This is a genomic window from Gordonia jinghuaiqii, assembly GCF_014041935.1.
Lineage (GTDB): Bacteria > Actinomycetota > Actinomycetes > Mycobacteriales > Mycobacteriaceae > Gordonia > Gordonia jinghuaiqii.
The window spans coordinates 3,512,346-3,569,542 of record NZ_CP059491.1 but is presented as its reverse complement, the minus strand read 5'-3'; the positions used below and the strand labels follow the sequence as shown (position 1 = coordinate 3,569,542).

General features: G+C 68.6%; 53 protein-coding genes and 1 pseudogene (2 of these 54 cut by a window edge). 35 read left to right on the top strand and 19 right to left on the bottom strand.

All coding sequences use genetic code 11. The features are described from left to right. Positions 1–635 carry the 3' portion of a class 1b ribonucleoside-diphosphate reductase subunit beta gene (gene nrdF, locus H1R19_RS15945; RefSeq protein WP_188327536.1) on the top strand. It extends 370 nt beyond the left edge of the window, so only the last 635 of its 1,005 coding nucleotides appear in the window; its start codon lies off the left edge, out of view; it ends in the stop codon at positions 633–635. A gap of 49 nt (positions 636–684) precedes the next feature. Here the strand turns inward: nrdF and H1R19_RS15940 are convergent, their stop codons facing one another. After that, entirely contained in the window at positions 685–1,494 is an 810-nt protein-coding gene (locus tag H1R19_RS15940; protein ID WP_219849536.1) for an SWIM zinc finger family protein, read from the bottom strand. Continuing rightward, the gene (locus tag H1R19_RS15935) at positions 1,491–4,541 is read right to left on the bottom strand and encodes a DEAD/DEAH box helicase (RefSeq protein ID WP_219849535.1); all 3,051 of its coding nucleotides are present in this window, start codon (positions 4,539–4,541) and stop codon (positions 1,491–1,493) included. Before H1R19_RS15935 ends, H1R19_RS15940 begins: the two co-directional genes overlap by 4 nt. A gap of 101 nt (positions 4,542–4,642) precedes the next feature. Between H1R19_RS15935 and H1R19_RS15930 the strand changes: the two genes are divergently transcribed. Next, positions 4,643–4,795 (top strand): hypothetical protein, encoded by a 153-nt coding sequence (locus tag H1R19_RS15930; protein WP_188327538.1) that lies wholly within the window; start codon positions 4,643–4,645, stop codon positions 4,793–4,795. Between the two features lie 113 nt (positions 4,796–4,908). Here the strand turns inward: H1R19_RS15930 and H1R19_RS15925 are convergent, their stop codons facing one another. Both H1R19_RS15925 and H1R19_RS15920 read right to left on the bottom strand, forming a co-directional pair. After that, complete coding sequence (locus H1R19_RS15925; RefSeq protein ID WP_219849534.1) at positions 4,909–5,397, bottom strand: beta-class carbonic anhydrase; 489 nt, start codon at positions 5,395–5,397, stop codon at positions 4,909–4,911. Between the two features lie 85 nt (positions 5,398–5,482). Then, complete coding sequence (locus tag H1R19_RS15920; RefSeq protein ID WP_219849533.1) at positions 5,483–6,505, bottom strand: ABC transporter substrate-binding protein; 1,023 nt, start codon at positions 6,503–6,505, stop codon at positions 5,483–5,485. Between the two features lie 321 nt (positions 6,506–6,826). Between H1R19_RS15920 and ctaD the strand changes: the two genes are divergently transcribed. From ctaD to H1R19_RS15900, 4 genes are all read left to right on the top strand, one after another. Continuing rightward, the gene (gene ctaD / locus H1R19_RS15915) at positions 6,827–8,611 is read left to right on the top strand and encodes an aa3-type cytochrome oxidase subunit I (RefSeq protein WP_188327541.1); all 1,785 of its coding nucleotides are present in this window, start codon (positions 6,827–6,829) and stop codon (positions 8,609–8,611) included. 3 nt (positions 8,612–8,614) lie between these two features. Next, on the top strand, positions 8,615–9,856 hold the full coding sequence (serB, locus tag H1R19_RS15910; protein ID WP_219849532.1) for a phosphoserine phosphatase SerB: 1,242 nt from the start codon (positions 8,615–8,617) through the stop codon (positions 9,854–9,856). A gap of 61 nt (positions 9,857–9,917) precedes the next feature. Then, positions 9,918–10,670, top strand: a complete 753-nt coding sequence (locus H1R19_RS15905) for an aminoacyl-tRNA hydrolase (protein ID WP_244970723.1) — start codon at positions 9,918–9,920, stop codon at positions 10,668–10,670. Continuing rightward, the gene (locus H1R19_RS15900; protein ID WP_219849531.1) at positions 10,667–11,116 is read left to right on the top strand and encodes a cupin domain-containing protein; all 450 of its coding nucleotides are present in this window, start codon (positions 10,667–10,669) and stop codon (positions 11,114–11,116) included. Before H1R19_RS15905 ends, H1R19_RS15900 begins: the two co-directional genes overlap by 4 nt. On the opposite strand, the gene H1R19_RS15895 is transcribed toward H1R19_RS15900, so the two are convergent. Beyond that, on the bottom strand, positions 11,113–12,117 hold the full coding sequence (locus tag H1R19_RS15895; protein ID WP_219849530.1) for an LLM class flavin-dependent oxidoreductase: 1,005 nt from the start codon (positions 12,115–12,117) through the stop codon (positions 11,113–11,115). The genes H1R19_RS15900 and H1R19_RS15895 overlap by 4 nt on opposite strands. 97 nt (positions 12,118–12,214) lie before the next feature. Here H1R19_RS15895 and H1R19_RS15890 point away from each other — a divergent pair, with 97 nt between their 5' ends. Further along, on the top strand, positions 12,215–13,048 hold the full coding sequence (locus H1R19_RS15890; RefSeq protein WP_219849529.1) for an ABC transporter ATP-binding protein: 834 nt from the start codon (positions 12,215–12,217) through the stop codon (positions 13,046–13,048). A gap of 1 nt (position 13,049) precedes the next feature. Continuing rightward, positions 13,050–13,874 carry an NUDIX hydrolase gene (locus H1R19_RS15885; RefSeq protein WP_219849528.1) on the top strand — a complete coding sequence of 275 codons (825 nt, stop codon included), beginning with the start codon at positions 13,050–13,052 and terminating at the stop codon, positions 13,872–13,874. Here H1R19_RS15885 and ligD read toward each other — a convergent pair. Then, positions 13,864–14,877 carry a non-homologous end-joining DNA ligase gene (gene ligD, locus H1R19_RS15880; RefSeq protein ID WP_219849527.1) on the bottom strand — a complete coding sequence of 338 codons (1,014 nt, stop codon included), beginning with the start codon at positions 14,875–14,877 and terminating at the stop codon, positions 13,864–13,866. The two genes, H1R19_RS15885 and ligD, sit on opposite strands and share 11 nt — an antisense overlap. Positions 14,878–14,966: 89 nt before the next feature. Between ligD and H1R19_RS15875 the strand changes: the two genes are divergently transcribed. From H1R19_RS15875 to H1R19_RS15855, 5 genes are all read left to right on the top strand, one after another. After that, positions 14,967–15,755 (top strand): enoyl-CoA hydratase-related protein, encoded by a 789-nt coding sequence (locus H1R19_RS15875; RefSeq protein ID WP_219849526.1) that lies wholly within the window; start codon positions 14,967–14,969, stop codon positions 15,753–15,755. 47 nt (positions 15,756–15,802) lie between these two features. Next, positions 15,803–16,777 carry a class I SAM-dependent methyltransferase gene (locus H1R19_RS15870; protein ID WP_219849525.1) on the top strand — a complete coding sequence of 325 codons (975 nt, stop codon included), beginning with the start codon at positions 15,803–15,805 and terminating at the stop codon, positions 16,775–16,777. A 372-nt stretch (positions 16,778–17,149) separates the two neighbouring features. Then, the gene (locus tag H1R19_RS15865; RefSeq protein WP_219849524.1) at positions 17,150–17,530 is read left to right on the top strand and encodes a hypothetical protein; all 381 of its coding nucleotides are present in this window, start codon (positions 17,150–17,152) and stop codon (positions 17,528–17,530) included. 77 nt (positions 17,531–17,607) lie between these two features. Beyond that, positions 17,608–17,865, top strand: a complete 258-nt coding sequence (locus H1R19_RS15860) for a hypothetical protein (protein WP_188327613.1) — start codon at positions 17,608–17,610, stop codon at positions 17,863–17,865. A gap of 58 nt (positions 17,866–17,923) precedes the next feature. After that, entirely contained in the window at positions 17,924–19,123 is a 1,200-nt protein-coding gene (locus H1R19_RS15855; protein ID WP_188327614.1) for a THUMP-like domain-containing protein, read from the top strand. A gap of 75 nt (positions 19,124–19,198) precedes the next feature. Here the strand turns inward: H1R19_RS15855 and H1R19_RS15850 are convergent, their stop codons facing one another. After that, a complete protein-coding gene (locus tag H1R19_RS15850) occupies positions 19,199–20,536 on the bottom strand; it encodes an outer membrane protein assembly factor BamB family protein (RefSeq protein WP_188327615.1) in 1,338 nt (445 codons plus the stop codon). Between the two features lie 92 nt (positions 20,537–20,628). On the opposite strand from H1R19_RS15850, the gene H1R19_RS15845 reads away from it, so the two are divergent. Further along, the gene (locus H1R19_RS15845) at positions 20,629–21,378 is read left to right on the top strand and encodes an acyltransferase (RefSeq protein ID WP_188327616.1); all 750 of its coding nucleotides are present in this window, start codon (positions 20,629–20,631) and stop codon (positions 21,376–21,378) included. A gap of 102 nt (positions 21,379–21,480) precedes the next feature. On the opposite strand, the gene H1R19_RS15840 is transcribed toward H1R19_RS15845, so the two are convergent. The 3 genes from H1R19_RS15840 to H1R19_RS15830 are packed head-to-tail and all read right to left on the bottom strand — an operon-like array spanning position 21,481 to position 25,118. Continuing rightward, complete coding sequence (locus tag H1R19_RS15840; protein WP_219849523.1) at positions 21,481–22,752, bottom strand: glycosyltransferase family 4 protein; 1,272 nt, start codon at positions 22,750–22,752, stop codon at positions 21,481–21,483. Then, positions 22,752–24,296, bottom strand: coding sequence for a 1,4-alpha-glucan branching protein domain-containing protein (locus H1R19_RS15835; protein ID WP_219849522.1), 1,545 nt, complete (start codon positions 24,294–24,296; stop codon positions 22,752–22,754). The genes H1R19_RS15840 and H1R19_RS15835 overlap by 1 nt, the downstream gene beginning before the upstream one ends. 3 nt (positions 24,297–24,299) lie before the next feature. Next, positions 24,300–25,118, bottom strand: a complete 819-nt coding sequence (locus H1R19_RS15830; protein ID WP_219849521.1) for a class I SAM-dependent methyltransferase — start codon at positions 25,116–25,118, stop codon at positions 24,300–24,302. A gap of 186 nt (positions 25,119–25,304) precedes the next feature. Here H1R19_RS15830 and H1R19_RS15825 point away from each other — a divergent pair, with 186 nt between their 5' ends. The 10 genes from H1R19_RS15825 (at position 25,305) to ligA (ending at position 35,932) form a co-directional block, all read left to right on the top strand. Further along, positions 25,305–26,090 carry an electron transfer flavoprotein subunit beta/FixA family protein gene (locus tag H1R19_RS15825; protein ID WP_188327620.1) on the top strand — a complete coding sequence of 262 codons (786 nt, stop codon included), beginning with the start codon at positions 25,305–25,307 and terminating at the stop codon, positions 26,088–26,090. Positions 26,091–26,143: 53 nt separating this feature from the next. After that, complete coding sequence (locus H1R19_RS15820) at positions 26,144–27,100, top strand: electron transfer flavoprotein subunit alpha/FixB family protein (protein ID WP_188327621.1); 957 nt, start codon at positions 26,144–26,146, stop codon at positions 27,098–27,100. A 179-nt stretch (positions 27,101–27,279) separates the two neighbouring features. Beyond that, entirely contained in the window at positions 27,280–28,188 is a 909-nt protein-coding gene (locus H1R19_RS15815; protein WP_219849520.1) for a GNAT family N-acetyltransferase, read from the top strand. Beyond that, positions 28,185–29,066, top strand: coding sequence for a lysophospholipid acyltransferase family protein (locus H1R19_RS15810; protein WP_219849519.1), 882 nt, complete (start codon positions 28,185–28,187; stop codon positions 29,064–29,066). Before H1R19_RS15815 ends, H1R19_RS15810 begins: the two co-directional genes overlap by 4 nt. 60 nt (positions 29,067–29,126) lie before the next feature. Further along, a complete protein-coding gene (locus H1R19_RS15805; protein WP_188327624.1) occupies positions 29,127–29,606 on the top strand; it encodes a DUF4334 domain-containing protein in 480 nt (159 codons plus the stop codon). 114 nt (positions 29,607–29,720) lie between these two features. Beyond that, on the top strand, positions 29,721–30,941 hold the full coding sequence (locus tag H1R19_RS15800; RefSeq protein ID WP_219849518.1) for a cysteine desulfurase family protein: 1,221 nt from the start codon (positions 29,721–29,723) through the stop codon (positions 30,939–30,941). After that, entirely contained in the window at positions 30,941–32,059 is a 1,119-nt protein-coding gene (gene mnmA, locus H1R19_RS15795; protein WP_219849517.1) for a tRNA 2-thiouridine(34) synthase MnmA, read from the top strand. Before H1R19_RS15800 ends, mnmA begins: the two co-directional genes overlap by 1 nt. After that, positions 32,056–33,072 (top strand): uroporphyrinogen decarboxylase/cobalamine-independent methonine synthase family protein, encoded by a 1,017-nt coding sequence (locus tag H1R19_RS15790; RefSeq protein ID WP_219849516.1) that lies wholly within the window; start codon positions 32,056–32,058, stop codon positions 33,070–33,072. The genes mnmA and H1R19_RS15790 overlap by 4 nt, the downstream gene beginning before the upstream one ends. A 63-nt stretch (positions 33,073–33,135) precedes the next feature. Then, entirely contained in the window at positions 33,136–33,528 is a 393-nt protein-coding gene (locus H1R19_RS15785) for an MmcQ/YjbR family DNA-binding protein (protein WP_188327628.1), read from the top strand. A 313-nt stretch (positions 33,529–33,841) separates the two neighbouring features. Then, positions 33,842–35,932: an NAD-dependent DNA ligase LigA gene (gene ligA, locus H1R19_RS15780; RefSeq protein ID WP_219849515.1), complete on the top strand. Its 2,091-nt coding sequence runs from the start codon at positions 33,842–33,844 to the stop codon at positions 35,930–35,932. Between the two features lie 3 nt (positions 35,933–35,935). Here ligA and H1R19_RS15775 read toward each other — a convergent pair whose 3' ends face one another. After that, positions 35,936–36,451 carry an O-acetyl-ADP-ribose deacetylase gene (locus H1R19_RS15775; RefSeq protein ID WP_188327630.1) on the bottom strand — a complete coding sequence of 172 codons (516 nt, stop codon included), beginning with the start codon at positions 36,449–36,451 and terminating at the stop codon, positions 35,936–35,938. A gap of 16 nt (positions 36,452–36,467) precedes the next feature. Beyond that, complete coding sequence (locus tag H1R19_RS15770; RefSeq protein ID WP_188327631.1) at positions 36,468–37,127, bottom strand: ACT domain-containing protein; 660 nt, start codon at positions 37,125–37,127, stop codon at positions 36,468–36,470. A 192-nt stretch (positions 37,128–37,319) separates the two neighbouring features. Between H1R19_RS15770 and gatC the strand changes: the two genes are divergently transcribed. Together gatC and gatA are read left to right on the top strand one after the other, a co-directional pair. After that, complete coding sequence (gatC, locus tag H1R19_RS15765) at positions 37,320–37,631, top strand: Asp-tRNA(Asn)/Glu-tRNA(Gln) amidotransferase subunit GatC (RefSeq protein ID WP_188327632.1); 312 nt, start codon at positions 37,320–37,322, stop codon at positions 37,629–37,631. Beyond that, positions 37,628–39,133, top strand: coding sequence for an Asp-tRNA(Asn)/Glu-tRNA(Gln) amidotransferase subunit GatA (gatA, locus tag H1R19_RS15760; protein ID WP_219849514.1), 1,506 nt, complete (start codon positions 37,628–37,630; stop codon positions 39,131–39,133). Before gatC ends, gatA begins: the two co-directional genes overlap by 4 nt. Here gatA and H1R19_RS15755 read toward each other — a convergent pair. Together H1R19_RS15755 and H1R19_RS15750 are read right to left on the bottom strand one after the other, a co-directional pair. Beyond that, positions 39,085–40,380: an alpha/beta-hydrolase family protein gene (locus tag H1R19_RS15755; protein WP_219849513.1), complete on the bottom strand. Its 1,296-nt coding sequence runs from the start codon at positions 40,378–40,380 to the stop codon at positions 39,085–39,087. The two genes, gatA and H1R19_RS15755, sit on opposite strands and share 49 nt — an antisense overlap. Then, positions 40,377–41,066 (bottom strand): hypothetical protein, encoded by a 690-nt coding sequence (locus H1R19_RS15750; protein WP_244970722.1) that lies wholly within the window; start codon positions 41,064–41,066, stop codon positions 40,377–40,379. The genes H1R19_RS15755 and H1R19_RS15750 overlap by 4 nt, the downstream gene beginning before the upstream one ends. 168 nt (positions 41,067–41,234) lie before the next feature. Between H1R19_RS15750 and H1R19_RS15745 the strand changes: the two genes are divergently transcribed. The 3 genes from H1R19_RS15745 (at position 41,235) to H1R19_RS15735 (ending at position 44,325) form a co-directional block, all read left to right on the top strand. Next, positions 41,235–42,533, top strand: coding sequence for a sensor histidine kinase (locus H1R19_RS15745; RefSeq protein WP_219851712.1), 1,299 nt, complete (start codon positions 41,235–41,237; stop codon positions 42,531–42,533). Positions 42,534–42,543: 10 nt separating this feature from the next. Next, entirely contained in the window at positions 42,544–43,194 is a 651-nt protein-coding gene (locus H1R19_RS15740) for a response regulator (RefSeq protein WP_188327636.1), read from the top strand. A 96-nt stretch (positions 43,195–43,290) separates the two neighbouring features. After that, positions 43,291–44,325: a 6-phosphofructokinase gene (locus tag H1R19_RS15735; RefSeq protein WP_188328026.1), complete on the top strand. Its 1,035-nt coding sequence runs from the start codon at positions 43,291–43,293 to the stop codon at positions 44,323–44,325. A 10-nt stretch (positions 44,326–44,335) separates the two neighbouring features. On the opposite strand, the gene H1R19_RS15730 is transcribed toward H1R19_RS15735, so the two are convergent. Next, entirely contained in the window at positions 44,336–44,566 is a 231-nt protein-coding gene (locus H1R19_RS15730; RefSeq protein ID WP_188327637.1) for a PspC domain-containing protein, read from the bottom strand. A 112-nt stretch (positions 44,567–44,678) separates the two neighbouring features. Between H1R19_RS15730 and gatB the strand changes: the two genes are divergently transcribed. Beyond that, entirely contained in the window at positions 44,679–46,184 is a 1,506-nt protein-coding gene (gene gatB, locus H1R19_RS15725) for an Asp-tRNA(Asn)/Glu-tRNA(Gln) amidotransferase subunit GatB (protein WP_219849512.1), read from the top strand. 38 nt (positions 46,185–46,222) lie between these two features. Here the strand turns inward: gatB and H1R19_RS15720 are convergent, their stop codons facing one another. Continuing rightward, positions 46,223–47,326, bottom strand: a complete 1,104-nt coding sequence (locus H1R19_RS15720) for a PQQ-dependent sugar dehydrogenase (RefSeq protein WP_188328027.1) — start codon at positions 47,324–47,326, stop codon at positions 46,223–46,225. 172 nt (positions 47,327–47,498) lie between these two features. On the opposite strand from H1R19_RS15720, the gene H1R19_RS15715 reads away from it, so the two are divergent. After that, a complete protein-coding gene (locus H1R19_RS15715) occupies positions 47,499–48,743 on the top strand; it encodes a DoxX family protein (RefSeq protein ID WP_219849511.1) in 1,245 nt (414 codons plus the stop codon). An 83-nt stretch (positions 48,744–48,826) separates the two neighbouring features. Here H1R19_RS15715 and ilvD read toward each other — a convergent pair whose 3' ends face one another. Both ilvD and H1R19_RS15705 read right to left on the bottom strand, forming a co-directional pair. Beyond that, complete coding sequence (ilvD, locus tag H1R19_RS15710; protein ID WP_219849510.1) at positions 48,827–50,671, bottom strand: dihydroxy-acid dehydratase; 1,845 nt, start codon at positions 50,669–50,671, stop codon at positions 48,827–48,829. A gap of 168 nt (positions 50,672–50,839) precedes the next feature. Next, positions 50,840–51,307 carry a PH domain-containing protein gene (locus H1R19_RS15705; RefSeq protein ID WP_188327641.1) on the bottom strand — a complete coding sequence of 156 codons (468 nt, stop codon included), beginning with the start codon at positions 51,305–51,307 and terminating at the stop codon, positions 50,840–50,842. Between the two features lie 358 nt (positions 51,308–51,665). Here H1R19_RS15705 and H1R19_RS15700 point away from each other — a divergent pair, with 358 nt between their 5' ends. The 4 genes from H1R19_RS15700 (at position 51,666) to H1R19_RS15685 (ending at position 55,808) form a co-directional block, all read left to right on the top strand. Then, the gene (locus H1R19_RS15700) at positions 51,666–53,618 is read left to right on the top strand and encodes an acetolactate synthase large subunit (RefSeq protein ID WP_188327642.1); all 1,953 of its coding nucleotides are present in this window, start codon (positions 51,666–51,668) and stop codon (positions 53,616–53,618) included. Beyond that, positions 53,615–54,118 carry an acetolactate synthase small subunit gene (gene ilvN, locus H1R19_RS15695; protein ID WP_188327643.1) on the top strand — a complete coding sequence of 168 codons (504 nt, stop codon included), beginning with the start codon at positions 53,615–53,617 and terminating at the stop codon, positions 54,116–54,118. Before H1R19_RS15700 ends, ilvN begins: the two co-directional genes overlap by 4 nt. Before the next feature lie 118 nt (positions 54,119–54,236). Continuing rightward, positions 54,237–55,250 (top strand): ketol-acid reductoisomerase, encoded by a 1,014-nt coding sequence (ilvC, locus tag H1R19_RS15690; RefSeq protein WP_188327644.1) that lies wholly within the window; start codon positions 54,237–54,239, stop codon positions 55,248–55,250. A gap of 141 nt (positions 55,251–55,391) precedes the next feature. Continuing rightward, the gene (locus tag H1R19_RS15685) at positions 55,392–55,808 is read left to right on the top strand and encodes a hypothetical protein (RefSeq protein ID WP_219849509.1); all 417 of its coding nucleotides are present in this window, start codon (positions 55,392–55,394) and stop codon (positions 55,806–55,808) included. A 124-nt stretch (positions 55,809–55,932) separates the two neighbouring features. On the opposite strand, the pseudogene H1R19_RS15680 reads toward H1R19_RS15685, so the two are convergent. Further along, positions 55,933–57,197 (bottom strand): annotated as a pseudogene (locus H1R19_RS15680) (MFS transporter) (it continues 285 nt past the right edge of the window).

Genomic DNA, 57,197 nt, shown 5'->3' with positions numbered 1-57,197 from the left:
TCTCCACCCTGTGCTCCACCAAGGAGATCGACGAGGCGTTCCGCTGGTCGGAGGAGAACGAGCAACTGCAGCGCAAGGCACGCATCGTCATGGACTATTACCGTGGCGAGGACCCCCTCAAGCGCAAGGTCGCCTCGACGCTGCTCGAGTCGTTCCTCTTCTACTCGGGCTTCTACCTGCCGATGTACTGGTCGAGCCGCGCCAAGCTCACCAACACCGCCGACCTGATCCGTCTCATCATCCGAGACGAGGCCGTGCACGGGTACTACATCGGCTACAAGTACCAGCGGGCCCTCGAGGTCGAGACCCCGCAGCGTCGTGAAGAGCTCAAGGACTACACCTTCGAGCTGCTGTTCGAGCTGTACGACAACGAGAGCGACTACACCGAGACGCTCTACGACGAGGTCGGACTCACCGAGGACGTCAAGAAGTTCCTGCGCTACAACGCCAACAAGGCCCTGATGAACCTGGGCTACGAGGCGATGTTCCCCAAGGACGAGACCGACGTGAACCCGGCGATCCTCTCGGCACTGTCGCCCAACGCCGACGAGAACCACGACTTCTTCTCCGGGTCGGGCAGCTCGTATGTCATCGGCAAGGCCGTCAACACCGAGGACGAGGACTGGGACTTCTAGTCCCGGTGGGGATTTCGTAGCGATAGTGCGCACATAGCGCGCACTGTCGCTACGAATCGCCGGCGGTGAGGCGGTCGTAGAGGTCGCCGAGCTCGTCGATGGCCTCGGCGATGTCTGCCGGCGCGACGCCGGTCGCCCGCAGTGCCGCCCGCAGCTCCGTGCCGTCGAGTGCGGTGAGCGGGTTCATCCGCGGCGGTGCCGGCAGCGGCGGCAGCGCCGCGGTGGTGCCGTAGAAGTCGTCGGGCCGCAGGAACTCCGACGGCCCGGCGTCGTCCGGGGTGCTCCTCACCGCGGGCCGCGAGTCGATCTCGCCGAGCAGCGTTCGCAGGTCGGTGCCCATCACGGTGAGCAGCGTCAGCGGCGAACGGTCGATCTCGGCCGCGATCTCGTAGCAGGTGACCAGGGCGTGGATGCAGCGCGGCGCGTCGTCGGGGCAGGTGCAGTCGGTGTCGACGTCCGCCGACTCGGTCGGCACGAGCAGTTCGCCGAGGGTAGCTGGTTGTTCGCCGCGCGTCAGCAGCATGAGCTCTTCGACGGCATCGTGGTCGCGGAGCAGCGTCGCCAGGGTCGGGGTGTCGACGGTGCGGGTGGTCAGGAGAACGTCGAACGGATCGAGCTGTGTGCCCTCGACCGAGGCGGTCACCGAACCCGACGCGATGCGCAGACCGTGTACGTGCCGGTCGCGGAAGTATCTGCGCGCCTTGGTGATCCGCCGGCTGTCGGCGACCGTCTCGCCGTCTGGGCCGCGGCCCTCGACGACGTCGACGAACGCGCGGGACCAGGGTGTGAGACCGTAACCGCGGACCGCGATGGTGCCGCGGTTGCCCTGCCGCTGAGTTCCTTTCTTGCGCACGGTCATTCGCTCACCGCCTCATCGCGCAGGCGGAACAGCTCGAAGAGTTCGTCGTCGGCGAGATCCGACACCCAGTTCTCGCCGGCCGCAACCGTGAGCCGCGACAATTCGCGTTTCTTGGCGATCATGTCGTCGATCCGCTCCTCGATGGTGCCGACGCACACGAATCGGTACACCGACACCTTCTGGTTCTGGCCGATCCGGTAGGCGCGGTCGGTGGCCTGGTCCTCGACTGCCGGATTCCACCAGCGGTCGACGTGGACGACGTGGTTGGCGGCGGTCAGATTGAGCCCGGTGCCACCGGCCTTCAGTGTGGCCAGCATCAGCGGCGGTCCGCTCTCGGACTGGAAGTCGGCGACGAGACGGTCCCGTTCGGTGCGGCCGAGACCGCCGTGCAGCAACGGGATCTGGGTGCCGAACTGTTCGGACAGCCAGGCCGAGAGCAGCTCGCCGAAGGCGGCGAACTGGGTGAAGACCAATGCCCGGTCGCCCTCGTCGGCGACGGTGGAGACGATGTCGGCGAGCAGTTCGACCTTGCCCGAACGGTGTTCGCCGTCCCGGACGAGTTCGGTGCCGTCGGCCAGGTAGTGCGCAGGGTGGTTGCACACCTGCTTGAGGCGGGTCAGTGCGGCCAGCACGTTGCGACGGCGCAGGGTCCGCTGCTGCTTGTCGCGCAGTGCGACCATCAGCTCGTCGATGATCGCGCGATAGAGCGCCGCCTGCTCGACGGTCAGGTTCGCGCGGACCGCGAAGTCGGCCTTCTCCGGCAGGTCCGCGGCGATCGCGGGGTCGGTCTTCTCGCGGCGCAGGATGAACGGCCGGGTGATCGCGGACAGGCGACGCAGCGCGGCGGGGTCGCGGTCACGTTCGATCGGTTCGGCATAGCGCGCCCGGAATACCGACGCAGACCCCAGGAGCCCGGGATTGACCAGGTCGATCACCGCACGCAGATCCTCGAGCCGGTTCTCGACGGGGGTGCCGGTCAAAGCGAGGCGCCGGGCGGCGGGAATGCTCCGGATGGCCTTGGCGGCGATGGTGTTGACGTTCTTGACGTGCTGGGCCTCGTCGACGACGATGCGATGCCACGGGCGGACCGACAGCATCTCGTGATCGCGTGCGGCGATCGCGAAGGTGGTCACGATCACGTCGGCGGCGTCGCGGATGGCGGTGAATGCGGCGCCGGCCGACCGGGAGGGCCCATGGTGGATCGCGACGCGCAGCGTGGGGGCGAACCGTGCGAATTCGCGCGCCCAGTTGCCGACCAGCGACATCGGGCAGACGACGAGCGTCGGCCCGGGCTTCGCGGCAGCGTCGGATTCAGCGCCGTCGGATTCAGCGCCGCCGGATTCAGCGCCGTCGAGATCAGCGCCTGCGACGGTCCGCTCGTGGCATTCCAGTGCGATCACCTGCAGCGTCTTTCCCAGGCCCATGTCGTCGGCCAGTACGCCGCCGACCCCGAGCGTCGACAGATGGACGAGCCAATCGAGTCCGCGTTGCTGATAGGGACGCAGGTCGGCTTCGAGAACCGCTGGGGGAGTGACCGGTTCGGGTCGGAGGGAGCCGCCGTCGGCGACGTCGTCGAGCCACGACAGGCCCTCGACGCGGGTGACGGGGACGGGGAGTTTGTCCGATTGGCCGGTGACCAGGCCGAACAGTTCACCGAAGTCGGCGGGTGGCTCGGATGAGGCCAGTGCACGTTGCGCGGTGACGAATGCGGCGGCCCGCGACAGGGCGGCGCCCTCGGCGCGCACCCAGACGCCACGTACCCGGACCAGATCGCCTTTCTGGCCGGACAATTCGTCGAGATCGGCATCGGTCAGGGTGATGGCGTCGGTGGAATCGCCCAGCGCGAGACGCCATTCGAACTCCCGGATCTCGCGCAGACCGACCATCGCGGCGGGCGCTCCGCCGCCGGGTGGCGCAAGAGCGCGCAGGGTCAGCCCCGGCCGGACCTCGGCGATCGTGCGCGGCAACAGCACCGGGATGCCGGCTGCGCCGAGCGCCGCGGCTCCGGTGGTGAACAGTTCCTCGGCCACCTCGGTGGGCAGCAGGAAGTCCAGGGAGCCGCGGTCGGGGTCGGCTCGGCCGAGTTCGGGGAACTCGCGGACGGCGGTGGCCAGCGCGGTCGTCAGCTCGTCGAGTTCGTGCGCGTCGAGACGATGGGGAGCGACCGGCTCCACCTGGCCGTCGATGCTGCGCCGGCAGACCTGTAGACGCCAGCGCGCGTCGGCGGCGACCTCCGCGCGGGTGGGCATGCCGAAACTGTCGTCGTCCCAGGCGTCGTCCCACTGACTCTCGGCGAGATCGTCGTATTCGGGTTCGTGTAGACGCAGGATCAGCGACCGATCGTCGCGAGGTGCGCCGGAGTTCCACCGCGACCAGCCCCCGGCCGCGGCCGCGAGCCGCTCCGGCGAGCACGGCGCGCCCGAGTCGGTGCCGGGCAGCAGCGCGCGCACGACCGGCGAGGCGGGTCGGGGCTGCCCGAGGCGGGCGGTGGACCGGCCGAGTGCGGCGCGGGATTCATGATCGACGAGCTCGGCGATGAAATCGTCCAGGGCGGCGTCGGAACCGTTGTGCAGCAGCGCATCCGGTGCGCTGCCCACCGCGACGGCGTGCCAGCTGCGCCAGCTGGGAGTGGGGATGGCGACCCAGCGGAGCAACCATTCTCCGGCGATCTGCATCACCGAGGGCGCCACCGCACCCGACGCGACGAAGGTGCGCACGCCGTCGAGGAGGTAGCGGTACCACCGCACGTCACCGCAGACCGGGACCGAACGTGACGCGTCGAGCACCGCCACCGCCGACGCCACTCCCAGCGTGGCGGCGCGGACGAACTGCCGGTGGCCTGCGTCGTCGATGACCGGGATGTCGCTGCGGAACCTGCGGCCGGTGAGGGCGTCGCGGAGGGGAGCGGGGAGATCGGCGGTGTCACCCTCCACCCACATCGCCATGCCGACGCCCGGGCGCCAGAGGGCGTGCAGGGGCGCGACGGTACGGGTCGTGGGGGCGGAGTCCGGTGGAGTCAGCCCGCTGCGCAGCGAGTCGGATGGCATCGAGGATCACGCACAGTCTAACGACGGCGTCCGACACGGTCGGAGCGCTGCGCTCAGGCGCTACTGTTTGTCGAACGGCCCGACCACCACAGGAGGTACCGATGGGGAAGTCGACAGAGCGCGAGCGCGCCGAGGAAGAAGTGCGCACCGACCCGCCGGGGCCGAAGGATCACGGACGCGAAGGCGGTATGGCGACCCGCGAGAACGCTCCGGAAGCGGTCAAGCGGTCCGGTGAGGACAGTTCGGACGACTGACGAATCGCCACAACTCCGCACACCGAACTGCCCGGGTACGCCACGGCGTACCCGGGCAGTGGTGTGCCCGGGCGGTGGTGTGCCCGGGCGGTGGTGTGTCCGACCCCGAACGCTCAGGAGACCTCGCGCAGCAGCCCCGTCGCCACGTCGAAGACGAAGCCGCGCAGCGAGGTCGTCTTGGTGACGAACGGACTGTTCTCGATGCGGGTGATGGACTGGCGGACGTCCTCGTCGAGATCGCCGAACGACTCGGCCGCCCACTCCGGTTTCTGTCCCGTCTCGTCCTGGATTCCGCGCTTGAACTCGTCGTCGGTGAACGTCAGCATGCCGCAGTCGGTGTGGTGGATCAGGATGATCTCGGTGGTGCCGAGGAGTCGCTGACTGATCGCGAGTGACCGGATCTCGTCGTCGGTGACCACGCCGCTGGCATTGCGGATGACGTGCGCCTCGCCCGGGTTCAGGCCGAGGACGCGGTAGACATCGAGGCGGGCGTCCATGCACGCCACGACCGCCACATGCTTCGACGGGGGAAGCGGCAGCGGACCGGTGAAGGTCTTGGCGTATTCGGCGTTGTTCGCGAGATATTCGTCGGTGACGGTCATGCGCCAACCCTGATGTGGCCGGGCGTCCTCGGCAAGGTTTTCGACGCAGCTGATCCGAAGGCGTACCGAGGGCGCGGTCGGGAACTCAGGAGTTGCCGTCGAGTGAACCCTTGACGTCGTTGAGCACCAGCCAGGCGGCCGCCAGGCCCGGCGACTCGTACCAGACCTCGTCGTTCACGGCGAGCACACGCTTCCATACGGGGGCGCCCAGGCTGAGCCATTCATCGCTGAGGAGGACGTCCTCGCCATGGGCCTGGCCCTTCTCGCCCTCGAAGCTCACATATATGAGGTCACCGTCGGCGTCGCGGAAGTTGTCGTCGGTGATGGGGAAGGATTCCGGGACGCGTTGCGGCCCGGGTCGCTGGACGCCGATGTCGCCGAGGACCTGGCCGGCGAAGGTGTCCATTCCGGCGATGGTCTCCGAGCCGTCGCCGAACCGGACGAGCGACACCTGGGTGTGCGCGGCGTCCATCCGCCTCCCGGTCTTGGCGGCCTCGGTCGTGTACTCCGCGAGTCGTTGTGCGCCGGCCTCGCTGCGGCCCACGGCGTCGGCGACCGCCTGGAACTGTTCTTTCCAGTCCCCGTCTTTCCCGTCTCGGCTTGCCGGAACGGTGACCGCCGGTACGCCCGCGAAGGCGCGCGCGGATGCGGCGGTGTCGGCGGTGGTGAGGACGAGGTCGGCGTCGGCCGCCGCGACCGCCGCGGCGTCGGGCGTCGATCCGATCGCGGGTACCGACGACAACTGCGGGCCGAGGTAGGCCGGAACCGAGCCGGGCTCCGCGGTCACCGCAGTCACCTTGGGGCCGATGCCGAGCGCGCAGAGAGCGTCGAGGACGGCGGGGTCGGTCACGACCACGCGGGCGACATCGGCGGTGCCGGGATCGGGAGCCGTCGGCGCGAGACAGGTCTTCGCAGGGTCGCGGTCGGCGGAGACGATGTTCACCTCGGCCACCCGCGTGACGCTGGTGGAGATGGGGGAGCCGTCGGGTGTCGTCAAGGCCTGTTCACCGGAACAGGCGGCGGACGCCGCGACCGCCACGCCGACGACGGCCGTCCAGCTCAGGCGACGGACGCGGGAAACGCCGGCACGGCCGGGGCGGAAGTCCATGGTTCTGGCGTCTGTAACCCTGCGCTGCACCCGCCCAACCTAGCACCGGGGACACCGCGCAGATCCTCGGCTTCCACGCGCACACCAGGTCAGCGGGCCGGGGAGCGCCGCACACCCTTCAGGAAGCCTGGCGCGTCGTGGAGGAAATATGCTGTGAGCACTACCGATACGGTCGCCGCGGGGTCGAATACGACAGATCGTAGGACCCGGTCGGCTCGGGCACCGGGAAGGGTTTAGGATCATTACTCAGCGCTCTGTTTGTTCATGTTCCGACCGACGGCCGAAGGGGTTCGGCCTCGCGCTCGGGCAAGAGGAGGATCTGTGACCGCGGTAGACCAACCCACCACGCAAGTGGCTCCAGTGCGTCCATACCCGGAGCGCTATCAGCCCAAGGGTTCGTTCATCTACAAGCTGCTCACCACGACCGATCACAAGCTGATCGGCATGATGTACATCACTGCATGCTTTGCGTTCTTCCTCATCGGCGGCCTCATGGCGCTGCTGATGCGTGGTGAGCTCGCGATGCCGGGCATGCAGTTCTTGTCCACCGAGCAGTTCAACCAGCTCTTCACGATGCACGGCACCGTGATGCTGTTGATGTACGCAACCCCGATCGTCATCGGCTTCGCCAACTTCGTGTTGCCGCTGCAGATCGGCTCGCCCGACGTCGCGTTCCCGCGACTCAATGCTCTCGGCTTCTGGCTGTTCGTCTTCGGCTCGACGATCGCCATCGCCGGCTTCATCACCCCCGGTGGTGCCGCCGACTTCGGTTGGACGGCGTACACGCCGCTGACCGACGCGGTGCACAGCCCCGGTATCGGCGCCGACCTGTGGATCATGGGTCTGGGTGTCTCGGGTCTGGGCACCATCCTCGGTGCCGTGAACATGGTCACCACCGTGGTCTGCCTCCGCGCACCCGGTATGACGATGTTCCGCATGCCGATCTTCACCTGGAACATCCTGGTGACCAGCGTCCTGATCCTGCTGATCTTCCCGCTGCTGACCGCGGCGCTGCTGGGTCTCGAGGTCGACCGCCAGTTCGGTGCCCACATCTATGACCCGGCCAACGGCGGCGCCATCCTGTGGCAGCACCTGTTCTGGTTCTTCGGACACCCCGAGGTCTACGTCATCGCCCTGCCGTTCTTCGGCATCGTCTCCGAGGTCTTCCCGGTCTTCTCGCGTAAGCCGATCTTCGGCTACTCGGGCCTGATCTACGCGACCCTGGCGATCGCGGCCCTGTCGGCGGCGGTGTGGGCGCACCACATGTACGTCACCGGCGCGGTGCTGCTCCCGTTCTTCTCCTTCATGACGTTCCTGATCGCGGTGCCCACCGGCGTGAAGTTCTTCAACTGGGTGGGGACGATGTGGCGAGGTCACATCACCTTCGAGACGCCGATGCTCTTCTCTGTCGGCTTCATCGTGACCTTCCTCTTCGGTGGTCTGACCGGTGTCCTGCTCGCGAGCCCGCCGCTGGACTTCCACCTGTCCGACAGCTACTTCGTGGTCGCGCACTTCCACTACGTGCTCTTCGGCACCATCGTGTTCGCCACCTACGCCGGCATCTACTTCTGGTTCCCGAAGATGACCGGACGCATGCTCGACGAGCGTCTCGGCAAGATCCACTTCTGGTTGACCTTCATCGGCTTCCACATGACGTTCCTGGTGCAGCACTGGCTGGGCAACGAGGGCATGCCGCGTCGTTACGCCGACTACCTGCCGTCGGATGGCTTCACGACGTTGAACATGATCTCCACCGTCGGTGCCTTCATCCTCGGCCTGTCGACCCTGCCGTTCCTGTGGAACGTGTTCCGCAGCTACCGCTACGGCGAGGTCGTGACCGTCGACGATCCGTGGGGCTTCGGCAACTCCCTCGAGTGGGCCACCTCGTGCCCGCCGCCGCGTCACAACTTCACCGAGCTGCCCCGCATCCGGTCGGAGCGTCCGGCGTTCGAGCTGCACTACCCGCACATGATCGAGCGGATGCGTGCCGAGGCGCACGTCGGTCCGGGTCACGACTCGGGCAAGGACCGTCAGATGGAAGAGGCTCGTCGCGAGCCGTTCACCGTGGGCTCGCACGAGGGGTCTCCGGATCCCGACCCGCGCTGACCGGTGAGCAAAGACGCAACAGCACACACCGCCACGACGGTTCTCTTCACCGTCACCGGTCCCGACCGGCCAGGTGTCACCTCTGTTCTCATGGGTGCCCTGGCCGGTCAGGCCGTTGCCCTCCTCGATGTCGAGCAGGTGGTCATCAGAGGGCAGCTGACCCTCGGTGTGCTCGTCTCCGCCACGGGAGATCCCGAGGCGCTGCAGGAGATCGTCGAACAGGCCATGGCCTCGATCGGCTTCGACGTGCGTGTCGAGATCGGTGTCGGAGCAGGTAAGAGTTCACCGTCGTCACATGCCGTGGTCATCCTCGGCAGCCCCGTCACCGCCTCCGCGTTCAGCGCGGTCGCGGCGAAGCTGGCCGGGCAGGGCGGCAACATCGATTCCATTCGCGGGATCGCCGACTATCCGCTCACCGGCCTCGAACTCATGGTGAGTGTCGCCGGGCGGGGCGGGGTCGCCGCCGACGCCGCGCTGCGCAAGGGTCTCGCCGAGGTGGCGGCCAAGAATTCGATCGACATCGCCGTCGAACGCGGCGGTCTCGCCCGACGCGCCAAACGGCTCATCGTCTTCGACGTCGACTCGACCCTGATCCAGGGCGAGGTCATCGAGATGCTCGCCGCACACGCCGGCCGGGAGGCCGAGGTGGCGGCGGTGACCGAGGCGGCGATGCGTGGCGAACTGGACTTCGCACAATCGCTCCACCAACGCGTCAAGGCGCTCGCCGGGCTCGACGCGAGCGTCCTCGACGACGTCGCCAAGTCCCTCCAGCTCACCCCGGGTGCACGCACCACCATCCGTACGCTGCATCGTCTCGGGTTCCACTGCGGCCTCGTCTCCGGCGGATTCCGTCAGGTCATCGACGGTCTGGCCCACGAGCTCGAGCTCGACTTCGTCCGTGCCAACACCCTGGAGATCGTCGACGGCAAGCTCACCGGACGCGTGGTCGGTGAGATCGTCGACCGGATGGGCAAGGCGCACGCGCTGCGGTCCTTCGCCGATCAGGTCGGGGTGCCGATGGAACAGACCGTCGCCGTGGGCGACGGTGCCAACGACATCGACATGCTCAGCGTCGCCGGACTCGGCATCGCGTTCAACGCCAAGCCCGCGCTGCAGGAAGTGGCCGACGCGACGCTGAACCACCCGTTCCTCGACGCCGTGTTGTTCATCCTCGGGGTCTCGCGCGACGAGATCGAGGCTGCCGACGCCGCCGACGGTGTGTACCGCCGCGTCCCGCTCGGCTGACGTGTCCGGTCCCGCGGAGATCCCCGAGAACTCGGAGTCTCTCGAGGAGTCCTGTCCATCGGTGAGTGCCGATGCGATCGTGGCCGATCACCGTCGGCTCGTCGACTATGTAGGTGGCGGCCAGGACCCCGACGATCCGTCGGACGTCCTGGCGATGGCCATGGTGTTGCGCATCGAGAAGACGGTCCCTCCCGACCGCACCGCCCTGCTGACGGCCGCCGCGCGGGCGGTGGCGTTGCTGTGCCTCGACGACCGCAGCGCCGGCGACGGACCGTGGGCGTCGGCGATGGACGAGTGGTGCGGGGCCCGCATCCGCAAGATCGCCCGGCGCGCGCGGGGTGCGCAATGGGCTGCGGCGCAGGAGGTTCCGGGCGTGACCGCAGAGGAGGGCGTCGCCTGGGCGCGGGCCTTCGTCCCAGGCCGCGTGGGCGACCTGGACCGCCGGATCTCTCGGCTGCAGATCGGCGGGACCGAGGTCGCCGGTGATCTCGCCACCGAGGCGCCCGGTGCGGGCGTCGTGCTGTGGACCAATCCCGGACTCGACATGACCGTGGGTAAGCTCGCCGCGCAGGTCGGTCACGCGTCGATGCTCGCCGCGAAGTTGCTGACCGCGGACGAGGCCGTGCGCTGGAGACTCGACGAGTGCCCTCTCGCGGTGCGCGAGGCCACGCCGGATCGGTGGCGGCGGCTCCTCGACGCCGATGCCGCCGGGACAGCGGTCGCCGTGCGCGACGCCGGGTTCACCGAGATCGCACCGGGTTCGGTGACCGTCATCGCCGAGGTCATCCGGAAGCGGGAGCAGGAGAGAAGATGACCGCGCACGAGCTGCCCGACTGGGCGAAAAGCCTTGATCTGCAACCTCACCCGGAGGGCGGCTGGTACCGCCAGACGTGGCGTAGCGACGTGGTCATCCCGGAGTCCGAGCTATCGGCGGGCTACTCCGGTGATCGGGCGGCCGGAACCGCGATCTACTTCGTGCTGCTGCCGGGCGAGCAGTCGGCGTGGCACACCGTTCGGGGTGCCGAGATCTGGCTGCACCACCGCGGGTCACCGATTCGGCTGGACCTCGGCGGTGACGGCGAAAAGCCCGGGCAGACAACGTCGATCACCCTCGGGCCCGACACCGAGGGCGGCCATCAACCGCAGGCGTTGGTGCCGCCGGGCGTCTGGCAGCGGGCCCGTCCGCTCGGCGACGAGGCCGCTCTGGTGAGCTGTATCGTCGTGCCCGGCTTCGACTTCGAGGACTTCCGGCTGGCCTAGCGGCCTGCCATGACAGGTGCGTTCGCCGGCGCCAGATACCCCAGCGTGCCCAGCCACACGTCGCGCCCGGGGGCCAGCGACGCGACGATCAACTCGTCGGCGTCGGCATGACCGGCGAACCACGACAGGTAGTCACGGACCTCCGACGGGGTGCCGACACCGGAATAGGTGAGCATCTCGTCGATCTGGCGTCCCTGCGGCATCTCGAGAACGGCGTCGGCCTCCTCGTCGGTGAACATCCGGCCACGTCCGTACAGCAGCGAGACACGCTGGCGCCTGGCGATCTGCAGCTGTGCCTGCGCCACCTGCGGGTCGTCGTCGGCGATGACCCCGACGCCGGCGATGACGTACGGCTCGGCGAGGGCTTCCGACGGCCGGAACTCGCGGCGGTACAACGCAACCGCCTCGGTCAGGGCCTGCGGGGCGAAGTGCGATGCGAACGCGTAGGGCAGTCCGAGGGCGGCGGCGAGCTGGGCCCCGAACAGCGATGAGCCGAGGATGTAAAGCGGTACATGGGTGCCGGCACCGGGCGTCGCACGGACGCCTTCGACGCGGGACTCGTCACCGAGGAACGCCTGCAGTTCGAGGACGTCGTGGGGGAATCGTTCGGCGGAGGCGTGGGTCCGGCGCAGCGCCGCGAAGGTCTGCTGATCGCTGCCCGGTGCGCGCCCGAGACCGAGGTCGATGCGACCGGGGTGGAGCTCGGCGAGCGTGCCGAACTGCTCGGCGATGGTCAGCGGAGCGTGATTGGGCAGCATGACACCGCCGGCTCCCAACCGGATCGTCGAGGTGTGCGCGGCGATGTGGGCGATGAGCACAGCCGGAGCCGACGACGCGATCCGCGACATGTTGTGGTGCTCGGCATACCAGATGCGCTTGTAGCCCCATTTTTCTGCTCGCTGCGCGAGATCGACACTGGCGGAGAGACTTTGCGCTGCGGTCTCGTCACTGCCGATTTGCGCGAGATCCAGGATCGAGAGGGGGAGGTTCTGAGGCGTCACGGTTGATGTCAACCCTGTCAGCACCTGTCCCTATTCCCTGCCCGTTCTCCGCCGAGTCGATCCGGTCGAACACCCGGTCGTGAGGCAGGATGGGGGAGTGACCGAATCCGATCCCGACCTCTTGATCGATTTCCGTGATGTCGCTGTCCGCCGCGGCGGAAAGACGCTCGTCGGCCCGCTGTCGTGGCAGGTGGAATTGGACGAACGTTGGGTCGTCATCGGACCCAACGGTGCAGGCAAGACGACGCTGATCCGGCTGGCCGGCGCGGAATTGCATCCCACCACGGGTGAGGCTTTCGTGCTCAACGAGAAGCTCGGCCGGGTGGAGATCCGCGAACTGTCGACCCGCATCGGCGTCGCGAGCCCCGCCCTGGTCGATCGCGTACCGCCGGAGGAGATCGTCAGCGACGTTGTGATCTCGGCCGGGTATGCGGTCCTCGGCCGGTGGCGGGAGGCCTACGACGAGATGGACCGGCAGCAGGCGGTCGAATCCCTGGAGTCGATGGGCGCCGAACACCTCGCGGATCGCCGGTTCGGCACCCTGTCGGAGGGTGAGCGCAAGCGGGTCGTGATCTCGCGCGCGCTGATGACCGATCCCGAACTCCTCCTCCTCGACGAGCCGGCCGCCGGTCTCGACCTCGGCGGCCGCGAAGAACTGGTGGACCGGCTCGCCCAGCTCGCCGCGGATCCCGACTCGCCGGCCATCGTGCTGATCACCCACCACGTCGAGGAGATCCCGGAGGGCTTCACCCATGCCCTGATCCTCTCCGAGGGCGGGGTGGTCGCGCAGGGTCTGCTCGAAGAGGTACTCACCAGCGAGAACCTGACTGCGGCCTTCCGGCAGCAGATCATTCTGGACAAGGTCGACGGCCGGTATTTCGCGCGGCGGCGTCGTCGCGCGGGCGGCCACCGGCGAGTGGGAGGTCACTGAGATGTCGTCGACACGGTCCGATACGGAGGTGGTGTCCGCGCCGGTGCGCGACGCCGCGACGGTGGTACTCGTCCGGGACGCCGCAGAGGGAATCGAGGTGTTTCTGCAACGTCGGGTGAAGCAGATGGCCTTCGCCGGCGGCATGACCGTCTTTCCCGGCGGGGGCGTGGACAAGCGCGACGCCGACGCCGATCTCGCCTGGACCGGGCCGCAGGCCGCCTGGTGGGCCGAACAGTTTGCCAGCGACGACGAGACCGCCCAGGCGCTGGTGTGCGCCGCGGTGCGAGAGACGTTCGAGGAGTGCGGTGTGCTGCTCGCGACGGACCGCGACGGTGCGTTCGCCGACCCGACCGGACTCGCCGACGACCGCCGACGGCTCGTCGAGAAGTCGCTGTCGTTCGCGGAGTTCCTCACCGAGCGCGGTCTGACGCTGCGTGCCGACCTCCTGAGGCCGCTCGCGCACTGGATCACGCCGGTGAACGAGAAACGCCGGTATGACACCCGCTTCTTCCTGGCCGCCATGCCCGAAGGTCAGCACGCCGACGCCGACACCACCGAGGCCGAGGTCGCGCAATGGGCGAACGCCGCGGCGGCGATCGAGTCCTGGGCAGCGGGCAAGCACTTCCTGATGCCGCCGACCTGGTCGCAGCTCAACTACGTGTCCGGCTTCGCCACCATCGACGAGTTGCTCGCCGCCGAGCGGGCCATCGAACCGGTCCTGCCGGACGTGACCCCCGGCGCCGGCCTCGCCGGTCTCGGGTTCCCCGGGTCTGACGAGTACTTCCGCACCCTCGGCGACCAGACACCTCCGGAGATCACTCTCTGACCGCGTCCCCCGATCCCTCGTCCCCGCCGAGGTCCCCGTCGATGTCCCCGTCGATGTCCCCGTCGATGTCGTCGCGGTCGGCCCAGTCGAGGAGCGTGTCGAGCCGGTAGGCAAGGTCGTCGATCTCGGCATGGAGATCCCCGAGTTCGGCGAACCGGGCGGGGACGGTCGCGATGGTGAAGTCGTCGGGTTCGATGTCGTCGATCTCGTCCCAGCGCACCGGTGTCGACACCGTCGCCCGCTGATTGCCGCGCACCGAGTAGGCCGAGGCCATGGTGTGGTCGCGGGTGTTCTGGTTGTAGTCGACGAACACCGCCGCCGGGTCGCGGTCCTTGCGCCACCAGGTGGTGGTGACGTCCTTCGGTGCCCGCCGCTCGACTTCCCGCGCGAAGGCCAGCGCGGCGCGTCGAACCTGCGGGAAGCCCCAGTCCGGTTCGATCCGGACGTAGATGTGCAGACCCCGACCGCCCGACGTCTTCGGGAACCCGCGCATGCCGAGTTCGTCGAGCACTTCTTCGACGACGTGCGCGACCTGCCGGATGCGGGAGAACGGACAGTCGGGCATCGGATCGAGGTCGATGCGCCACTCGTCGGGGGACTCGGGATCGGCGCGGCGGGAGTTCCAGGGGTGGAACTCGACGGTCGACATCTGCACCGCCCAGATCACCGAGGCGAGCTCGGTCACGCACAATTCGTCGGCGGTCCGGCCGAAACGTGGGAAGTAGATCTCGGTGGTCTCGAGCCACTCGGGAGCGCCTGCGGGGACACGCTTCTGGTGCACCTTGTTCCCGCTGATGCCCTTGGGGAAACGGTGCAGCATGCACGGCCGCTCGCGCAGCGCCCGCACGATGCCGTCGCCGACCGACAGGTAGTACTCGGCGAGATCGCGTTTGGTCTCGCCGCGTTCGGTGAAGTAGACGCGGTCGGGGCTCGACAGCCGGACGGTCCGTTCGCCCACCTCGAGCTCGATGGCATCACCTGCAGAACCCGACGCTTTCGCCATGACCGCCACTTTATGGTCTACGCGGGGTCGGGGTGGACCTCTTCCGGGCTGGGGCGCCGAGCGGACTTACCAACCGGTAGCCTTCGACCATGCCTGAGTTCGTGACCCTCGAGACCTCCGACGACCATCCGGGCGTGGGCACCATCCTCTTGGCCCGTCCGCCGATGAATGCGCTGAACCGTCAGGTGCAGGCCGAGTTGGCCGCGGCTGCCGAGGAGGCGACGCTGCGCGACGACATCAAAGCCGTTGTCGTCTACGGCGGACCCAAGGTGCTCGCCGCGGGTGCGGACATCAAGGAGATGAACGACGTCACCTACGCCGAGATGAGCAAGGTCGCCGGCCGTCTGCAGCACGACCTCGGTGCGATCGCCGACATCCCCAAGCCGACGGTCGCCGCGATCACCGGGTACGCCCTGGGCGGTGGCCTCGAGGTGGCCCTCGGCGCCGATCGCCGCATCGCGGGGGACAACGCCAAGCTCGGTCTGCCCGAAGTGCTGCTCGGCCTGATCCCCGGCGGTGGCGGCACGCAGCGACTTGCCAGGCTCATCGGCCCGTCGAAGGCGAAGGACCTGATGTTCACCGGTCGCTTCGTCGGTGCGGAGGAAGCGCTCGAGATCGGGCTGGTCGACGAGGTCGTCGCCCCCGACGAGGTCTACAACGCCGCGCTGGCGTGGGCGGGACAATTCGCCGGCGCCGCGTCGGTGGCGCTCGCCGCCGTCAAGAAGGCCGTCGACCAGGGGCTGGGTGTCGATCTCGCCTCCGGACTCAAGATCGAGGAACAGCTCTTCGCGCCGTTGTTCGCCACCGAGGACCGCGCCATCGGCCTGGCGTCCTTCCTCGAGAACGGCCCCGGCAAGGCGAAATTCGTCGGACACTGACCCGACCCAGCATCTGAACCGACACACCCACGCGACAGGAAGCGATCATGACCACCGACGCCACTCCGGGTATCGATCCGGCGCCGAACCCGCATGCCACCGAGGAGCAGGTCAAGGCCGCGCTCACCGACACCAAACTCGCACAGGTCCTCTACCACGACTGGGAGGCCGAGACCTACGACGAGAAGTGGTCGATCAGCTTCGACGAACGCTGCATCGATTACGCGCGCGGACGCTTCGACGCCATCTCCGCCGAGGAGCCGCTGCCGTACGGGCGTGCGATGGAACTCGGCTGCGGCACCGGCTTCTTCCTGCTGAACCTCATGCAGTCCGGCGTCGCGGAGAAGGGTTCGGTGACCGACCTGTCGCCGGGCATGGTGAAGGTCGCGCTGCGCAACGCGGAGAACCTCGGCCTCGACGTCGACGGCCGGGTCGCCGACGCGGAGAAGATCCCGTACGAGGACAACACCTTCGACCTCGTCGTCGGACATGCTGTGCTGCACCACATCCCCGATGTCGAGCAGGCGCTGCGCGAGGTGCTGCGCGTGCTCAAGCCCGGCGGGCGGTTCGTGTTCGCCGGTGAACCGTCGACCATCGGCGACTTCTACGCGCGGTGGATGAGCCGCGCGACGTGGGCGATCACCACCAACATCACCAAATTCGGACCGCTGCAGAGCTGGCGCCGTCCGCAGGAGGAACTCGACGAATCCTCCCGCGCCGCCGCACTCGAGGCCGTCGTCGACATCCACACCTTCGACCCCGACGAGCTCGCGGGCATCGCGCGCGCTGCAGGTGCCGCGAAGGTCGACACCGCCACCGAAGAACTGGCTGCCGCCATGCTCGGCTGGCCGGTGCGGACCTTCGAGGCGGCGGTGCCGCCGGAGAAGCTGGGCTGGGGCTGGGCGCGATTCGCCTTCGGCGGGTGGAAGCGCCTGACCTGGCTCGACGAGAACGTGCTCCGTAAGGTCGTGCCGCCCAAGTTCTTCTACAACGTGGTGGTCACCGGCACCAAGCCTAATTAGGCGAGGTCAGAGCGCTCTCGCGCACCGGTACCCGCAAGGCGTCCGCGGTAGATTGATCGAACATCGCTGCGGACGCCTTGCCGTCCGGTCCTCAGCTCGCGGCCAAGAAAATTATCGCCTCGTCGCAGCCGGCCGCGATCTCCGCTCGCTTAGAAGTGACGGAGGTCGTGGAGTGAGTCGGCCAACCGGCGGGTTCACCATGTGGCAACAGCCTTTTCGTCGGGGCGCGTACTCGCAGCACTCCGGCAGGGAACCGTCCAGACAGCGGCTGCGTCCAACCCACATGGGATGAGGCTGTCGTGGACAGGCACGCCGACCTCAAGCAAGATTGGATGGATAAGCAGTGGCAGGCGCTGGCAAGGAGTTGGAACGATGTCTGAGCGTGCGCTGGCTGGGCGGCTGTATTCACGGCTCCTCCGCGACCCGAAGTTTCGGCAGCAGACCGAGGGGCGCGCTGTTGTGTGCCTCGAATCTGATCCCGCCTACGAAGTCGCTCAAGTCGTATTCCGCAACTATGGCGAGGACATGACTGTGGTGGCGTGCTTCTACCCGCAGCGTCACGCATTCAAGCTGGCCTGGCTGCAGGGGGCTGAGCAACCGCCCGAATCGGACGACGCGGTAGTGATGCGAACTGCGCAGACAACAACTGTGGGCATGCAGTTGGACTACACGACCCGTGGTTCGGATTGGACGTCGAACATCATCGGCCAGTACCCGACAGCCGAACTCGAACAGGAACTTACGACGCTGTAGTCGTCAGCTCTCTGTCCGGGCGCACTCAGACTCGGCAATTGCGTTCCGGGCGCACCGGATGCATGGGACGATGGCCTATGGCCACCCTGCTCACGTCCGGCGAATTCGAGATTCGGCTGCTCTTCACCGAACCGGTGTCGGAGGTGACCCAGTACCTCCGGCAGGTTGTCGCGCAGCGCGAGCCGATCGTGCTCGAGGTCGAAGGTACCGTTCATGTCCTGAATCTCGCCGAGGTGAGGCACTTCACGCTGGTCCACCAGGACCCCGACGACGACTCCATGGGGACCGACGACGGCAAGACGGTCGTGCTGGCCCTCTCGGAGTTGCGCGAGTAGCGGACTCGGTCCGGCCGAGCAGGGGTGACCGAGTCGGCGACGGTAGCCTGCAAGGACCATGAGCTACTCCTTCAGCCTCGACGACGTCGCTTTCCTGCGCTCGCGGCACGGTGAGAAAGCGCTGGAGATGGTCTCCGGTCTCGCGCTGACCCCGTCGTCGATGCTGGCCGACATTCCCGAGGCGCGCAGCCGGTACGCCCCGCACGACGCTGCGCTGATCGAGACGGTTCGCTGCCGCCGGCGTGCGGCGTCGAAGCTCCGGGAACCCGACGCCCTTCTCCTCACCGACGACGCGCTGCAGCAGGCAACGGCATCGATCGTCGCGGCCCATCGCGCGGCCGAGATCGCGGAACGCTTCCCCGGTGCGGTCGTGCACGACATCACTTGTTCGGTCGGTGCGGAACTGCGAGAGTTGGTGCGTACCCCCGGTGTTGCCCGCGCCATCGGAAGTGACCTCGATCGGGTTCGGCTCGCGATGGCACGCCACAACGTGCCCGATGCCACGCTCCTGGTCGCCGATGCGCTGACCCCGACCTCCACTGCCGATGTCGTCCTCGCCGACCCCGCACGCCGCTCCGATGGCGGGCGCGTGTTCCGTCTCGACCAACTCACACCGCCGCTGCTCGACCTGCTGACCACCTACGCCGGGCGACCGCTGATCGTGAAATGTGCGCCGGGGCTTGATCATCAGATGCTGCGCAACCGTTTCGGATTCGACGGTGAGGTGCAGATCGTCTCGCTCGACGGTGGTGTGCGCGAGGCATGCCTGTGGTCGGGACCGGGTGTGGGGTCGGGTCGCCGGGCGACAGTTCTGCGGACACGACCCGACGGCGTGGTGACGACCTTCGAGATCACCGACGACGCCGACGACGACGTGCCCGACGGTGAGGCGGGGGAGTGGATCGTCGATCCGGACGGTGCGATCGTGCGGGCCGGTCTGGTCCGCCACTACGCGCACCGATTCGGACTGTGGCAGCTCGACCCGCAGATCGCCTATCTCACCGGCGATTCGGTGCCCGAAGGGGCGCGCGGCTTCCGCGTGCTCGATCAGGTCGGTGTCACGGAGAAGGTGCTGCGCAAGACCTTGACAGCCTTGGACTGCGGACCACTCGAGATCCTCGTGCGCGGGCTCGACGTCGACCCCGACCGTCTTCGGAAGAAGCTCAAGCTCAAGGGTTCTCGTCCCCTGTCGGTGGTGCTCACCCGTATCGGACGCAAGGGTACGGCGTTCGTCTGCGAGCCGGGCGTCCGGTTCTGATCGGACGCTGTCCCGGTTTTTCAGAGTGAGGGAAGTGTATCGATTTCCGATACGCGTCCCTCACTCTGCGCGGCACTACTCGACGTTGGCCTTGCTGTCGAAGAAGTACACCTCGCCCAGATTGGTGGCGGTCGCGATCTGACCCGAGTACGACACCGCGATACCGGTGGCGAAGCCGGCCGAATTCGGTAGCGGCAGAGTGCGCTTGGTGGCGCCGTCGACGGTGGAGACCTCGACCAGCGACAGTGTGTCCTCGCCGGGGTCGCGCGCGACGGTCCACGCGGTCTGCTGCTGGGTCAACGCCGAGAGGCTGACGGTGGCCAAGTCCTTACGCTGCCAGACGGTTTCGGCACGGTTGCCGGCGTCGCGCAGCAGGGTCAGGGGCGCACCGAGTGAACCGGTCGGGATGATCAGGCCGTCCGGGGACACGGTCATCGTCGCGAAGCCGTGTCCGCCGATGTCCTGGGTCCACTTTGTCGAACCGTCGTCGGTGTTCAGGGCGACGATCTTGCCGTCCCGGGAGAACACGTAGAGAGTGGCGCCGTCGGCCGACAGGGTCGGTGTGCCGATGACACCGCTGGGGACGTCGGCCTGCCAGGCCGTCCGCACCTCACGGGCGCCGCCCACGGCGCTGTACTTCATCGCACGAACCTGTGAAGTGCGGGCGTCAGCGGGAAAGAAGTTGAGGTAGAACTGCTCCCGGCCGGTGTCGACCGCAGGCGGAGCGGGGATCGCACACTGTGGGCCGTTGCGGACGCAGTCGCCGAAACCGCGCAGAGGCTGTGCCGGGTCGGCGTCGGCGCGCAGCTTCACCTCGGGGGCGAGCAGCTCATTGCGCTGCGTGTCGATCAGCAGGAGCTGGCCTTGCGTCGTCGCCACCAGCACCACATTCGGGGCCGCGAACTTCGCCGACAGCGGCACGCCGATCACGCCCGCCCGCCAGCGGATCGCGCCACCGGCGTTGAACGCCAGGAACGTCGACTCCTCGCCGAGGTAGGTCTGGTCGTACTGGTCGACGAGCATCGAGTTGATCTCGACACCCGCCCGCATGTCCTTGCAGAAGTTCTTGCGACCCGACCGGCCGTCGAGCACGAGCACGTTGCACCCGTCGGCCGCATTCGACGTCACCCCGACGTTGCCCTTGCCGGAGATGGTCACCGGTGCGGTGACCGGGCCGCCCGTCGGGCGCGTCCAGCTGAGCGTCAGGTCGTCGGGAACGTCGGCATAGGCGAAGTTGGCGTTGCCGGGCACTCCGCCATAGCTGGGCCAGCCGACACTCGGAACCGACCGGACGTCGATGTGGCCGTCGGAGCAGGCGGTGAGGGCCAGCGAGCACACGGCCGTCACGGCCACGAACAGGCGGGTCAGCGCAGATCGGCGGTGTCGGGACACCTGCGGTCGTGCCAAGGCCATCGCGCTCCTCATGGTCGGTTCCTCACCGGCACGAGACGTGCCAGCAGTGAGCCTATCGTGCGCGAAAATCGGGTCGATTAGGGTTTGTCGTCATGACCACGATGTGGAACGCCTCCTACCGGGCCCGCCGGCGCGCAGGCCGACGCCGCGACCCCGCGCAGGTGCGATTCCTCACCCTCGACTCGTTGCGCTGGGTACGCCGAAATCGCGCGTACACCCCCTGGTACCTCGTGCGCTACTACCGCCTGGCGCGGTTCCGGATGGCCAACCCGCACATCGTGTTGCGCGGCATGGTGTTCCTCGGGCGCAACGTCGAGATCCACGCCACCCCCGAGCTCGCACGCATGGAGATCGGCCGGTGGGTGCACATCGGCGACGGCAATTCGATCCGCTGCCACGAGGGCAGCCTGCGCATCGGCGACAAGACCGTCTTCGGTTGCAACAACGTCGTCAACGCCTACCTCGACATCGAGATCGGTGGCTCCACACTCGTCGCCGACTGGTGCTACATCTGCGACTTCGACCACAAGATGGACGACATCACCCTGCCCATCAAAGATCAGGGCATCGTCAAGGGTCCGGTCCGCATCGGTCCCGACACGTGGGTCGCCGCGAAGGTGTCGGTGCTGCGCAACACCATCGTCGGCCGGGGCTGCGTTCTCGGCTCGCACGCAGTGGTCAAGGGCACCATCCCGGACTACGCCATCGCCGTCGGCGCCCCGGCCCGGGTGGTCAAGAACCGCATGGACGACTGGGCGTCGAATGCGGCCGAACGCGCCGAACTCGAACGCGCGCTCGCCGACATCGAACGCAAGAAGGCCGCGGCGAAGAACGGGGAGTGACCCCCCGCTCACCGGGGTGTGAGCGAAGCCCCGCCCGGTCCGTGAGGTGCGAGCGAAGCCCCGCCCGCTCCCTGAGGTGCGAGCGAAGCGAGCCTCGAAGGGTCAGGGCTGCGCCGGATCCCGCTCCGGGAGCGGACGCACCGGGATGTCGGGGCGTCCGACGGCGTGGCGCACGCGCCGCTTGGCGGCGAGATGCACGGTCGCGGTGCGTTCGGCCACCTCGGCCCAGGAGAACTCGGCGGTCAGCCGCGCCCGGGCGCGACGTGCGCGCTGGGCCGCGGCAACGGGATCGGACAGCGTGGCCCGGACCGCGGAGGCGAGTCCGGCGACGTCGGCAGGTTCGAAGGTGAGGCCGGTGTCCGGCTCGCGGACCGCCTCGCCCAGGCCGCCGGCCGTCGAGACGATCAGCGGGGCCCCGGTCGCGGCAGCCTCGAGTGCGACGATGCCGAACGGCTCGTAACGACTCGGCAGGACGATGGCGTCGCAGCGGTGCATCAACGTCACGAGCTCGTCGTGGCCGACCGGCCCGAGAAAGGTCACGGCCTTGCTCACCCGATGCCGGCGGGCCTGTTCCAGCAGCCACTCGCGCTGGGTGCCGTCGCCGGCGATCGTCAGCGTCGTGCCCGGATGGGTACGACGGATCCGGGGGAGTGCGGCCAGCAGATCCTGGACACCCTTCTCGTATTCGAGCCGCCCCGCGAACAACAATTCGGCGGGACCGCCCGTACGGGTGCGCGCCGCGAACGGCCAGGTGCCGACGTCGATCCCGTTGTGGATCACCGAGATGTCGGCGGCGTCGTAGCCGAACAGCCGGTTGACCTCGTCGCGCATCGACGCCGAACACGTGATGAGAGCGTCGGATTCGGAGACCAGCCACCACTCGACGGAGTGCACCTGCCGGTTGGTCCGCCCGCTGACCCAGCCGCTGTGCCGCCCGGCCTCGGTGGCGTGGATGGTGGAAACCAAAGGGACATCGAAGAATTCGGCCAATGCGATCGCCGGATGCGCCACCAGCCAGTCGTGGGCGTGCACCACCTCCGGAACCCACCTCGGCCCGCTCGCCACGCTCCCGGCGCCGGCAAGGATCTTGAGCCCCGCGCGGATGAACGCGTGCCCCATCGCGAGGGTCCAGGCCATCATGTCCTGCCCGAACTCGAACTCGGGCGGGTCCTCGGCGACCGCGAGAATCCGCACCCCTTCGGCGACGGTGTCGGTGGTCGGGTGGCTCAGGGCGTCGGTGCCCGACGGGCGTCGGGTCAGGACCACGACGTCGTGTCCGGCGGCGGCCATCGCGGTCGCCAGGTGATGAACGTGCCGTCCGAGTCCGCCCACGACGACGGGCGGGTACTCCCAGGACACGAACAACACCTTCATCAGATGCCCCCCTCGGCAGTCATGATCGCGTGCAGCCGGCGCGCATCGAGTGCCGGGAAGAGATTGTCGGCGCGAGACCAGGACGCCGCGAGTGTCGCGGCAGCATCGTCGCGGCCGCGCATCGCCGCGTCGCTGATCTCCCTGGTGGCGTGCGCATGCGTGTGCGCTCGGGAGACAGCGTACTGCGCGGCGGTGTCCTTCGACACCATGAACGGCCAGTCCGACGACACCGTCAGCAGGGTCTCCCGCACGATCTGGTCGGCGACCCGGCTGCGTGTGCCGCCGCGATCGAGCAGCTTGGCGACCGCGTCGAGCGCGGTGTCGGTGACCTCGGCGTTCAGGTCGACGAGGTGGTGCACCGCGGGCCCGTTCCACACCCGCCAGTCCTTGCCCGACCCCCACGACGACGCAGGCAGCTCCATCGGTGCCCCGACGAATCCGGATTCCGTTGCGCCGGCCAGGGTTCCGACGTTCACCCCGACCTCGCGCAGACGGCGCAGCACACGTTCGAGCCACACCGGGCCCTCATGCCACCAGTGCCCGAACAACTCGGTGTCGAACGCGGCGACGACCAGCGCGGGCCGGCCGATCCGCGCCGACTCGTCGATCAGGCGTTCGCGGACGTGCCCGACGAAATCCTCCACGTGCCGGTCGATCACCGTGTCGACACGTGCGGGGTCGTAGGGCTTCTTCGCCTCGCCCGGTACGGCGCGTCCGGTCACCCGGAACCTCTTGAGTCCCGACTCGTGGTCGTAGGTGTGGAAGTCGCGGTAGGCGGCGTGGCCGGGATATCCCGACTTCGGCGACCACACGCGGTAGCTGATCGTCAGGTCGCGGCCGTAGGCGAGCACGCCGCTGTCGCCGACGGGACGCCCGAGGGCGGTGTCACCGTGCAGGGTCGGGCCGTCGACCATGAAGTGCCCGACGCCGGCGTGCGCGTACTCGGTTTCCATGCCGGGGGCGAAGGCGCACTCCGGTGCCCAGATCCCGCTGGGATCGAGACCCCAGCGCGCATGCGCGTCGGCGAGGCCCTCGGTGAGCGAGAACCGCCGGAGTCGCGGATCGAGCAGCGGTGCGAACGGGTGTGCCAGCGGTCCGCCGAGGATCTCCACGACGCCGCTGGACGACAGACCGCGCAGCAACGGCGATGCGCCGTGCCGCCAGCGTGTCTCGAAGGTGTCGAGGGCCCGCTGAGCGTCGAGGAACTCCCGGCGCCCGGCGTCGGCGCGGTCGGCGTCGGACGACATCGCGGCCTGCATCGCGCGCAGCTGCCAGTCGCCGAGCCATTCGTACATCGACGCGGCACAGTGCGGGTCGTCGAGCTGGGCGGCGAGCACCGGGGTGATGCCGAGTGACAGCTGATCGGTGAACCCGTCGGCCGCGAGGCGCTCGAGTACGCCGATGAGCGGTAGGTACGAGCTCGCCCATGATTGATAGAGCCACTCCTCGCCGACGGGCCAGCGACCGTGGTTGGCGAGCCAGGGCAGATGTGAGTGCAGAACCAGCGTGAACTGACCCGGCACCGATGATGTGCTGATGGTCACTCCTCAGGCCCGGATCGCCACCGCGAACAGATCGAGCGAGGCATCGATGTCACGGTCGGAGGAGTCGGCGACCTCGAAGTCCGCGGCGCCGACGCCCGCCACGTCGGCGACGAGGTCGTCCGGCCACGGCTCACCGGCGAGCGCTCGCTCGATCTGGGCGTCGATGAGCGATCCACCCCACTTCTCGTCGAGCGAGGCGAGGCGAGGTCCGTGATGCACGCCGAGCATCGACTCGATCGTGAAGCCGCCGTCGACGAGGAGTTCGGTGAGTTCGGCGGCGTCGAGCTCACGCGTGTGGAACGGGTTGAGCGGGGTGTCGCGGCCGGGGGAGAAGGTGATGCGGTTGGGCGTCGAGATCAGCAGTGCGCCACCCAGACGCAGTACCCGGTGGCATTCGGCGATGAACTGCGGCTGATCCCAGAGGTGTTCGATGACCTGGAAATTGACGACGATGTCCACCGCGGCGTCGGCCAGTGGAAGGTCGATGAGGTTGCCCTGATGGACCACGAGCCCGGGGTAGCGCCGCCGCGTGTGCTCCACCGCGGTGGCGTCGTAGTCGATGCACATGACCGACGACGCCCCGGCCGCGGCGAGCATCGCCGCTCCGTAGCCCTCACCCGAACCGGCCTCGAGGACATCGAGACCCGCGCAGCGCGCACGGATGTGGTGGTAGGCGATCTCGTGCCGCCGGAACCAGTAGTTCTCCGCGGGAATTCCCGGGACGGTCCGCTCGCCGGTGAGCGCGAGCTGCTGGTCGGTGTCGAGCGCCTCGAGACCACTCGCCCCGGCAACCGGCGGGGAACCAAGGTCAGCGTCAGTCATCTGACAGAGCGTAGGGCATGGGGTTCGGGGCCCTGGGTCGTCAGTACCGACCGAGCGACCGGTCGTGCTCATTGTGTGAGGTAGTCGATGTTTAGTGAGACCGGAGTAGAGGCTAAAGTGGGGAAGACCCATGGCCTTACCCGCCGGTAAGTTGCCGAACCCGATGCAGGAGGTCGACGAAGACCCATGACAAACATTGTCGTACTGATCAAGCAGGTTCCCGACACGTGGTCCGAGCGCAAGTTGTCCGACGACGACTACACCCTGGACCGTGAGGCCGCTGACGCCGTCCTGGACGAGATCAACGAGCGCGCCGTCGAGGAAGCGCTGAAGATCAAGGAGGCCGATGGGGGCGAGGTCACCATCCTGACGGCGGGGCCCGAGCGCGCCACCGATGCCATCCGCAAGGCACTGTCGATGGGCGCAGACAAGGCGATCCACATCAAGGACGACCTCATGCACGGCTCCGACGCGGTCCAGACCGCGTACGTGCTGGCCCGTGCGCTCGGCACGGTCGAGGGTGTCGAGCTCGTCATCGCCGGCAACGAGGCGACCGACGGCCGCGTCGGCGCGATCCCCGCGATGATCGCCGAATACCTCGAACTCCCGCACCTCACCCATCTCCGCAAGCTCACCCTGGAGGGCGAGACCCTCAAGGGCGAGCGTGAGACCGACGACGGCATCTTCCACGTGGAGGCGAGCCTGCCGGCGATCGTCAGCGTCAACGAGAAGATCAACGAGCCCCGCTTCCCGTCCTTCAAGGGCATCATGGCCGCGAAGAAGAAGGAAGTCACCATCCTCACCCTCGCCGAGATCGATGTCGAGGCCGGCGATGTGGGTCTGGAGAACGCGGGCTCCGTCGTGAACGCCTCCAGCCCGAAGCCGCCGAAGACCGCGGGCGAGCGCGTCACCGACGAAGGCGACGGCGGCACGAAGGTCGCCGAGTACCTGGTCGGCCAGAAGATCATCTGATCCTCTCCACGCAGACCACCGGCGAACCCCCAGACATTCAGGAGAAAACCAACATGGCAGAAGTACTCGTGCTCGTGGAGCAGGACGCCGAAGGCGCCCTGAAGAAGGTCACCAGCGAGCTCATCACCGCCGCCCGCGCTCTCGGCAGCCCGTCGGCAGTCGTCGTCGGCAAGCCCGGTTCGGCCGACAGCATCATCGACGGACTCAAGGAAGCCGGCGCGGAGAAGATCTACGTCGCCGAATCCGACGATGCGGGCAACTACCTCATCAGCCCGCAGGTCGACGTGCTGGCCTCGATCGCCGAATCGGCGTCCCCGGCCGGTGTCCTGGTCGCGGCGACCGCCGACGGCAAGGAGATCGCGGGCCGCCTGGCCGTGCGGCTGGGCTCCGGTGTCCTCGCCGACGTCGTCGACGTCCAGGAAGGCGGCGTGGGCATCCACTCCATCTTCGGTGGCGCGTTCACCGTCGACGCCCAGGCCAAGGGCGAGACCCCGGTGATCTCGGTCCGTCCGGGTGGCGTCGAGGCCGCTCCGCAGGCCGGTGCCGGCGAGCGTGTCGACGTCGAGGTCCCGGCAGCCGCCGAGGGCGCAGTCAAGATCACCAAGGTCGAGCCGAACGTGGGCGGCGACCGTCCCGAGCTCACCGAGGCGAGCATCGTCGTCTCCGGTGGTCGTGGTGTCGGTAGCGCCGAGAAGTTCTCGGTCGTCGAGGAGCTGGCAGACGCACTCGGTGCCGCCGTCGGCGCCTCGCGTGCCGCGGTCGACTCCGGCTACTACCCGGGCCAGTTCCAGGTCGGTCAGACCGGCAAGACCGTGTCGCCGCAGCTGTACGTGGCCCTGGGCATCTCCGGCGCCATCCAGCACCGCGCCGGAATGCAGACCTCGAAGACCATCGTCGCGGTCAACAAGGACGAAGAGGCCCCGATCTTCGAGATCGCCGATTTCGGTATCGTCGGCGACCTGTTCAACGTCGCACCGCAGCTGACCGAAGAGGTCAAGAAGCGCAAGTGATCTGCTGATCACCGCACGCTATCAACGCAGTACCCCGGTGACCCCCGACGTTCGCGTCGGGGGTCACCGCGCGTTCCGGGGTCGTCACCACCGGGCCATCTGCGAGGCGCGAATCCACCGGGGTGCGAAGCGAATTCACTCGAACCGCATCGACACGACACGCTGCGGTGGCCGCGGCGATGCCCGGTCTGGCTTTCATTGCGGTCATGAACGCCATGCAGTCCGCCGTCACCGACCGCGTCGCGCGCGACCGGTTCTCCCGCGCCGTTCCGTCAACCCTGTTGTCCGCCGGCCCGATCCGTGTCGTCGTCTCCGACGATCCGGCCGACATCGTCGCCGCCCAGGAGCTGCGCTATCGCGTATTCGCCGATGAGCCAGGCTTCTCCGACCGCATCGGCGACTCCGCCACCGGCCGCGATGCCGACCGCTTCGACGCCTTCTGTGAGCACCTCGTGGTCCGCCATGCCGACGAGGGCGTCATCGGCTGTGCGCGTCTGCTGGCCCCGTCACGAGCCATCGCCGCGGGCGGCTGGTATTCGGCGACCGAGTTCGACCTCCGGGAGATGAACGACATCGTCTCGGACACAGTGGAATTGGGGCGAGCCTGCGTTCACGCCGACCACCGCGACGGTTCGGTCACCGCACTGATGTGGGCGGCGCTGCTGCAGTACATGGATCAGGCGAACCACCGGTATCTGATGGGCTGTGTGTCGGTGCCGCTGTACAGCCCGGGAGAGCCGATGCCCGGTTCGGTGCTGCGCGCGGTCCGCGACCGCCTGAACGAGGACCATCGTGAGTCCGGGCGCCAGGCATTCCCCCTGACCGACCCGCGCATCGGCGGGCGCCCGCTCGAGAACGTCACGCCGTCGGAGACGATCGGGATGCCCCCGCTGATGCGCGGATATCTGCGCGTGGGCGCCCGGATCTGCGGGGAGCCGGCCGTCGACGACGTCTTCGACGTCGCGGATTTCCTCACGCTGCTCGACCGGGAGGGTACGAACAAGCGCTATCTCGATCGCCTGCGGTCGGCCGCCCAGAGGCTGGGCCGGGCCCAGACGGCGACCGATCCCGGACTCGCGGCACCATGACCGCGCTGCTGGCCGGCCCGGTCGCCACGCTGCATCCGTGGTTCCCGGTCAGCACCTGCGGCGAGCCGTGCATCGGCCCCAGGGTGTCGAGGCGGTTCGTCGCGGTCGCGGAGGCATCGATCGTGGCGTGGCGGCTGTGCCGTCTCCTCACGGTCGTGGTGTGGATCGTCTGGGCGGCACTGACCGCAGGCCTGGGCGCCCGGGCCAGGCGCCGTCCGGCACGTGCCCTGCGCGGTCGGGCGTCGCGCGCGTTGCTCGGAGCGCTGGGCATCGCCGTCGACATCGACGACCGGCGCCCCGATCCTGCCGCCGCGGGACTCGTCGTCGCCAACCACATCTCGTTCCTCGACGTCCTGGCGCTCGCCGCGGTCAGCCCGGCACATGTGGTCGCCAAATCTGACGTCGTCGACATCCCGGTCGCGTCCTCGCTCGCCGGCCGGTTCGGCGTCATCACCGTGGATCGCCACGCGTTGAGGAGCCTGCCCGCGACCGTCGGGCAGGTGGCGGGCAGGCTGACAGGTGGGGACCCGGTCATCGTGTTCCCCGAGGGCACCACGTACTGCGGGCGGACCGGCGGAACGTTCCGTCCGGCGTTCTTCCAGGCCGCGATCGACGCCGGGGTGCCGGTGTTCCCGGTCGGTCTGTGCTTCCGCGGCGTCGACGGGACCACGGCGACGGCCCCGAGTTTCATCGGGGCCGACACGCCGGTCGACACCCTCCGCCGTGTGTTGCGGGCCCGTGGTCTGACCCTCGGCGTGCGGGTCCATCCGGCCGAGCCGCCGGGCGCGGACCGGCGTGAGCTCGCGCGGCGCTGCGAGCGCGTGGTCAGCGGGGACACGGCCCGCCAGGAAAGTGACATCACCCGTTCTCTCATATAGGTTCCTCCGGACAGCGCCCGCGATGTGCGGGCCACCCGCAGTACCGCCAGGAGGCCGACGATGACGTCCACGCAGTCCCGAGAAGTGGCGCGCGCCAAGTTCTTCGAGCTCCGCGAGGTCGACGGCCTCGTCGACGACGCCGACCTCGACACGGTGTGGGCGGGCCTGGCGACGCTGCGGCCGGAGGAGATGCTGGGTGCGTGGAAGGGCGGCGAGTTCACCACGGGCCACGCCATCAACGGGATGCTGGGCAAGGCCGGTTGGTACGGCAAGACGTTCACCTCGCGCAGCGACGTGCAGCCGCTGGTGTGCCGCGACGAGAACGGCAAGCTCTACTCGAACACCAAGCTCGGCAAAGGTGAGGCCAGTCTGTGGGCCGTCGAGTTCCGCGGGGAGATCACCGCGTCGATGATCTACGACGGCCAGCCGGTGGTCGATCACTTCAAGCGTGTCGACGATACGACCGTCATGGGCATCATGAACGGCAAGGGCGGCGTCGTCGACGGCCGGCACCTGTACTTCTACCTCGAGCGCGTCTGAGGTCGCCGGCGACCCGTCGCGAGTGCCCGCGGCGGCGCGTGACCAGCGTCTGACGACGACGGCGGGCGGTTGCGGAATTTGTCGGCGACCAACACGCGTTTATCCTTGCTAGCGATGCCCGTGCCAAGCCGACCGCCCGTGAAGGCGACTGTCTACCTCGATCATGCCGCTTCGACGCAGATGCTGCCCGAAGCCGTCGAGGCGATGACCGCCGTCTTCACCCAGCCGGGCAATGCGTCGTCCTTGCACGGGTCGGGCCGCACGGCTCGTCGCCGGCTGGAGGAGGCGCGTGAGGCCATCGCCGCCGCGGTCGGTGCCCGGCCCTCCGAGGTCATCTTCACCGGCGGCGGCACCGAATCGGACAATCTCGCGGTCAAGGGCATCTACTGGGCCCGTCGGCGCGCCGACGCACGGCGTCGTCGGATCATCACCTCGGCGGTCGAACACCACGCCGTGCTCGATCCCGCCCAGTGGCTCGTCGACGAGGCCGACGCCGAGCTGGTGCTCCTGCCCGTCGACGCCCACGGCGTGGTCTCGACCGCCGATCTGCGCGCCGAACTCGAGGTCAACGCCGACCAGACCGCGCTCATCTCCGTGATGTGGGCCAACAACGAGGTCGGCTCGATCCAGCCGATCGCCGACATCGCCGCACTCGGCGCCGAATTCGGGGTACCGGTGCATTCCGACGCGATCCAGGCGGTCGGGCATCTACCGGTCGACTTCGCGGCGAGCGGGTTGTCGGCACTGAGCCTCACCGCCCACAAGTTCGGCGGGCCCCAGGGCGTCGGCGCCCTGCTGCTCGGTCGCAACGTCGACTGTGTGCCGCTCCAACACGGCGGCGGTCACGAGCGTGACGTGCGCTCCGGCACACAGGACGTCGCCGGGGCGGCAGGTATGGCCGCCGCACTGACCTGGTGTGTCGAGCACATGGCCGAGAACACCACTCACGTACGTTCGCTCCGGCGGCGCCTGAGTGAGGTCCTCCTCGGGATCGACGGGACGACCCGCAACGGGCTCGACGGCGACGGCTGCCTCCCCGGCACCGTGCATGTGTCCTTCAGCGGCTGCGAGGGGGACTCGCTGCTGATGCTGCTCGACGCCAAAGGCGTCGAATGTTCCACCGGATCGGCGTGCACCGCAGGCGTCGCGCAGGCCAGTCATGTCCTCCTCGCGATGGGACTCGACATGGCCGACGCCCGCTCGTCGTTGCGGTTCTCCCTGGCCCATACCAACACCGAGGCCGACATCGATGCGGTCGCCGAGGTCATCGACGAGGTCGTGGACCGGGCGCGTGCCGCGGGCCTCGTCTCCGCGCCCGGCGGAAGGACTACCTGATGCGTGTACTGGCAGCCATGAGCGGCGGCGTCGACTCGGCGGTGGCCGCGGCCCGGGCGGTCGACGCCGGCCACGAGGTCGTCGGCGTGCACCTCGCGTTGTCCACCGCACCCGGCGCGCTGCGCACGGGTTCGCGCGGGTGCTGCTCCCGTGAAGACGCCTCCGACGCGCGCCGCGCCGCCGATGTGCTCGGTATCCCGTTCTACGTCTGGGATTTCGCCGATCGGTTCAAGGACGACGTCATCGACGAGTTCGTCGAGGCCTACGCCGCGGGTCGTACACCCAACCCGTGCCTCACCTGCAACGAGAAGATCAAGTTCGCGGCGCTCGCCGACAAGGCCGTCGCGCTCGGGTTCGACGCGCTGGCCACCGGTCACTACGCACGCCTTGTCGACGGTGAGCTCCGGCGCGCCGTCGACGCCGACAAGGACCAGTCCTACGTGCTGGCCGTGCTGACGCAGGCGCAGCTGTCGCGGGCGCTCTTCCCGATCGGGGACACCCCCAAGAGCGAGATCCGCGCCGAGGCCGCACGGCGCGGTCTGGCGGTCGCCGACAAGCCCGACTCGCACGACATCTGCTTCATCCCCAGCGGCGACACCCGCGCCTTCCTCGGCGCCCGCATCGGCGTCCGGCCGGGTGCCGTCGTCGACGCCGCGTCCGGTGAGCGCCTCGCCGACCACGACGGCGTCCACGGGTTCACCATCGGGCAGCGCAAGGGCCTCGGTATCGACGCCCCCGCCGCCGATGGCAAGCCGCGCTACGTCACCGAGATCGACCCAGAGGCAGGCACCGTGACCGTCGGTACGGCCGCGGACCTGCAGGTATGGGGCATCACCGCCACGCGCGTGGTCTGGACCTCGGGTGTCACCCCGGACGAGCCCTTCGACGCCATGGTGCAGGTCCGGGCGCACGGCGGTCTGGCGCCCGTGCTGGCCACGCCGACCACCGTCGACGACGAGCCCGCCATCGACATCGTCCTGCGCGAACCCCTCACCGGTGTGGCGCGCGGCCAGGCCGCGGTGCTGTACCTGCCCGACGCCGACCGCGGCGATCAGGTGGTCGGCTGCGGGCGGATCGCCACCACCTCGTCGCAGCCGACGGCTGTGGCAACCCGGTGACCGCACTCGACCTGCCCGCAGGCATCGGAACCGGTGTGGGTTCGATGCCCGGCACCGATCCGCGGGCCGCGGCGACCGTGGTCAACGGCGAACTCGACTTCGCACATCTCGTCGAGCTGCCCGACCGCGGGATCGGCGCCGACCTGATCGGCCGCATGGCCGCCATCCTCGTCGACCTCCCGATGGACACCGCGACCTGGGGTTACCGTCTCGCGCAGCGACATTCGCGTCTGACCCGGCGTGCGGCCGACCTGCTCGCCGAGGACCTCGACGTCGTCGAAGAGCTCTGGGAGACAGCAGGATTCGTCGGTACCGGGCGGCCGTTCAAGGTGCAGGTGGCCGGTCCGTTCACCACCGCCGCATCGGTGGAGCTGGCCAACGGGCACCGTGTGCTCAAGGACCAAGGGGCCGTGCGGGACATCGTCGCCTCGACCGCGGAGGGCCTGCGCGAGCACGTCGGCGAGGTCGTCCGCAGGCTCGGTGCGCGGGTCGTCGTACAGCTCGACGAGCCGATGATCGGGCAGGTCATCGACGGCACCGTCAAGCCGCTGACGCGGTTCGACCCGATCCGTGCCGTCCCGGTGATCGACGTCGCCCGGGCGCTGACGGAGCTGGTCGAGCACGTCGAGGTCCCGGTGGTGCTGCACGACTGCGGCGGCCCGCGCTGGGATCTGCTCGAACACCTACGCGGAGTCGCCTACTCGGTCGACGTCAGCAGGCCCACCGACGCCGACCTCGACGGCATCGGCATGCTCATCGACCGCGGCGATGTGCTGGTGGCCGGCTGCGTACCGTCCATTGCCTCTGATCGGCCGATCAACGCCGAGACCGTCGCCACCGGCCTCGCGGCGATCACCGATCGCATCGGGTTGAACCGGAAGGTGTTGTCGGAGAACGTCGTCGTGACACCGACCTGCGGACTGGCCGGGGCGTCGGAGAGCTGGGCCAAGAAGGCTCTCGCGGTGTCCGCCGAAGCAGGTCAGCTGCTCGCCACCGACCCCACGGCGCTGTGACGCCGTAGAGCCGACGCCGTAGAACTTCTGCGGAACCGCCCCCGCCGGAACTATCCTGCGAGGGTGCCGCATCCGATCATGTTCGACGACGCCGACCCGATCCTGGGCCGTGTTCGACAGATCGCTCTCGCGCTTCCCGACGCCACCGAGGTCGTCGCACACGGCCGCCCGACGTTCCGGTGCGGCAAGATGTTCGCCAACTACGGCGGCGGCCTCAAGGGCGGCAAGGTCCGCCACGACCAGTCGATCCTGTTCATCCCGGACGAGTCGGAGAAACCCGCGCTCGAAGAGGACCCGCGGTTCTACGTACCCGCCTACTACGGTCCCTACGGCTGGCTGGGGCTGATCCTGGACGACGACACCGCGTGGGACGAGGTCGCCGAACTCCTCGACGCCAGCTACCGGCAGGTCGCGCCGAAGCGGTCGCTGGCGAAGCTCGACTCGACCGGGCGCTGATAAGGGCGCAGCGCGGCTCGCTGCGTGTGACAGCTGTGCCCGGTGAGCCGCCGAAAGTTCATCCAGGTGAGCACCAACGAAGGGCGTATTGCCCTTGGAAGGCGCTGAGATGGACGAGATTTTCGCCGGTGCCGGCCTGCTGTCCCGCATCCACCCTCCGAGTCGCGCTCTCCGCATCCGCCAAAGACGTCGCGCGAGTTCATTCCGCGGCGCCGATGGGGTTTGTCCGCAAGCTCCGGGCTCGTCAGTGCGAGCGGCGGGTTGCTCGGTGAGCTCCGGACTCGCTGTCCGAGCACTCCGATACCCTCGGACCGTGGCAGAAAAGACGGAGTCGGGGCGGCCGGCGACCGAGCAATCGGGACCCGAGGGAGACCTGCGCGAGGAGTGGACGGCGCTCGCCGAGGAGATCCGCGAGCATCAGTTCCGCTACTACGTGAAGGATGCGCCGGTCATCACCGACGGCGAGTTCGACGAGCTCCTGCGACGCCTGCAGGGCCTCGAGGACGCCCACCCCGAACTGGCCACACCCGACTCACCGACCAAGCTCGTCGGCGGCGGCTTCTCCACCGCGTTCTCCCCGGTCGACCATCTCGAGCGGATGATGTCGCTGGACAACGTCTTCGACTACGAGGAGATGCGGGCCTGGGTGGACCGCGTCAACGCCGACGCCGGAGCGCAACCCGACTTCCTCTGCGAACTGAAGATCGACGGTGTGGCCCTCGCCCTGGTCTACCGCAACGGTGTCCTCGAGCGCGGTGTCACCCGCGGCGATGGCCGCACCGGCGAGGACGTCTCCCTCAACGCGCGCACCATCGCCGACATCCCCTCGCGCCTCACCGCGTCGGAGGACTATCCGATCCCCGACGTCCTCGAGGTCCGCGGTGAGGTGTTCTTCCGCGTGAAGGATTTCGAGGCACTCAACGCCTCGCTGGTCGCCGACGGCAAGGCCCCGTTCGCCAACCCCCGCAACTCGGCCGCGGGGTCGCTGCGGCAGAAGAACCCGCAGGTCACCGCGCGTCGGAAACTGCGGATGATCTGTCACGGTATCGGTCACACCGAGGGGTGGCGGCCGGGGTCACTGCACGACGCCTACCTCGCGCTCGGTGCATGGGGTCTGCCGGTGTCGACGCACACCACCAAGGTCTCGGGCGTCGGGGAGATCATCGACAAGATCACCTACTGGGGCGAACACCGCCACGACGTCGAGCACGAGATCGACGGCATCGTGGTGAAGGTCGACGACTTCGGTGTGCAGCGCCGGCTCGGGTCAACCTCCCGTGCGCCGCGGTGGGCGATCGCATACAAGTACCCGCCGGAAGAGGCGACGACCACGCTGCTCGACATCCAGGTGGGCGTCGGACGCACCGGCCGCGTCACCCCGTTCGCCGTGCTCGCACCGGTCCTCGTCGCCGGGTCGACGGTCTCCCGCGCAACTCTGCACAACGGTTCGGAGGTCATACGCAAGGGCGTGCTGATCGGTGACACCGTCACGATCCGCAAGGCGGGCGACGTGATCCCCGAGGTCCTCGGACCCGTCGTCGACCTGCGGGACGGCACCGAGGTGGCCTTCGAGATGCCGCAGCGGTGTCCGGAGTGCGGCACTGAGCTGCGTCCGGAGAAGGAGTCCGACGTCGACGTCCGGTGCCCCAACCAGGAGGGATGCCCGGCGCAGTTGCGGGAGCGGCTGTACCACCTGGCCGGGCGCGGTTCCTTCGACATCGAGGCCCTCGGCTACGAGGCCGCTACCGAGCTGCTCTCGGCGAAGGTGCTCGCCAACGAGGGCGATCTGTTCTCGCTGACCGCCGACGACCTCGCCCGCACCGAACTGTTCACCACCAAGGACGGTGCGCTGTCGGCGAACGGCAAACGGCTGCTGGCCAACCTCGACAAGGCCAAGGACGTCCCCCTGTGGCGGGTGCTGGTGGGTTTGTCGATCCGCCATGTCGGCCCGACCGCGGCACGCGCGCTGGCCACCGAATTCGGTTCGCTGGCGGCGATCGAGGCCGCCGACGTGGAGCAGCTGGCCGGCGTCGAAGGGCTGGGAATGACCCTCGCACAGTCGATCCACGACTGGTTCGCCGTCGACTGGCATCGCGACATCGTCGAGAAGTGGCGTGCCGCAGGCGTTTCCATGGAGGATGAACGGGATGAGTCGATCGAGCGCACGCTCGAGGGCAAGACCGTCGTGGTGACCGGCTCGCTGGTGGACTTCTCCCGGGACGGCGCCAAGGAGGCGATCCTGCAGCGCGGTGGCAAGGCCTCGGGTTCGGTGTCGAAGAAGACCGACTACGTGGTGGTGGGGGAGTCGCCGGGCAGCAAGGCCGACAAGGCCGAGCAGCTCGGTGTGCCCGTTCTCGACGAAGATGCGTTCAAGCGGCTGCTGGAGACCGGCAGCGCGGACTGAGTCTCAGCCGAGCGCAGCGTCGAAGGCGCGGTAGGCCCGCTGGTCGAACAGGACGAAGCGAACCTCGGTGATCGTGGTGTCCGCAACCTCCGAGCGCACCGTGTCGACGGCCTTGCGTGCGCCGTCGTCCATCGGCCAGCCGTACACCCCGGTGGAGATGGCCGGGAACGCGATCGTCGATGCACCCAATTCCGTTGCGACACGGAGAGACTCGCGATAGCAGGAGATCAGGAGATCTGAGCGGTCCTCGTCGCGGGAGTACACCGGGCCGACGGTGTGGATGACCCACCGCGCGGGTAGGTCCCCGGCGGTGGTGGCGACGGCCTCGCCGACGGGGAGCCCGCGCTTGTAGGGTCCCGCCCGCAACTCCTTGCACTCGGCGAGGATCGCCGGTCCGCCGCGACGGTGGATGGCGCCGTCGACCCCGCCGCCGCCGAGGAGTGTCGAATTGGCGGCGTTGACGACCGCGTCGACCGACTGCGTGGTGATGTCTCCCTGCACGAGCGTGATGGAGGTCATTGCTCCATCATCGCCGTCAACTCTCGGCGCGCAACACCGTGCTGACGATTCCCGCCAGATAACCCAGTCGGGCGACCTCGGACGGCCGGAAATCCGGGCCTCCGATCCGGCCGAGCAGGATTGCCTTCGCGTCACTCCCCAGCGGAGCGGCCGCGAGGCGGGTGTCCATGTCCTGCCACGCGCCGGGAACCCAGTCGCCCTCGGCGTCGAGCTCCACCGCGTGTTCGAGCGGCAACCAGTCTGCGCGCGTCAGCGGTGTCTCGGGCGCGCCCGAGGAGCCGAAGAGCTGCAGCACACCGCCGCTGGCACGGGTGATGACCATCGCCCAGGAGACGCGCAGGACCCGGGGCGCGTTGTCGACGAGGACCTGCAGCCGGTCACGTCCCGCGGTCGCGACCTGATCGACGAGTTCGAGCTCGCGATGGGTGTCGAGCACACCCGAGTACGGCCGGATGGAATCCACACGGACGCCGTTCACCTTCTCGGCGGCGGTGATCAGGCTGTCGGGCAACGAGCCGGGCGCGACCTCGACGACGAGATCGTCGACCGCATAGCCGTTGCCGCGTTCGACGACCTCGAGGGAAAGGATGTCTGCGCCGACAGAGCCGAGCTGCACGGCGAGCACGCCGAGACTGCCCGGCCGGTCTTCGAGGTAGACCCGCAACAGGTAAGACACTGCGCCATTCTCGCACCCGCACTCTCCGCGCGCGCACCGCCGGGGGATGGGTGGAGGGTGCGCGGGGAGTGCAAGCGGTGGCTGGGGTGAGCGGACTCGGCGGGTTCCCATAGGCTGGACACGCACCTTGCGACGCCTCGGCGACGCGCGGTGCGACTGACGGAGCAAGTGTTGGAAGGAAGGACGCTGACGGTGGCTGGCGAACCGAAGTCCATATCGCGTGACGAGGTCGCGCACCTGGCGCGACTGTCGCGACTGGCGCTGAGCGAGGACGAACTCGATGTCTACGCCGAGCAGCTGGACTCGATCCTGACGCACGTCGCGTCGGTGTCGGAGGTGGCCGCCGACGACGTCCCGGGCACCGCGCACCCCGCGCAGCTCGCCAACGTGTTGCGCCCCGACGTCGTGGTGCCCGGCCTGAGCACCGCTGAGGCGCTCTCCGGCGCGCCGGCCGTCGAACAGGACCGTTTCGCCGTCCCGCAGATCCTGGGAGAAGAACAGTGAGTGCCGAGTCGAGTGCCGCAGCTCCTCGTCCCGCCGGTGACCTGACCGGTCTGTCCGCCGCCGAACTCGCCACGAAGATCGCGACCCGCGAGGTCAGTTCGGTGGAGGTCACGCAGGCCCACCTCGACCGCATCGCCGAGGTCGACGGTGAGCTCGGTGCGTTCCTGCACATCAGCGGCGCCGAGGCCCTCGTCGCGGCCAAGGCGGCCGACGACGCGATCGCCGCGGGTGACGCCGTGTCGTCGCTCGCCGGTGTGCCCATCGCGCTCAAGGACGTCTTCACCACCACCGACGCCCCCACCACCTGCGGCTCCAGGATCCTCGAAGGCTGGGTACCGCCCTACGACGCCGCGGTCACCGAACGTCTTCGCTCCGCCGGCATCCCCATCCTGGGCAAGACGAACATGGACGAGTTCGCGATGGGCAGCTCGACGGAGAACTCCGCCTACAAGATCACCCGAAACCCGTGGGACCCCAGCAAGATCCCCGGCGGTTCCGGCGGTGGTAGTGCCGCGGCCCTCGCGTCGTACCAGGCGCCGCTCGCGATCGGCACCGACACCGGCGGTTCGATCCGGCAGCCGGCCGCGGTCACCGCGACCGTCGGCGTCAAGCCCACCTACGGCACGGTCTCGCGCTACGGTCTCGTCGCGTGTGCCTCCTCGCTCGACCAGGGCGGCCCGTGCGGGCGCACCGTCCTCGACACCGCCATGCTCCACGAGGTGATCGCCGGACACGATCCGCGTGACTCCACCTCCATCGACGTGCCGGTGCCCGACGTCGTCGCGGCCGCCCGTGCAGGCGCCGAGCAGGACCTCGAGGGCGTGCGGATCGGTGTGGTGAAGGAACTGCAGGGCGAGGGCTACCAGTCCGGCGTGCTCGACTCCTTCCACGAGGCCGTCAAGCTCCTCACCGAACGCGGCGCCGAGGTCGTCGAGGTCAGCTGCCCGCATTTCACCTACGCTCTCGGCGCGTACTACCTGATCCTCCCGTCGGAGGTGTCGTCGAACCTCGCCCGCTTCGACGCCATGCGATACGGCCTGCGCGTCGGCGACGACGGTTCACATTCGGCCGACGAGGTCATGGCACTCAGCCGGGAAGCCGGTTTCGGTCCAGAGGTCAAGCGCCGCATCATGATCGGCACCTACGCGCTGTCGTCGGGGTATTACGACGCCTACTACGGACAGGCCCAGAAGGTGCGCACGCTGATCTCGCGCGACTTCACCACCGCCTTCGAGAGTGTCGACGTCCTGATCTCGCCGACCACACCGACCACCGCCTTCCCGCTCGGGGAAAAGGTCGACGACCCGCTGGCCATGTACCTGTTCGACCTGTGCACCCTGCCGGTGAACCTGGCCGGGATCGGCTCGATGTCGGTGCCGTCGGGTCTGTCCAAGGACGACGGGATGCCGGTGGGTCTGCAGATCATGGCTCCCGCATTGGCCGACGACCGGCTCTACCGGGTCGGCGCGTCGTATGAGGCCGCCCGCGGCGACATCGTCTGACAACCCAGGTCCGCGGAACGGACCATCGGCAGCTGTGCCTGGTCGGTGCCGTACCGGTGGCCGACACCTGCCGATCCGTCGAGCGCGTCGAGCAGGTCGACGCTGGCCTGCAGGAAGCTGACCACCGGTATCCAGGGCACCACCGGTACCCGCGGCCCGCGTAGGCGGGTGTCCTCGGCGGTCGGCGGCGGGCGCCACAGCGTGGCCGTCGACCAGCGCGGGACCGGGTCGCTGTGGTTGACCACGACGGTCCGCGCCGAATCCGACGTCGGGGCCACCGTGCCCGCGGGCGGCGCGGTCAACACCGTCGAGTCGAGCCGCGACGGGCGATGGTCCTCCAGCCAGATGCGGGCGGCGTCGGCACCCACCGCCCCGAGGCTCTGCCCGTAGAGCACCACTCGCGGTCCCGCGGCGGGTTCGCGATCGTCGAGCGCGCCCACCAGGCGGCGCACCACCGCGATCGCCGAATCGGCGGCCAGGGACCGTTCGGCCACGAAGGCCCGCCACGAGGGGACGTCGGCGTAGGGGAGCGTCACGATCCGCACGTCGCCGTCGAACCTGCGGACGAAGCCGTCCACGGCTGTCCGGTCGACCCAGCCCGAGCCGGTCGGGACCGCCACGACCACGGCCCGTGCCGACGCGCCTCCATGGCGAAACCACTTGTCCACCAAAGCGGTTGCGGCGCCGTCGAAGTCGCCGGGGTTGAGCTCGCCGCGTAGCACGCGGGAGTCGTCGGCCGAGGCGGCTACGGGGGAGGTCGGGGGATTCTTCCCCTCGGCGCCGGCGGGGGCGAGGAACCCCGCGGTCAGCGCCATCGCCGACGCCGCGACGACGGCTGTGGCGCGTGGCACGGCCACGACCGCCACGACGAGTGCGGCCGGGACGAGCGTGACCGCCGCGCACCACCCGAGTCCGACCGGTGCGGCACCGACCGCACCCCGGATCATGTTCTGCCACCAGGCGGCGACACCGACGGTGGCCACCAGAACCACCACGGCGCAGCCGAAGACGACGCGCCGCGCCCGGACGTCCGGGTCGCCTGCGGAGCGACCCGCCCACACCATGCCGAGGATCGCACCGAGCGCGGCGAGCGCCGCGGTCAGGCCGGCCGTCGTGGTCGCGTCCCGCGGAAGGGTCCCGGGGTACAGGGCCACGGCGTGGGCGAGTACCACCGCGACACTGATCGCCGGGTGCGGCCATCGACGAAAAGCGTTGACAACCAACGGTCTTCTGTCTTCCGCAGTCACGACGCACTCTCCTCGTCCCGCGCGACGAATGCTCGCTCGATGGTGGTGCCGACCAGCGCCGGGACCGACTCGTCGCGCGCCGGGGGTCCGCCGTACTGGCGCCAGGTGTTCCAGGCCAGGCCGATCCGCGCACCGTGCGCGGCAGCGGTGCACGCCGGCGAACCGCATGACCCGTACATCCGGTCGACGAGCATGCGGTCCAGGGAGAATCGTGCCCAGGCGCCCAGCGGGGCGCCGTCGGACCGGGCCGCCCGCAGCAGGTCGTAACCGAAATCGTGTGTCCGACACAGCGGTGTGAAGGTCGCCGGGAGCGGGACCGGTGACGAACAGCTCCCTTCGGGATCGGCCGGGTATCCGTCGATGAGCGTGGGGATGTAGCCCAGCGTGGCCGCGAAGGTCTCGGGCAACAGCTCCAATGCGGAAGCGGGTTCTGGTCCGAGGAGCGCGACGACCGTGGCCGCATAACGATTGCCGGAGTCGCGCGCGGCCGCGATAGGCGTGGTGTCGGGGACCGGTCCGGCGACCGCGTGGGCCGTCGAGAATGACTGGGCGGCACAGAGGATCGACAACGACAGCGCGGCCGTCCACCAGTATGCGCGGCGGCGCGGTCGTTCCGCCGCGCCGGGGCGGGAACGTCGAAAGGCATTGTCCGGTGGGCATTCCCGATGTGTCGAGGGTTCGGTCATGGTCGTCGACGCTATGGTGGCAGACCGCGAACCCACATCGTTCGGTCGGAGGTGTGGGGCCTGCGCCGATGGCCGGTTCGCCGCATCTCGAGGCGCCACCTGCGCACGAGGCGGTCTCCCCCGAAAGTATGAGGACCGTCGGAGGCCCACCAACATAGGGTGAGGGACATGTTCGGATATCGCAGGCATCTGCGCGCGGCGGGCACCGACCTCGTGCAGTGGGCATCGACGGCGCCGGTGGCCCAGGACCCCGCGGTGCGCTCCTACTTCGCCTCGCGCATCAACTGGTTCTTCCTGTTCGTGGCCGTGGTCATGTACTCGATCTCGTGGCCCACGCTGATGCTCACCCACTCGGTGCCGGCGTTCGCCCTGCCCGTCATCGCCGCGTTCGCCGCGCTGCCGATAGCATTCGCGTGGTCGGCGCCGCTGGCCGCCTGGACGGTCTCGGTGGTGTCGGCGCAACTGATCGGCATCCTCGTGCCGGCGCACGATTCGTGGGACCTGGCGATCCAGGTCACCCACTTCATCGAGGTGCTCGTCCTCACGTTCATGGCGTTCCTGCGGTGCCCGCTGCGCTGGGTGCCGGTGGTCTGGGTGTCGACCGGGCTGGTGGTGGCCTACGCGGTGCAGCCCACCGCCCGGGTCGGCTGGATCGTGGGCATCTCGGTGCTCGCCGTGGTCGTGGCGCTGCTGCGCGGACTGATGGCCTCCCGGCGCCAGCTGGCGGCGCGGACCAGACAGACCGAGGCGGCCGAGGCCGAGTCCGCCGTCCTCCAGGAGCGCACGCGCATCGCGCGGGACCTGCATGACGTGGTGGCGCACCGGATGTCGATGGTGGTGGTGATGTCGCAGACCGCGCGCTATCGCCTGCCCGACGTGAGCCCCTCGGCGGCAGCCGAATTCGATGCCATCGCCGACGCCGCCCGCATCTCCCTCGACGAGGTCCGCCAGCTGCTCGGCGTGCTCCGGGTCGAGGGTGTCGACACCGACGCGATGCCGAACCCCGGACTGGCAGAACTGGATTCCCTGGTCGCCGAGACCCGGCGGGCCGGCGCGGACGTCGCGTTGACCCTCGACGTCGACGCCACAGCGGTGGGGGAGTCCGCTGCCCTGGTGATCTATCGGATCGTGCAGGAGTCCCTCGCCAACGCCACCCGCCACGCGCCGGGCGGGCGGGTCGAGGTGGCCGTGACCGGCGGACCGGACGATCTCGTCGAAGTGGCCGTGGTCAACTCGGCCGCGACCGGCGAACCCCTCCGGATCGGCGGCAGCGGCGTGGGCATCTCCGGCATGATCGACCGGGCGAAGGCCGTGGGCGGCTCACTTTCGGCGACCCCGACCCCGGCCGGGGGATTCGCTGTGCGCGCGCGGATTCCGGCGGTGCCGCGCAGAGGCGGTGGGGTCGTCGACGGCGCGTCGCTGACACATGTGACGGGTCCGGTCGAGCCGCCGCGTGCGGAGCGGTAGCGTAGCGGGGGTGCCGATCACCGTAGTCATCGCCGACGATCAGGCCATGGTGCGTCAAGGATTTTCGGCCCTGCTCGCCGCGCAACCCGATCTCTCGGTCCTGGGGGATGCGGCCGACGGGGTCGAGGCCGTCGAGGTGTGTCGCCGTGTCCGGCCGGACGTGGTCCTCCTCGATGTGCGGATGCCGCGCAAGGACGGCCTGTGGGCCGCAGAGCAGATCCTCGCGGCGCACAGCGAACCGCCCACCCGGGTGTTGATGCTCACCACTTTCGACATCGACGACTATGTCTACGAGGCGCTGCGGATCGGTGCGTCGGGTTTTCTGCTCAAGGATGCGCCCGCCGACGAACTCGTCCGCGCGGTGCGGGTGGTCGCCGCGGGCGAGGCTCTGCTGGCACCGTCGATCACGCGCCGCCTGATCGCCGAGGTCACCGCGAAACGCCGACGGCCGTCGCGCGACGGCACACTCGCCACGCTCACCCCGCGCGAACGCGAGGTGCTCGACCTGGTGGCCGACGGCAAGTCCAACGCCGAGATCGGCGCCGACCTGTACGTCACCGAGCAGACGGTGAAGACCCATGTGAGCAGTCTCTTGGGCAAGTTGCGCCTCCGAGATCGCGCACAGGCAGTGGTGTTCGCCTACGAGAACGGCATCAAGTGATTTCGCGACCAGCGGGCGGGGAACCCGGGCACTAGATTGGACGTGTTCGTGCGCGCGGTTTCTGCGGAACGTCTCGACAGGGAAGGTCTCAACCACATGGCCAAGAGGTTCGGCATTCTCACCTCCGGCGGTGACTGCCCCGGGCTCAACGCAGTCATCCGTGGGGCGGTGCTCAAGGGCGAAACGGTCTACGGCCACGAGTACGTCGGGTTCAAGGACGGCTGGGCCGGACTGGTCTACGGCGACATCGTCGAACTGAACCGTTCGACGGTGCGTGGCCTGTCCAACCAGGGCGGCACCATCCTGGGGACCAGTCGCTTCGGCCCGTACTCCGAACCGGACGGCGGCCCGGACAACATCAAGAAGGTCCTCAAGAACCTCGAGATCGACGGTGTGATCGCGATCGGCGGCGAGGGCACGGCAGCGGCGTCCAAGCGACTGTTCGACGACGGCATCAACATCGTCGGTGTCCCGAAGACCATCGACAACGACATCGACGCCACCGATTACACCTTCGGGTTCAACACCGCGGTGGAGATCGCGACCGAGGCCATCGACCGGTTGCGCACCACCGGCAACTCACACAAGCGCTGCATGGTGCTCGAGGTGATGGGACGCCACGCCGGGTGGATCGCCCTGCACTCGGGGATCGCCGGTGGCGCCCACGTGATCCTGATCCCGGAGAACCCGGAGAGCCTCGATCAGATCTGTGCGTGGGTGACCAGCGTCAAGGCGCGTGGCCGCGCGCCGATGGTGGTGGTGGCCGAGGGATTCACACTTCCCGACATGGACGAGGCGTACTCGACGAAGGGACTCGACGGGTTCAACCGGCCCCGGCTGGGCGGGGTCGCCGAGATGCTGGCCCCGGTCATCGAGGAGCGGACCGGCATCGAGACCAGGGCCACGGTCCTCGGCCACATCCAGCGCGGCGGCGTGCCGTCGGCCTTCGACCGTGTCCTCGCCACCCGCATGGGCATGGCGACCGCCGATCTCGTCGCCGAGAAGGGCTGGGGACAGATGGTCGCGCTCCACGGCACCGACATCGCCCGGATCACCTTCGACGAGGCGCTCGGCGAGCTCAAGACGGTGCCGCGGGACCAGTACAAGGAGATCCGGGTCATCTTCGGGTGACCCGGCGGCGTCAGAGGACGGTCGGAACGGTCGTCTCGACCGGCCTGCGGGGGATGACGATCCACAGGGCCAGGTAGAGCAGCACCTGCGGGCCGGGCAGCAGCAGCGACAGGATGAACAGGACGCGGACGAGCGTCGGGTCCCAGCCCCAGCGTTCGGCGATGCCGCCGCAGACACCGCCGAGCCACGCGTTCGACCGCGAACGCATCAGGCGGGGGGTTGCGGGTTGGGTGCTGGTCATGGTGATCCTCCTCGTCGGGTGATGTCTTCGACGCTAGGGTCCGAGGTCGCGTCGGGACATCGGTGATCACCCTGAACGTTCCCCTGGGATATGGCCGCATAAACTGGCACCCATGACTTCCGCCGCCGTCGAACTGTTGGAGTACGACGAGGTCATCGCCGCTTTTGATCCGGTGATGGGCCTCGAGGTGCACGTCGAGCTGGGGACCGCGACCAAGATGTTCTGCGGCTGCCCCACCGAATTCGGCGCCGACCCCAATACCCAGGTGTGCCCGGTGTGCATCGGCCTGCCGGGTTCGCTACCGGTCGTCAACGCCAAGGCCATTGAATCCGCGATCCGTATCGGGCTCGCGCTGAACTGTTCGATCCGGCCGTCGAGCGTGTTCGCGCGGAAGAACTACTTCTACCCGGATCAGCCGAAGAACTACCAGATCTCGCAGTACGACGAGCCCATCGCCTTCGACGGGTACCTCGACGTCGTGCTCGGCGACGGGACCACCTGGCGTGTCGAGATCGAGCGTGCCCACATGGAGGAGGACACCGGTAAGTCGCTGCACATCGGCGGTGCCACCGGCCGAATCCACGGCGCGAGCCATTCGCTGCTCGACTACAACAGGGCCGGCGTGCCGCTGGTCGAGATCGTCACCCGGCCCATCGAGGGAGCCGGGGAGCGCGCACCGGAGGTGGCCCGCGCGTACGTGTCGGCGTTGCGTGACCTGCTCAAGTCGCTCGAGGTGTCGGACGTGCGCATGGACCAGGGGTCGATGCGCTGCGACGTGAACCTGTCGCTGAAGACCAGGGACGCCGCCGAGTTCGGCACCCGCACCGAGACCAAGAACGTCAACTCGCTCAAGAGCGTCGAGGTGGCGGTGCGCTACGAGATGCGGCGTCAGGCGGCGATTCTCACCGCCGGCGGCGAGATCGTCCAGGAGACCAGGCACTTCCACGAGACCGACGGCACCACCTCGGCCGGCCGCCGCAAGGAGACCGCCGAGGACTACCGGTACTTCCCGGAGCCGGATCTGCCTCCGGTGCAGCCGGATTCGGCGTGGATCGAGGAACTGCGCGCGACCCTGCCGGAGCTGCCGTGGTTGCGCCGCGCCCGAATCCAGGAGGAATGGGGCGTCTCCGACGAGGTCATGCGCGACCTGGTCAACGTCGGCGCGGTCGACCTCATCATCGCCACCGTCGACGCCGGCGCCTCACCCGAGGCGGCGCGCGGCTGGTGGGTGTCCTTCCTTGCACAGCAAGCCAATTCGCGTGAGGTCGAGCTCGCCGACCTGGCCGTCACGCCTGCACAGGTGGCCGAGATCATCGGGCTGGTCGACGAGGGCAAGCTCACCACCAAGCTCGCCCAGCAGGTGGCCACCGCCGTGCTCGACGGCGAGGGCGAGCCGGCCCAGATCGTCGCCGACCGCGGCCTCGAGGTGGTCCGCGACGACTCGGCCCTGCAGAAGGCCGTCGACGACGCGCTCGCCGCCAACCCCGACATCGCCGACAAGATCCGTGGCGGCAAGGTCGCCGCGGCCGGCAAGATCGTCGGCGACGTCATGAAGGCCACTCGCGGGCAAGCGGATCCGGCGCGGGTGAAGGAACTCGTCATCGCCGCCTGCTCGTAGGGTCCCGTCCCCGCGCGCGGCGACGGGCCCTGACGAGCTCAGGTCCGGTCGTTGCCGCCACCGGACGGAAGGAAACGGAACACGCGGTCGTCGGTCGGCTTCGCGATGCCCACCTGCTTGTTGACGGTGGCGACCTGCAGCAGCCCGTTGGGGAGAGCGGCCATCCGTCCCAGCGCGCCGTAACGCCGGTCGAGTACCACGACGGGCGCGGTGATGGTCGGCTCCTCACGTGTCGGCTCGTTGATGCCCTCGATGCGCTGCGTGCGCGTCGTCGACACGTAGATGTTCCCGCCTGCCACACCGCATCCGGCGATCTGCGGCTTGTCGGGCCATGTCCACAACACCTTGGGGCCGCCCTCCTCGAGGACCTGCACCCGGTCCTCGGTGGCCTTCTGGTCGGCGATGTAGATGGTTCCGGAATTCGCGTTGGGGCACAACGACACAGTGGAGCCGAACCCGGAGGCGACGACAGCCGGGCGAGGGCTGGCTCCCGAGGTGAACGAGGTGACCAGCAGGATCTTGCCCGCGAGCGACGACGGGTCGTCGGCGGCAGCCGGATTGCCCGCATCGCCGGTGGCCACCACGAGTTCGGTCGGCGACCGGAAGAACATCGCGCCCATGTTGCCGGTGGCGCCCTTGGGAATCCCGGTCAGGATCGGCTTCGGCACGTCACCGGGGGCCAGGCGAACGATGCGGTTGTCCGACGGCGTCGTGATGAACGCGTAGATCAGGCGGTCCTGAGAGTAGGTGGGGGAGAAGGCGAAATCGATCAGCCCGCCGTCGCCAGAGGCGTCGACCGGGGTCTCGCCCAGAACCCGCTGCGGCCCATAACGCTTGGTGGTGATGATCCTGCCCGTCGTGCGTTCGGCGACGACGGTGACCTCACCTTGTTCGTCGCCGGGCATCACCCCGCCGGTCGACGCAAGACAGGTCGCGATCACCGCGGGATCGGGGTCGACGCACGGCCCGGTGGGCGGCGGCTGGGTCTCACGCGGGGTCTCGGGCGGGGGCGTCGGTTCGGCCTGACCGCTCGGACGGTTGTTGGGGCTGAACGCCCCGGCCTCACGCTGACGGTCCTCGGAGGTGAAATCGGCGCATCCGCCCACCGCGAGGGCCACCACCGTCAACGCCGCCACCAACACCTGCCATCGGACCCGAGACCGACGATGCAGCGACGAGGGTGAACTCATCCGATCGGCATCGCCGCGCCGGCCCGTCGGCCGCCCCTTCCACATGGCGTCCACAGTAGTGGTGCGCCGACTCACCCCGCCGGGGTGCGGTCGACGGCACGGGTGAACCTCTAGAGTCGGGCATGTGAGCGAACGCGACACATCAGGCAGAAGCGAGCGCGACACATTCGGTGCCGGCGCGACCAGCCCCTACGACGAACCGACCGGACAGATCGAAGTCCCGGGCCCCGCGGCCGGTACCCCCGGGGGACCGGATGCGCAGGTACCGCCGGCTCCCGCACCGCCGCCTGTGGCCGACCGCGACGACTTCTACACCCGCCACGCGCGGCGCTCGCCCGCACCGTATTCGCGGGTCGACGACCTCGACGACCTCGATCCCGGCGACGTCGAGACCCGTCAGGTGCACGGCGCGGGAAACCGGGTGCCGCCCGCCCAGGTGCCCACTCCGGCCGCGGGCGCGCCCGCACCGGCCCCGTCTGCACCGAACCCGCCTGCACCGAACCCGCCTGCACCGAACCCGACCGACGACTTCGAGACCGTCGAGTTCGCGCGCACACCGACCCCCACGTCTACCGGCCCCGCCGATGACACGGTCACCACCCCGGAGCCCGCGCTGCCACCGGTCGGCACATCCCGCTACGACTTCCTCGACGACGAGGACGACCTGGCCGGGACGTCCACCCGTGGCGCCCGGTCGTCGGATACGGCACTGCTCGACGACGCTCCGCCGGCCGATGACGCAGGGCGCACACGGCGCCGGTTCGGTCGTCGACGCCGGGACGACCTCGACGACGCCCGGTCCTCGGCGGCCGACGAGGACCTCGAAGACGCGCTCGCCAAGTCACGACGCGGCACCATCGACCTCGGACTCCTGCTGCTGCGCGTCGCGCTCGGCGCGGTCGTCGGCGCGCACGGGCTGCAGAAGCTGTTCGGCCTGTGGAACGGACCGCGCCTCGGCGGGTTCGAGTCGATGCTCGTCGACGGCGGCTTCAACGCCGACTACGCCCAGATACTCGCGATCGTCGGGGCGCTGTCGGAAACGGTGGGCGGGTTGATGGTGATCCTCGGCCTGCTGACGCCCATCGGGGCGTCGGCGATCCTGGGCACGATGCTGGTCGCAGCGGCCTACAAGATCTCGGCGGCAGGCGGATTCACGTTCTTCGCCGCTGCCGGCGGTGTCGAGTTCGAACTCTTCCTGGCGGTGGCAGCCGCCGTGGTCATCCTCACCGGGCCGGGCCTGTACTCGCTGGACTACCCGCGCGGCTGGGCCCGTCGGCCATTCGTCGGCTCGTTCCTCTGGCTGATCGTCGGCGCCGCGGCAGCCGTGGCCGTGTGGATACTCGCCAACGGCACCAACCCGCTCAACTGACTGAGCGCTACTTACACGACAGTGAGGGGAACGTATCGGAATCCGATACGTTCCCCTCACTTTTCGTTCATCGGTCGGGCGGGTCAGTCGACCTGTCGCACCGCGCCGCGGTCGGCCGACGTCGCCAGCTTGGCGTAGGCACGCAGCGCGGTGGTGACGGTGCGCTCGCGGTCCTTCGGCTGCCACGGGCGCTCGGAGGCCTCCATCTTCGCGCGACGCTCGGCGAGCACCTCGTCGGAGACAAGGACCTCGAGGCGACGCGTCTTGACGTCGATGAGGATCGGGTCGCCGTCCTCGACGAGCCCGATCGCGCCACCCGACGCCGCTTCCGGCGACATGTGGCCGACCGAGAGCCCCGATGATCCGCCGGAGAACCGGCCGTCGGTGATGAGCGCGCACTTCTTGCCCATCCCGGTGCCCTTCATGAAGGCTGTCGGATGCAGCATCTCCTGCATGCCGGGACCGCCGGCGGGACCCTCGTAGCGCACGACGAGCACCTCGCCGGCCTGGATCGTCTTCGACAGGATCACCTGGACGGCGTCTTCCTGGCTCTCGACCACCCGGGCCGGACCCTCGAAGTGCCACAGATCCTCGTCGATGCCCGCGGTCTTGAGGACCGCACCGTCCGGGGCCAGGTTGCCGCGGAGCACGCACAGACCACCTTCGACGGTGTAGGCGTGCGCGAGATCACGGATGCAGCCGCCTTCGGCGTCGGTGTCCAGCGAACCCCACCGGTTGGCCGTGGAGAACGGGGTGGTGGTGCGTACCCCGCCGGGAGCGGCGTGGAACAGTTCGACGGCCTCGTCGATGGCCTTGCCGCCCCGGATGTCCCAGTCGTCGAGGGCCTGGGCCATCGTCGGGCTGTAGACCGTCGACGTGGTGTCGTCGAGGAGTCCGGCGCGACGCAGCTCGCCGAGGATCGCGGGGATTCCGCCGGCCCGGTGGACGTCTTCCATGTGGTAATCGGAGTTGGGCGAGACCTTCGACAGGCACGGCACGTTCCGGCTGATCTCGTCGATGACCGACAGGTCGAAGTCGGCGACCTCGCCCTCCTGCGCGGCGGCGAGGACGTGCAGCACGGTGTTGGTGGAGCCGCCCATCGCGACGTCGAGCGCCATCGCGTTGCGGAATGCGGCCGGGGTCGCGATGTTGCGCGGCAGGACAGATGCGTCGTCGTCGCGGTACCAGCGTGTCGCGGCTTCGACGACGACCTTGCCTGCCCGCTCGAACAGCGCGTGACGTGCCTCGTGGGTGGCCAGCGTCGACCCGTTGCCGGGTAGTGCGAGGCCGAGTGCCTCGGTGAGGCAGTTCATCGAGTTGGCGGTGAACATGCCCGAACACGAACCGCAGGTGGGGCACGCCGCAGCCTCGACCTCGCTCAATGCGGCCTCGTCGACGTCACTGTTGGCCGACGCGGAGATCGTGGTGATCAGGTCCGACGACGGATGGACCACATCGCCGACGACAACTGCCTTGCCGGCCTCCATCGGTCCGCCGGAGACGAAGACGGTCGGGATGTTCAGTCGCATCGCGGCATTGAGCATGCCGGGAGTGATCTTGTCGCAGTTGGAGATACACACCAGCGCGTCGGCGGTGTGTGCGTTGACCATGTATTCGACCGAGTCGGCGATGATCTCACGGCTCGGCAGCGAGTAGAGCATGCCGCCGTGACCCATCGCGATGCCGTCGTCGACGGCGATGGTGTGGAACTCGCGCGGGACGCCGCCGGCAGCGCGGACGGCGTCGGCGACGATGTCGCCGACGTCCTTGAGGTGGACGTGGCCGGGCACGAACTGGGTGTAGGAGTTGGCGATCGCCACGATCGGCTTGCCGAAATCGTCATCGGTCATCCCGGTGGCGCGCCACAGGGAGCGGGCGCCTGCGGCTTCCCGGCCGACGGTGGTGGTGCGTGACCTCAGGGCTGGCATGGCTTCCTCGAATCGATCGGTTCTTCGGGCGACCCGACACGGCCGGGCCGTGTTGAGTCGGAGTCTCGACGGGCTGGTCGCATGATCCCCGCGGCCCTGGGCGCTGACACGCCAGGCTACTCCGCTGTGACGTGCGGGAACAACACGATTCGGGCAGCGGTGTCGTCGCTACCCGCGCGCCTGGGCTGCTGCCTCGAAGGGATCGGGAATCCGACCGCCGCTGACGACCGACAGTGCGGGCAGGTCGCGGAAACCGATCGCGGGCAGACGAACTCGCGTCTGGTCCTGGAGTACCGCGCGCACCGAGCTCCACTTGGGGAACTGCAGGCCGGCGATGTCGGACCAGGCGATGTCGGTCGTGGAGAAGGTGCCGACGGCACGGATGCCGTCCTCGGTGACCACGGTGCGCAGGCGATGGATCCACAGCCACAGCAGAACCGGGATGATCAGTGCGAAGGCGAACCACCACGACGCGCCGATGAGCAGGACCACCACGAGCGCGACCATCGGAACCGTGAAGTAGGCGACCCGGTTGATCCGGAAGGTCACCGGGTAGTCGAATGTCACGGCGTCGTCGTCGATGTCCGCGGCGTTGCGGGGCGACGGGTCGGCGGGGTCGGGAGAATCAGTCGGCACGCTTCCATTGTGCCAATTGCCCGCCGGGGTACTCGCCGACGGGTTGTCCTCCGCCGGTGACGGCGGCGGTCCGGCCGGTGGCCGTGACGCGGCTCACCACCTGTGGGTTCCCAGTATGTGGGACGCGAGGGTCCGGAGTTTGACTCAGAACTACGCACAGTCCTACCGTGAACCCCGTGATGCAGAACGGGATCCTCGTAGTAATCGGCTGGCGCGTCTTCGCCTGACCGGTCACCTCGCAGACCCCCAACCGGCATCGACGCGCCACCCTCGAACAGCTGAAGCTGTCGGGGGTTTTTTCATGCCAGGTATTTCCATCACACCAACGCCAATCCACAACCAAGATGAGGATCGTGCAGTGAGCGCACCAACAGCACGCACCGACACCGGCCGCAATGAGCCGGGTCGCAACGGATTGCGGCAGCAATCTCCGGCGGCGGGCAACCTCCGTGCGGTAACGCAGCACACCGTCGCGCCCGAGCGCGTCAGTGGCGCTCAGTCTGTGGTCCGTTCCCTCGAGGAGCTCGGCGTCGAGATCGTCTTCGGCATTCCCGGTGGCGCGGTCCTGCCGGTCTACGACCCGCTCCTGGACTCGACGAAGGTCCGGCACGTCCTCGTGCGGCACGAGCAGGGTGCGGGCCATGCCGCGACCGGGTACGCCCAGGTCGCTGGCCGCGCGGGCGTGATGATGGCCACCTCCGGCCCGGGTGCGACCAACCTGGTGACGCCGCTGGCCGACGCGCAGATGGACTCCGTGCCCGTCGTCGCGATCACCGGCCAGGTCGGCCGGGCGCTGATCGGGACCGACGCCTTCCAGGAGGCCGACATCTCCGGCATCACGATGCCGGTCACCAAGCACAACTTCCTGGTGAGCAGGGCCATCGACATCCCCAAGACGATCGCCGAGGCGTTCCACATCGCCGAGAGCGGACGCCCGGGTGCGGTCCTCGTCGACATCCCCAAGGACATCCTGCAGGCCCAGACCACGTTCTCGTGGCCGCCGCAGATCGACCTGCCCGGCTACCGTCCGGTCACCAAGCCGCACGGCAAGCAGGTCCGGGAGGCCGCACGGCTGATCAACGCCGCGACCTCGCCGGTCCTCTACGTCGGCGGTGGCGTGATCAAGGCCAACGCCTCGGCGGAACTGCTCGAACTCGCCGAGCTGACCGGCATCCCGGTGGTCACCACCCTGATGGCGCGCGGCGCCTTCCCCGACAGCCACGATCTGCACCTCGGCATGCCCGGCATGCACGGCACGGTCGCCGCCGTCGCGGGCCTGCAGCGCAGTGACCTCCTCATCACCCTGGGCGCCCGGTTCGACGACCGGGTGACCGGCCAGCTGTCGTCGTTCGCCCCGAACGCCAAGGTCATCCACGCCGACATCGATCCGGCCGAGATCGGCAAGAACCGTCCGGTCGACGTGCCGATCGTCGGCGACTGCAAGGCGGTCATCGCCGAGCTGACCGAGACCCTGCGCGACGAGCGGGCCACGAGTGGCGCGAACGCCGACATCTCGCAGTGGTGGGCCTACCTCGACAACCTGCGGCGCACATATCCGGTGAGCTACGACCGTCAGACCGACGGCTCGATGTCGCCGGAGTTCGTCATCCAGTCGCTGGGCAAGGCCGCCGGACCCGATGCGGTCTACTGTGCCGGGGTCGGCCAGCACCAGATGTGGGCCGCTCAGTTCATCTCCTACGAGAAGCCGCGCACCTGGCTCAACTCCGGTGGACTGGGCACGATGGGTTACGCGGTTCCGGCTGCGATGGGCGCCAAGGCCGCCGACCCCGATGCCGAGGTGTGGGCCATCGACGGCGACGGCTGCTTCCAGATGACCAACCAGGAACTGGCGACCTGCGCCATCGAGGGCATCCCGATCAAGGTCGCCCTGATCAACAACGGCAACCTGGGCATGGTCCGGCAGTGGCAGACGCTGTTCTACGACGAGCGTTACTCCAGCACCGATCTGTCGACGCATTCGCGGATGATCCCGGACTTCGTCAAGCTCGCCGAGGCGCTGGGCTGCGTGGCCTTCCGCGTCGAGCGTGAAGAGGACGTCGACGACGTCATCGCCCAGGCACGTGCGATCAACGACCGTCCCGTGGTCATCGACTTCATCGTCGGCAAGGACGCCCAGGTGTGGCCGATGGTCGCCGCGGGCACCGGCAACGACGAGATCATGGCCGCACGCAACATCCGTCCGCTGTTCGACGACGACGCGGCGGCCGACCCGGCCGAGATCCACGAGACCATCCAGAAGGACGACGCGGCCGCACCCAGCACGGCTGCCTCAAAGAAGGACGAGCAGTGAGCACCACTCATACCCTCAGCGTCCTGGTCGAGGACCGCCCCGGCGTCCTGGCCCGCGTGTCGGCGTTGTTCTCGCGGCGAGGCTTCAACATCGAGTCGCTGGCCGTCGGACCGACCGAGCTCAAGGGCACCTCGCGGATGACGATCATGGTCAGAGTCGAGGATTTCCCGCTCGAGCAGGTCACCAAGCAGCTCAACAAGCTGATCAACGTGATCAAGATCGTCGAGCAGGACCCGGGCAGTTCGGTGTCCCGCGAGTTGATGATGGTCAAGGTCCGCTCCGACTCCACGGTGCGCACCGAGGTCATCGAGGTGGTGAACCTGTTCCGCGCCAAGGTCATCGACGTGTCGCCGGAGTCGCTCACCATCGAGGCGACGGGCACATCGGAGAAGCTCGAGGCGCTTCTGCGGATGCTCGATCCGTACGGTATCCGTGAGATCGCGCAGTCGGGTGCGGTGACCCTCGGTCGAGGGCCGAAGAGCATGTCGGCCAACCGCTGACAGACAGACCCCGCTGACGGCGGCACCGACCGGTGCCGCCGCCGGCGACAAGAGAATTACGAAGCCCCTTGAACGCCAACGCGTTCGCCGGGGGCACCACATATCGAAGGGAAACACAGTGGCCATCGAACTGTTCTACGACGACGACGCAGATCTGTCGATCATCCAGGGTCGCAAGGTCGCGGTGATCGGCTACGGCAGCCAGGGCCATGCGCACTCGCTGTCTCTGCGCGACTCCGGCGTCGACGTCGTGATCGGTCTCCGCGAGGGTTCCAAGTCCAAGGCCAAGGCCGAGGAGCAGGGTCTCAAGGTGCTGACCGCGGCCGAGGCTGCCGAGTGGGCCGACGTCATCATGGTTCTCGCCCCCGACACCTCGCAGGCGAAGATCTTCACCGAGGACATCGAGCCGAACCTGAAGGACGGCGACGCGCTGTTCTTCGGCCACGGACTCAACATCCACTTCGGCCTCATCAAGGCGCCGGAGAACGTGACCGTCGCGATGGTCGCACCGAAGGGCCCGGGTCACCTCGTCCGTCGCCAGTTCGTCGACGGCAAGGGCGTTCCCGCGCTCATCGCGGTCGACCAGGACCCGAAGGGTGAGGGCCAGGCCCTCGCACTCAGCTACGCCAGCGCCATCGGCGGCGGCCGCGCCGGGATCATCAAGACCACCTTCAAGGAAGAGACCGAGACCGACCTCTTCGGCGAGCAGGCCGTACTCTGCGGTGGCACCGAGGAACTCGTCAAGACCGGCTTCGAGGTCATGGTCGAGGCCGGCTACGCCCCCGAGATGGCCTACTTCGAGGTGCTGCACGAGCTCAAGCTCATCGTCGACCTCATGTACGAGGGTGGCATCGCCCGCATGAACTACTCGGTGTCGGACACCGCCGAGTTCGGCGGCTACATCTCCGGTCCGCGGGTCATCGACGCCGACACCAAGGAGCGCATGCGCGGCATCCTCACCGACATCCAGGACGGCACCTTCGTCAAGCGCCTCGTCGCCAATGTCGAGGGCGGCAACAAGGAGCTCGAGGGCCTGCGCAAGGAGAACGCCGAGCACCCGATCGAGGTCACCGGCAAGAAGCTGCGCGACCTGATGAGCTGGGTGGATCGTCCGATCACCGAAACCGCCTGAGTCGTAGCATTTCTCACGATCGGCCCCTGGGATTCGTCCCAGGGGCCGATCGTCTGTTGGGGGCGGCGTCGTCGAATCCGGATCGGCTGTGGATTGTCTTCGACTCTATGGAGCGGTTCACAGCTACCGTCAATTTCGACCATGAGTGGGGGTGTGATGCGGGTAGATCCAGGTGTGCTCCGTTCGCTGGCGAATCAAACCGACGACGCTGCTTCGGCTCTTCTGACAGCCGATCTCGGAGGTAAGGCGCAACGTCGGGAGGTCCGCTTGCCGTGGGCGGTGTTCATCCCGATGGGGAAGCTCGATCTGTCGCTGACACCTGGTCAGAGGGCTTTCTTCCCAGTGGCGGTCGGCATCATTGTCGTCGCTGCGATCTACGGCGAGTATGCGCGGAATAAGCATGGACCGCCGAGGATCACCTTGGACATAGGTGCCCTGATGCTCAATCGGACTTCGTCGCAGACGTCGTTTCCATGGGCAGACATCACTCGCATTGACGCCGAACGGATCGGATCATGGCCGAAGCGCGACGTGGTGTTCATCGACAGCGGTCGGTAGGACCAGCAGGGTTCGCGTGGCGGGCGATCGCGACAATAACGCGTTGGGGGACAACGGTTAAGCCGGCCCGCTGACCAGATGCGCTGACGGCCACTGTGGTGTTCGGGGACGTACGAGAGACCGGTCAGGCCGGGTCGCGCGGCGCCGGGGCCGAGGAGTGGCCGCGAGTCCTGTGCAGATGGGAATGGTCGAGCCGGGAAGCGCTGCCCACGACCGCCCCTGCGGCAAACACCTTTTCGGGGCTCGTCATGTCGATCGGGTTGCCCGGCGCTCGACGAACCAGAAGTCCGGTCGCGACAGCACCGAGGACGGCGACGCCGGCGGTCACGCCGAAGGTGAGCACCTGGGCGAAGGTCGCCGCGTCGAGCGCACTCGACAGATAGCCGGTGAACTCCGGATCGAAGTGGTCCGGATGCAGCCCCGTCTGCTCGGCGGCCTCGATGTCGTCCCGCATCTTCTCGTACTGCCCGTCGGTCAGATCGGGTAGCGGGGAGCCGTCGATGCGCGAGTGCAGCTCTTTCACGTACGCGGAATGGAACACGAGGTAGAACGCCGCGATACCCAGTGCCCCGCCGAACTGTTCGGCCGTCGCCGACACCCCGGACACCTGGCCGTGGTGTTCGGCCGGACCCGAATCGAGGGACACCGGGTCGTTGACCGTCAGCACGATGGCCAGGCCGATGCCGTACAGGGTCAGTCCAGGGATGAGCAGGACGAACGAATGGGTGGGTACCGCCACCATCAAGGCGACGCCCGCCAGGCCGAGGAGCCCGAAACCGGTCATCAGCGGTGTCCGGCCGCCGACCCTGTCGTACCACCGGCCCGCGAGCGGGGCGACGACAACCATGGGCAGCGTCGTCGGCAACAAGGCGAGACCGGCTGTCGCGGGGGCCATCCCGAGGTTGAGGATGAGCAGCAGCGGGAAGATCACACCGAGTCCCATCTCGATCATGCCGCCCAAACCCTGGCTGATGGTCGCACCGGCGTAGTTGCGGTGCCGGGCCAGCAATCGCAGGTCCATCAGCGGAACAGCGATGCGGCGTTCGACGACGACGAAGATCACCGCGGCGACCGCGGCGGCCAGCAACGGCAGCCACACTCCGGGCGAACCCCAATTCCACACCTGCGACTGTCCGATCCCGAACACCACGCCGATCAGCGTGATGCTCAGCAACACCGCGCCGACGACGTCCACGCGCGGACGTTCGGTGCGCGCCGGGTCGCGTCGAACGACCAGCAGCGCGATGGCCGTCGACGCCACGGCGAGCGGCACGTTCACCAGCATCACGAAACGCCAGCCGAGTGCGCCGGTCAGTGTGCCGCCGATGATCGGGCCGAGCGCACCGGCGACTGCCGCGGCACCACCGAGCGTGCCGAGTGCCCGGCCCG

Excerpts from the sequence above, each read along its gene's own strand:
- H1R19_RS15875 (WP_219849526.1), top strand. The coding sequence starts at position 14,967 with ATGCCTGAGTTCGTGACCCTCGAGACCTCCGACGACCATCCGGGCGTG.
- H1R19_RS15845 (WP_188327616.1), top strand. The coding sequence starts at position 20,629 with ATGACCACGATGTGGAACGCCTCCTACCGGGCCCGCCGGCGCGCAGGC.
- H1R19_RS15870 (WP_219849525.1), top strand. The coding sequence starts at position 15,803 with ATGACCACCGACGCCACTCCGGGTATCGATCCGGCGCCGAACCCGCAT.
- H1R19_RS15865 (WP_219849524.1), top strand. The coding sequence starts at position 17,150 with ATGTCTGAGCGTGCGCTGGCTGGGCGGCTGTATTCACGGCTCCTCCGC.
- H1R19_RS15730 (WP_188327637.1), bottom strand. The coding sequence starts at position 44,566 with ATGACCAGCACCCAACCCGCAACCCCCCGCCTGATGCGTTCGCGGTCG.
- H1R19_RS15860 (WP_188327613.1), top strand. The coding sequence starts at position 17,608 with ATGGCCACCCTGCTCACGTCCGGCGAATTCGAGATTCGGCTGCTCTTC.
- H1R19_RS15830 (WP_219849521.1), bottom strand. The coding sequence starts at position 25,118 with ATGACTGACGCTGACCTTGGTTCCCCGCCGGTTGCCGGGGCGAGTGGT.
- H1R19_RS15900 (WP_219849531.1), top strand. The coding sequence starts at position 10,667 with ATGACCGCGCACGAGCTGCCCGACTGGGCGAAAAGCCTTGATCTGCAA.
- H1R19_RS15940 (WP_219849536.1), bottom strand. The coding sequence starts at position 1,494 with ATGACCGTGCGCAAGAAAGGAACTCAGCGGCAGGGCAACCGCGGCACC.
- H1R19_RS15805 (WP_188327624.1), top strand. The coding sequence starts at position 29,127 with ATGACGTCCACGCAGTCCCGAGAAGTGGCGCGCGCCAAGTTCTTCGAG.
- H1R19_RS15750 (WP_244970722.1), bottom strand. The coding sequence starts at position 41,066 with ATGACCGAACCCTCGACACATCGGGAATGCCCACCGGACAATGCCTTT.
- H1R19_RS15920 (WP_219849533.1), bottom strand. The coding sequence starts at position 6,505 with ATGGACTTCCGCCCCGGCCGTGCCGGCGTTTCCCGCGTCCGTCGCCTG.
- H1R19_RS15825 (WP_188327620.1), top strand. The coding sequence starts at position 25,305 with ATGACAAACATTGTCGTACTGATCAAGCAGGTTCCCGACACGTGGTCC.
- H1R19_RS15850 (WP_188327615.1), bottom strand. The coding sequence starts at position 20,536 with ATGGCCTTGGCACGACCGCAGGTGTCCCGACACCGCCGATCTGCGCTG.
- H1R19_RS15925 (WP_219849534.1), bottom strand. The coding sequence starts at position 5,397 with ATGACCGTCACCGACGAATATCTCGCGAACAACGCCGAATACGCCAAG.
- H1R19_RS15745 (WP_219851712.1), top strand. The coding sequence starts at position 41,235 with ATGTTCGGATATCGCAGGCATCTGCGCGCGGCGGGCACCGACCTCGTG.
- H1R19_RS15815 (WP_219849520.1), top strand. The coding sequence starts at position 27,280 with ATGCCCGGTCTGGCTTTCATTGCGGTCATGAACGCCATGCAGTCCGCC.
- H1R19_RS15885 (WP_219849528.1), top strand. The coding sequence starts at position 13,050 with ATGTCGTCGACACGGTCCGATACGGAGGTGGTGTCCGCGCCGGTGCGC.
- H1R19_RS15855 (WP_188327614.1), top strand. The coding sequence starts at position 17,924 with ATGAGCTACTCCTTCAGCCTCGACGACGTCGCTTTCCTGCGCTCGCGG.
- H1R19_RS15735 (WP_188328026.1), top strand. The coding sequence starts at position 43,291 with ATGGCCAAGAGGTTCGGCATTCTCACCTCCGGCGGTGACTGCCCCGGG.
- H1R19_RS15840 (WP_219849523.1), bottom strand. The coding sequence starts at position 22,752 with ATGAAGGTGTTGTTCGTGTCCTGGGAGTACCCGCCCGTCGTCGTGGGC.
- H1R19_RS15810 (WP_219849519.1), top strand. The coding sequence starts at position 28,185 with ATGACCGCGCTGCTGGCCGGCCCGGTCGCCACGCTGCATCCGTGGTTC.
- ilvD (WP_219849510.1), bottom strand. The coding sequence starts at position 50,671 with ATGCCAGCCCTGAGGTCACGCACCACCACCGTCGGCCGGGAAGCCGCA.
- gatB (WP_219849512.1), top strand. The coding sequence starts at position 44,679 with ATGACTTCCGCCGCCGTCGAACTGTTGGAGTACGACGAGGTCATCGCC.
- ligD (WP_219849527.1), bottom strand. The coding sequence starts at position 14,877 with ATGGCGAAAGCGTCGGGTTCTGCAGGTGATGCCATCGAGCTCGAGGTG.
- mnmA (WP_219849517.1), top strand. The coding sequence starts at position 30,941 with ATGCGTGTACTGGCAGCCATGAGCGGCGGCGTCGACTCGGCGGTGGCC.
- H1R19_RS15820 (WP_188327621.1), top strand. The coding sequence starts at position 26,144 with ATGGCAGAAGTACTCGTGCTCGTGGAGCAGGACGCCGAAGGCGCCCTG.
- H1R19_RS15800 (WP_219849518.1), top strand. The coding sequence starts at position 29,721 with ATGCCCGTGCCAAGCCGACCGCCCGTGAAGGCGACTGTCTACCTCGAT.
- H1R19_RS15775 (WP_188327630.1), bottom strand. The coding sequence starts at position 36,451 with ATGACCTCCATCACGCTCGTGCAGGGAGACATCACCACGCAGTCGGTC.
- H1R19_RS15685 (WP_219849509.1), top strand. The coding sequence starts at position 55,392 with ATGAGTGGGGGTGTGATGCGGGTAGATCCAGGTGTGCTCCGTTCGCTG.
- H1R19_RS15935 (WP_219849535.1), bottom strand. The coding sequence starts at position 4,541 with ATGCCATCCGACTCGCTGCGCAGCGGGCTGACTCCACCGGACTCCGCC.
- H1R19_RS15930 (WP_188327538.1), top strand. The coding sequence starts at position 4,643 with ATGGGGAAGTCGACAGAGCGCGAGCGCGCCGAGGAAGAAGTGCGCACC.